55 protein-coding genes and 1 riboswitch (1 of these 56 running past the window's edge) are annotated in these 57671 nt (G+C 41.3%); of the genes, 25 read left to right on the plus strand and 30 right to left on the minus strand.

Annotation, left to right across the window (positions count from 1 at the left end):
- Nucleotides 1-186: 186 nt before the first annotated feature.
- Nucleotides 187-396, minus strand: coding sequence for a helix-turn-helix transcriptional regulator (locus tag QOW94_RS04115; RefSeq protein ID WP_283678915.1), 210 nt, complete (start codon nucleotides 394-396; stop codon nucleotides 187-189).
- Nucleotides 397-408: 12 nt separating this feature from the next.
- On the minus strand, nucleotides 409-906 hold the full coding sequence (locus QOW94_RS04120; protein WP_283678916.1) for a DUF3278 domain-containing protein: 498 nt from the start codon (nucleotides 904-906) through the stop codon (nucleotides 409-411).
- Nucleotides 907-1121: 215 nt separating this feature from the next.
- Here QOW94_RS04120 and QOW94_RS04125 point away from each other — a divergent pair, with 215 nt between their 5' ends.
- The 4 genes from QOW94_RS04125 to QOW94_RS04140 all read left to right on the plus strand — a co-directional run bounded on the left by QOW94_RS04125 (nucleotide 1122) and on the right by QOW94_RS04140 (nucleotide 3911).
- Nucleotides 1122-2015 carry an ABC transporter ATP-binding protein gene (locus QOW94_RS04125; RefSeq protein ID WP_283678918.1) on the plus strand — a complete coding sequence of 298 codons (894 nt, stop codon included), beginning with the start codon at nucleotides 1122-1124 and terminating at the stop codon, nucleotides 2013-2015.
- Nucleotides 2008-3243: an ABC transporter permease gene (locus QOW94_RS04130; protein WP_283678919.1), complete on the plus strand. Its 1236-nt coding sequence runs from the start codon at nucleotides 2008-2010 to the stop codon at nucleotides 3241-3243. Before QOW94_RS04125 ends, QOW94_RS04130 begins: the two co-directional genes overlap by 8 nt.
- A 99-nt stretch (nucleotides 3244-3342) precedes the next feature.
- On the plus strand, nucleotides 3343-3660 hold the full coding sequence (locus QOW94_RS04135; protein ID WP_283678920.1) for a hypothetical protein: 318 nt from the start codon (nucleotides 3343-3345) through the stop codon (nucleotides 3658-3660).
- A gap of 68 nt (nucleotides 3661-3728) precedes the next feature.
- The gene (locus QOW94_RS04140) at nucleotides 3729-3911 is read left to right on the plus strand and encodes an LBP_cg2779 family protein (RefSeq protein WP_283678922.1); all 183 of its coding nucleotides are present in this window, start codon (nucleotides 3729-3731) and stop codon (nucleotides 3909-3911) included.
- A 332-nt stretch (nucleotides 3912-4243) separates the two neighbouring features.
- Here the strand turns inward: QOW94_RS04140 and QOW94_RS04145 are convergent, their stop codons facing one another.
- The 6 genes from QOW94_RS04145 to QOW94_RS04170 all read right to left on the minus strand — a co-directional run bounded on the left by QOW94_RS04145 (nucleotide 4244) and on the right by QOW94_RS04170 (nucleotide 11371).
- Nucleotides 4244-4732 carry a DUF1836 domain-containing protein gene (locus tag QOW94_RS04145; protein WP_283678923.1) on the minus strand — a complete coding sequence of 163 codons (489 nt, stop codon included), beginning with the start codon at nucleotides 4730-4732 and terminating at the stop codon, nucleotides 4244-4246.
- Between the two features lie 14 nt (nucleotides 4733-4746).
- The gene (locus QOW94_RS04150; protein ID WP_283678924.1) at nucleotides 4747-5598 is read right to left on the minus strand and encodes a DegV family protein; all 852 of its coding nucleotides are present in this window, start codon (nucleotides 5596-5598) and stop codon (nucleotides 4747-4749) included.
- A 136-nt stretch (nucleotides 5599-5734) separates the two neighbouring features.
- A complete protein-coding gene (locus tag QOW94_RS04155; RefSeq protein ID WP_283678925.1) occupies nucleotides 5735-6697 on the minus strand; it encodes a hypothetical protein in 963 nt (320 codons plus the stop codon).
- 11 nt (nucleotides 6698-6708) lie between these two features.
- Nucleotides 6709-8592: an ABC transporter ATP-binding protein gene (locus QOW94_RS04160; RefSeq protein WP_283678926.1), complete on the minus strand. Its 1884-nt coding sequence runs from the start codon at nucleotides 8590-8592 to the stop codon at nucleotides 6709-6711.
- Complete coding sequence (locus tag QOW94_RS04165; protein WP_283678927.1) at nucleotides 8592-10325, minus strand: ABC transporter ATP-binding protein; 1734 nt, start codon at nucleotides 10323-10325, stop codon at nucleotides 8592-8594. Before QOW94_RS04165 ends, QOW94_RS04160 begins: the two co-directional genes overlap by 1 nt.
- Before the next feature lie 467 nt (nucleotides 10326-10792).
- The gene (locus QOW94_RS04170; protein ID WP_283678928.1) at nucleotides 10793-11371 is read right to left on the minus strand and encodes a helix-turn-helix transcriptional regulator; all 579 of its coding nucleotides are present in this window, start codon (nucleotides 11369-11371) and stop codon (nucleotides 10793-10795) included.
- Nucleotides 11372-11549: 178 nt separating this feature from the next.
- On the opposite strand from QOW94_RS04170, the gene QOW94_RS04175 reads away from it, so the two are divergent.
- The gene (locus QOW94_RS04175) at nucleotides 11550-12404 is read left to right on the plus strand and encodes an ABC transporter ATP-binding protein (protein WP_283678929.1); all 855 of its coding nucleotides are present in this window, start codon (nucleotides 11550-11552) and stop codon (nucleotides 12402-12404) included.
- Entirely contained in the window at nucleotides 12404-13177 is a 774-nt protein-coding gene (locus QOW94_RS04180; protein WP_283678930.1) for an ABC transporter permease, read from the plus strand. The genes QOW94_RS04175 and QOW94_RS04180 overlap by 1 nt, the downstream gene beginning before the upstream one ends.
- Nucleotides 13178-13289: 112 nt before the next feature.
- Here the strand turns inward: QOW94_RS04180 and QOW94_RS04185 are convergent, their stop codons facing one another.
- The 4 genes from QOW94_RS04185 to QOW94_RS04200 are packed head-to-tail and all read right to left on the minus strand — an operon-like array spanning nucleotide 13290 to nucleotide 16025.
- A complete protein-coding gene (locus QOW94_RS04185) occupies nucleotides 13290-13502 on the minus strand; it encodes a double zinc ribbon domain-containing protein (protein WP_283678931.1) in 213 nt (70 codons plus the stop codon).
- Nucleotides 13503-13507: 5 nt separating this feature from the next.
- Nucleotides 13508-13861 (minus strand): hypothetical protein, encoded by a 354-nt coding sequence (locus tag QOW94_RS04190; protein ID WP_283678932.1) that lies wholly within the window; start codon nucleotides 13859-13861, stop codon nucleotides 13508-13510.
- A gap of 13 nt (nucleotides 13862-13874) precedes the next feature.
- The gene (locus QOW94_RS04195) at nucleotides 13875-15035 is read right to left on the minus strand and encodes a hypothetical protein (protein ID WP_283678933.1); all 1161 of its coding nucleotides are present in this window, start codon (nucleotides 15033-15035) and stop codon (nucleotides 13875-13877) included.
- A gap of 15 nt (nucleotides 15036-15050) precedes the next feature.
- Nucleotides 15051-16025: an asparaginase gene (locus tag QOW94_RS04200; protein ID WP_283678935.1), complete on the minus strand. Its 975-nt coding sequence runs from the start codon at nucleotides 16023-16025 to the stop codon at nucleotides 15051-15053.
- Between the two features lie 85 nt (nucleotides 16026-16110).
- Here QOW94_RS04200 and QOW94_RS04205 point away from each other — a divergent pair, with 85 nt between their 5' ends.
- From QOW94_RS04205 to QOW94_RS04245, 9 genes are all read left to right on the plus strand, one after another.
- On the plus strand, nucleotides 16111-16482 hold the full coding sequence (locus tag QOW94_RS04205) for a hypothetical protein (protein ID WP_283678936.1): 372 nt from the start codon (nucleotides 16111-16113) through the stop codon (nucleotides 16480-16482).
- Nucleotides 16483-16533: 51 nt separating this feature from the next.
- Nucleotides 16534-17622: an ABC transporter ATP-binding protein gene (locus QOW94_RS04210; RefSeq protein ID WP_283678937.1), complete on the plus strand. Its 1089-nt coding sequence runs from the start codon at nucleotides 16534-16536 to the stop codon at nucleotides 17620-17622.
- Nucleotides 17623-17633: 11 nt separating this feature from the next.
- Nucleotides 17634-18455 (plus strand): ABC transporter permease, encoded by an 822-nt coding sequence (locus QOW94_RS04215; protein ID WP_283678938.1) that lies wholly within the window; start codon nucleotides 17634-17636, stop codon nucleotides 18453-18455.
- Nucleotides 18445-19263, plus strand: coding sequence for an ABC transporter permease (locus QOW94_RS04220; RefSeq protein ID WP_283678939.1), 819 nt, complete (start codon nucleotides 18445-18447; stop codon nucleotides 19261-19263). Before QOW94_RS04215 ends, QOW94_RS04220 begins: the two co-directional genes overlap by 11 nt.
- Complete coding sequence (locus QOW94_RS04225) at nucleotides 19263-20333, plus strand: ABC transporter substrate-binding protein (protein WP_283678941.1); 1071 nt, start codon at nucleotides 19263-19265, stop codon at nucleotides 20331-20333. The genes QOW94_RS04220 and QOW94_RS04225 overlap by 1 nt, the downstream gene beginning before the upstream one ends.
- Nucleotides 20334-20382: 49 nt before the next feature.
- On the plus strand, nucleotides 20383-20715 hold the full coding sequence (locus tag QOW94_RS04230) for a hypothetical protein (RefSeq protein ID WP_283678942.1): 333 nt from the start codon (nucleotides 20383-20385) through the stop codon (nucleotides 20713-20715).
- Between the two features lie 284 nt (nucleotides 20716-20999).
- Nucleotides 21000-21299 carry a hypothetical protein gene (locus QOW94_RS04235; RefSeq protein ID WP_283678943.1) on the plus strand — a complete coding sequence of 100 codons (300 nt, stop codon included), beginning with the start codon at nucleotides 21000-21002 and terminating at the stop codon, nucleotides 21297-21299.
- A gap of 929 nt (nucleotides 21300-22228) precedes the next feature.
- Nucleotides 22229-22462, plus strand: a complete 234-nt coding sequence (locus tag QOW94_RS04240) for a hypothetical protein (protein ID WP_283678944.1) — start codon at nucleotides 22229-22231, stop codon at nucleotides 22460-22462.
- Nucleotides 22463-22786: 324 nt separating this feature from the next.
- The gene (locus QOW94_RS04245; protein WP_283678945.1) at nucleotides 22787-23788 is read left to right on the plus strand and encodes an acyltransferase family protein; all 1002 of its coding nucleotides are present in this window, start codon (nucleotides 22787-22789) and stop codon (nucleotides 23786-23788) included.
- Between the two features lie 70 nt (nucleotides 23789-23858).
- Here QOW94_RS04245 and QOW94_RS04250 read toward each other — a convergent pair whose 3' ends face one another.
- The 8 genes from QOW94_RS04250 to lysA form a co-directional block, all read right to left on the minus strand.
- Nucleotides 23859-26585, minus strand: coding sequence for an HAD-IC family P-type ATPase (locus QOW94_RS04250; RefSeq protein ID WP_283678946.1), 2727 nt, complete (start codon nucleotides 26583-26585; stop codon nucleotides 23859-23861).
- A gap of 638 nt (nucleotides 26586-27223) precedes the next feature.
- Nucleotides 27224-28300, minus strand: coding sequence for an aspartate-semialdehyde dehydrogenase (locus QOW94_RS04255; protein WP_283678947.1), 1077 nt, complete (start codon nucleotides 28298-28300; stop codon nucleotides 27224-27226).
- Between the two features lie 15 nt (nucleotides 28301-28315).
- Nucleotides 28316-29500 (minus strand): aminotransferase class I/II-fold pyridoxal phosphate-dependent enzyme, encoded by a 1185-nt coding sequence (locus QOW94_RS04260; RefSeq protein WP_283678948.1) that lies wholly within the window; start codon nucleotides 29498-29500, stop codon nucleotides 28316-28318.
- A gap of 15 nt (nucleotides 29501-29515) precedes the next feature.
- Complete coding sequence (gene dapB / locus QOW94_RS04265) at nucleotides 29516-30289, minus strand: 4-hydroxy-tetrahydrodipicolinate reductase (RefSeq protein WP_283678949.1); 774 nt, start codon at nucleotides 30287-30289, stop codon at nucleotides 29516-29518.
- Between the two features lie 12 nt (nucleotides 30290-30301).
- Nucleotides 30302-31192 carry a 4-hydroxy-tetrahydrodipicolinate synthase gene (gene dapA / locus QOW94_RS04270; RefSeq protein WP_283678950.1) on the minus strand — a complete coding sequence of 297 codons (891 nt, stop codon included), beginning with the start codon at nucleotides 31190-31192 and terminating at the stop codon, nucleotides 30302-30304.
- 27 nt (nucleotides 31193-31219) lie between these two features.
- Nucleotides 31220-32371: an N-acetyldiaminopimelate deacetylase gene (locus QOW94_RS04275; protein ID WP_283678951.1), complete on the minus strand. Its 1152-nt coding sequence runs from the start codon at nucleotides 32369-32371 to the stop codon at nucleotides 31220-31222.
- Between the two features lie 4 nt (nucleotides 32372-32375).
- Nucleotides 32376-33086 (minus strand): 2,3,4,5-tetrahydropyridine-2,6-dicarboxylate N-acetyltransferase, encoded by a 711-nt coding sequence (gene dapD / locus QOW94_RS04280; protein WP_283678952.1) that lies wholly within the window; start codon nucleotides 33084-33086, stop codon nucleotides 32376-32378.
- 11 nt (nucleotides 33087-33097) lie between these two features.
- Entirely contained in the window at nucleotides 33098-34408 is a 1311-nt protein-coding gene (gene lysA / locus QOW94_RS04285; RefSeq protein WP_283678953.1) for a diaminopimelate decarboxylase, read from the minus strand.
- Nucleotides 34409-34526: 118 nt separating this feature from the next.
- Nucleotides 34527-34704: riboswitch (Lysine riboswitch) on the minus strand.
- A 210-nt stretch (nucleotides 34705-34914) separates the two neighbouring features.
- On the opposite strand from lysA, the gene QOW94_RS04290 reads away from it, so the two are divergent.
- Both QOW94_RS04290 and dapF read left to right on the plus strand, forming a co-directional pair.
- Nucleotides 34915-36267: an aspartate kinase gene (locus QOW94_RS04290; RefSeq protein ID WP_283678954.1), complete on the plus strand. Its 1353-nt coding sequence runs from the start codon at nucleotides 34915-34917 to the stop codon at nucleotides 36265-36267.
- A gap of 17 nt (nucleotides 36268-36284) precedes the next feature.
- Complete coding sequence (dapF, locus tag QOW94_RS04295; RefSeq protein ID WP_283678955.1) at nucleotides 36285-37277, plus strand: diaminopimelate epimerase; 993 nt, start codon at nucleotides 36285-36287, stop codon at nucleotides 37275-37277.
- A 110-nt stretch (nucleotides 37278-37387) separates the two neighbouring features.
- On the opposite strand, the gene QOW94_RS04300 is transcribed toward dapF, so the two are convergent.
- Both QOW94_RS04300 and QOW94_RS04305 read right to left on the minus strand, forming a co-directional pair.
- The gene (locus QOW94_RS04300; protein WP_283678957.1) at nucleotides 37388-37612 is read right to left on the minus strand and encodes a hypothetical protein; all 225 of its coding nucleotides are present in this window, start codon (nucleotides 37610-37612) and stop codon (nucleotides 37388-37390) included.
- Between the two features lies 1 nt (nucleotide 37613).
- Complete coding sequence (locus QOW94_RS04305) at nucleotides 37614-38198, minus strand: hypothetical protein (RefSeq protein ID WP_283679029.1); 585 nt, start codon at nucleotides 38196-38198, stop codon at nucleotides 37614-37616.
- 78 nt (nucleotides 38199-38276) lie between these two features.
- Between QOW94_RS04305 and QOW94_RS04310 the strand changes: the two genes are divergently transcribed.
- Both QOW94_RS04310 and QOW94_RS04315 read left to right on the plus strand, forming a co-directional pair.
- On the plus strand, nucleotides 38277-40631 hold the full coding sequence (locus QOW94_RS04310) for a helicase C-terminal domain-containing protein (RefSeq protein WP_283678958.1): 2355 nt from the start codon (nucleotides 38277-38279) through the stop codon (nucleotides 40629-40631).
- 78 nt (nucleotides 40632-40709) lie between these two features.
- Nucleotides 40710-41561: a fumarylacetoacetate hydrolase family protein gene (locus QOW94_RS04315; protein WP_283678959.1), complete on the plus strand. Its 852-nt coding sequence runs from the start codon at nucleotides 40710-40712 to the stop codon at nucleotides 41559-41561.
- A 175-nt stretch (nucleotides 41562-41736) separates the two neighbouring features.
- Here the strand turns inward: QOW94_RS04315 and QOW94_RS04320 are convergent, their stop codons facing one another.
- On the minus strand, nucleotides 41737-42780 hold the full coding sequence (locus tag QOW94_RS04320; RefSeq protein ID WP_283678960.1) for a lactonase family protein: 1044 nt from the start codon (nucleotides 42778-42780) through the stop codon (nucleotides 41737-41739).
- Between the two features lie 89 nt (nucleotides 42781-42869).
- Between QOW94_RS04320 and QOW94_RS04325 the strand changes: the two genes are divergently transcribed.
- The 5 genes from QOW94_RS04325 to QOW94_RS04345 all read left to right on the plus strand — a co-directional run bounded on the left by QOW94_RS04325 (nucleotide 42870) and on the right by QOW94_RS04345 (nucleotide 47532).
- Nucleotides 42870-43391, plus strand: a complete 522-nt coding sequence (locus QOW94_RS04325; protein WP_283678961.1) for a GNAT family N-acetyltransferase — start codon at nucleotides 42870-42872, stop codon at nucleotides 43389-43391.
- Between the two features lie 78 nt (nucleotides 43392-43469).
- Nucleotides 43470-43940, plus strand: coding sequence for a Fur family transcriptional regulator (locus QOW94_RS04330; protein ID WP_502867237.1), 471 nt, complete (start codon nucleotides 43470-43472; stop codon nucleotides 43938-43940).
- A 279-nt stretch (nucleotides 43941-44219) separates the two neighbouring features.
- Nucleotides 44220-45239: a peptidoglycan recognition protein family protein gene (locus QOW94_RS04335; RefSeq protein WP_283678963.1), complete on the plus strand. Its 1020-nt coding sequence runs from the start codon at nucleotides 44220-44222 to the stop codon at nucleotides 45237-45239.
- 213 nt (nucleotides 45240-45452) lie between these two features.
- Entirely contained in the window at nucleotides 45453-46295 is an 843-nt protein-coding gene (gene proB / locus QOW94_RS04340; RefSeq protein ID WP_283679033.1) for a glutamate 5-kinase, read from the plus strand.
- Entirely contained in the window at nucleotides 46288-47532 is a 1245-nt protein-coding gene (locus tag QOW94_RS04345; protein WP_283678965.1) for a glutamate-5-semialdehyde dehydrogenase, read from the plus strand. Before proB ends, QOW94_RS04345 begins: the two co-directional genes overlap by 8 nt.
- Before the next feature lie 28 nt (nucleotides 47533-47560).
- Here the strand turns inward: QOW94_RS04345 and QOW94_RS04350 are convergent, their stop codons facing one another.
- The 4 genes from QOW94_RS04350 to QOW94_RS04365 form a co-directional block, all read right to left on the minus strand.
- Entirely contained in the window at nucleotides 47561-48349 is a 789-nt protein-coding gene (locus tag QOW94_RS04350) for a YibE/F family protein (protein WP_283678967.1), read from the minus strand.
- Entirely contained in the window at nucleotides 48349-49449 is a 1101-nt protein-coding gene (locus tag QOW94_RS04355; protein ID WP_283678968.1) for a YibE/F family protein, read from the minus strand. The genes QOW94_RS04350 and QOW94_RS04355 overlap by 1 nt, the downstream gene beginning before the upstream one ends.
- Before the next feature lie 142 nt (nucleotides 49450-49591).
- Complete coding sequence (locus QOW94_RS04360; RefSeq protein WP_283678969.1) at nucleotides 49592-50032, minus strand: universal stress protein; 441 nt, start codon at nucleotides 50030-50032, stop codon at nucleotides 49592-49594.
- 68 nt (nucleotides 50033-50100) lie between these two features.
- Nucleotides 50101-50592 (minus strand): acyl-CoA thioesterase, encoded by a 492-nt coding sequence (locus QOW94_RS04365; protein ID WP_283678971.1) that lies wholly within the window; start codon nucleotides 50590-50592, stop codon nucleotides 50101-50103.
- A 158-nt stretch (nucleotides 50593-50750) separates the two neighbouring features.
- Here QOW94_RS04365 and QOW94_RS04370 point away from each other — a divergent pair, with 158 nt between their 5' ends.
- The gene (locus QOW94_RS04370; RefSeq protein ID WP_283678972.1) at nucleotides 50751-52682 is read left to right on the plus strand and encodes a M13 family metallopeptidase; all 1932 of its coding nucleotides are present in this window, start codon (nucleotides 50751-50753) and stop codon (nucleotides 52680-52682) included.
- Between the two features lie 104 nt (nucleotides 52683-52786).
- Here the strand turns inward: QOW94_RS04370 and QOW94_RS04375 are convergent, their stop codons facing one another.
- The 3 genes from QOW94_RS04375 to QOW94_RS04385 form a co-directional block, all read right to left on the minus strand.
- Nucleotides 52787-54412 carry a DUF5776 domain-containing protein gene (locus tag QOW94_RS04375; RefSeq protein WP_283678973.1) on the minus strand — a complete coding sequence of 542 codons (1626 nt, stop codon included), beginning with the start codon at nucleotides 54410-54412 and terminating at the stop codon, nucleotides 52787-52789.
- Nucleotides 54413-54701: 289 nt separating this feature from the next.
- Nucleotides 54702-55601, minus strand: a complete 900-nt coding sequence (locus QOW94_RS04380) for a matrixin family metalloprotease (protein WP_283678974.1) — start codon at nucleotides 55599-55601, stop codon at nucleotides 54702-54704.
- Between the two features lie 623 nt (nucleotides 55602-56224).
- Nucleotides 56225-57671: the 3' portion of a phosphoenolpyruvate carboxykinase gene (locus QOW94_RS04385; RefSeq protein ID WP_283678976.1), read on the minus strand. 254 nt of this gene lie beyond the right edge of the window; 1447 of the gene's 1701 nt are visible here — the last part of the coding sequence; its start codon lies beyond the right edge, outside the window; the stop codon is at nucleotides 56225-56227.

Raw genomic sequence — 57671 nt, forward strand, 5'->3', positions numbered from 1 at the left:
CCTCGAAGGTCATCAATCTTAAATCAGGTTAAAGCTGTGAAGATAACGAAGACCATTTTAAATTGGGGACTCTAGGTCCAAGGGAGCATGCTCGGTCTTAAAGTTCATCTTCAGTGTAACTAAAAAAGATCTAGATAGAGGATGAAGTTGATCATCTCTATCTAAATCTAATCTTAGATTGTTTTGTTATTCTTCCTCATCAAAATACTTCGGATTAAACAACTCATCTAATCCCGTTCCCAACACATCAGCAATCTTCAAGCACACCTTCAATGACGGGTTATACTTGAACGTTTCAATCAGTCCCACCGTTTGCCGGGTGATTCCGACCTGCATTGCTAGATCACGCTGGGACATTCCCCTTAGTTTGCGAAATTCACGAATTTTATTATTCATTAGTAGCACCAACTATTCGTACACTTTGACGATCTTTTTCTTACGACCACCATAATTAGCTAATGTCCACCATACAAAAAGAAATGGAGCACCTACAACAAAGAACGATAAATCCATTGAATCACCGAATAATAAATTTAAACCAAAGTACATCCCAAAGTATAGAATCACAGTAACCAGTGACCACATCAGGCTCCGCTTTAGCTCCAACTTCAATCTTGAATGATACTCATCTTCGCTGTACACCTCGTAATTTCTGACGTTTGCTTGGTTAATTTTAAATTCAGTATAGATTGTAAAAACAACGATAAACGCCATAATTACAAACGTGTATATACTCAAGTTATGGTGCTTTGTTAGCCAATCAATAAGAATCGACACAGCAAGCAAACCGTAATTTAATATGTAAATCATCACTAAGCTGCTCATCCCCGCCTTCATCAAGCGTTCCTGTTGAGCCTCATCAAGTGATCCATCAATTCCAAATATAAATCTTCCCAGTTTTGACATTTTGATTGTCTCCAAACATTTTTGTGTGCAACATATATATTGCCAAGATGACAACTATATTTTGCATCCAAAAGAGTTCAAAAACAACCCCATTTGGTAAAAAAAGCGTATATCTTGGTTTACATGCGGCAGTATTTTCATAAAACAACTACTATTCTTTTATTAATCGTGGTAACTTGATGATACTAAAAACTTTACTGCGAAAAGGAGAATCCATGCTTTCAGTTAACAATGTCAGCAAGCAATTCGACCAAGTAAAAGCCCTCAGTAACGTCAATTTTTCAATTAACGACGGCACAATTCTGGGATTAATTGGTCAAAATGGGGCTGGTAAAACCACTCTGTTTCATAGCACCCTCAATTTCATCTCTCATGACGGTGAAATTCTATGGAACGGCGAACCAATCACGGAGAAATCGTTTGATGAAGTTGGTTACCTCCCCGAAGAACGAAGTCTCTTACCTAAAATGACGATTGAGCAACAAGTTACATACCTAGCAGCTCTTAAGGGAATGCCGGCCAAAATGGTCAGCCAAAAATTACCAGGTTGGATGAAGAAGTTTGAAGTGAAGGGCAAGCCAACTGATAAAATTAAGGATCTATCCAAGGGTAACCAGCAAAAGGTGCAACTAATCTGTACTCTGATTCATGATCCTAAGTTTATCATTCTGGACGAACCGTTTAGTGGTCTTGATCCCGTCAATGCTTCACTACTAAAGGCTGCGATTCTTGAAGCCAAGGCAAACGGAGCAACAATCATCTTCTCAAGTCATGATATGAATAACGTTGAAGAAATCTGCGATGAACTAGTAATGCTAAAGGACGGCCACGTTGTCCTTCATGGCCCGGTCAATCAAGTTAGGAACCAGTATCCCAGAACTAAGTTGATCATTTCACCAACCATTCCGATTTCTGATGTTGCCACCATCCCCGGAGTTATTGACGCCAAACAGTTTTCAGACCACTACCAACTTACACTAAGCTCAGAGGAGGTCGGCAAGGTAGTATTCAAACGAGTTTCTAACGGTGAATACATTGAAACCTTCAGTCAACAAGCTCCTAGTCTAGACGAGATTTTTAGAATGAAAGTTGGTGAGATAGATGAATAAAATGTGGACCGTTGCCAAGCAAACCTATTCTCATCAAGTAAAGACCTGGAGTTTTTTCTTGATGGTTATCTCCCCGTTTATTCTCCTGCTTATTTCCGTAGGAGTTGGCTACCTTTCATCTAATTCAAGTAGCAATAGTGAGCCAGAAATCGCGGTAATTTCTCACACCCCCGCGGTTACAGCCACTAAAGTTACCAAAACAACGGATGCGTTTACGTCGAAATCAATGTCAGAGGCAACGGCAAAACGTAAGCTCCATGATAATGATCTCGATGGTTACGTTGTTATATCTCAACAAAAGTCAGGCAGGTTAACTGCTAAATACACAGGTAATAAAAAGATGTCGGCAGCTACTCAAACTGGTCTGATAGCGTTTCTTCAAAAATCCCAACAGGCTCAAAATATCATGGACTCTAAGGTCACGGCAAGACAGTTAACAACTTTAAGTCGGCAGCCTAGTATAACCCAGCATGTTAATAACCAAGGTAAATCAGACAACGAAACCTACAAGGTCGTTGCATTTTACCTACTGGTTGTGATGGCATACTTCATCTTACTAACGTATTCGACGATTACGGCCCAAGAAATTGCCCAGGATAAGGGAACCAAGATTATTGAGATCATCTTTTCAAGTACAACCGCCCAAAAATACTTCTTCGGTAAACTGCTAGGAATTATGGGCGTCATTTGTACTCAAATCGCAATTTACGTTGTTGGTGGTTACCTTAGTTTTAACATTGCTAAAGTGGGTGGCGATTTCAAAGAATTGATAAATGATAACAGCCACTTAATTCACATGGTGATTGGCAACTTAATCAACGTTAACCTATTGTTTGTATTTCTGGGGGTTGTGATTTACACGATTTTATCCGCATTCAGTGGGGCATTGGTTGCTAAAGCTGAGGATGCGAACAAAGCGGCTACCCCTGCTATCTACATTTGTCTTGCCGCATTTTTACTCTCATTTTCATTCATTGATAACCCCACGTCCGTGGTAACCCAAATTCTATCATTTGTCCCATTCATGTCATCATTTTTCATGCCCATTAGGGTGATTGATGGCTCTGTCTCTGGGGCGGGGATTGGGTTATCGTTGATTATCTTAATTGTAACTATTGGTGCAATGGCTTACTACATCAGCTCAATCTATGAAGGATTGATGCTGCAAAGTGATAACTCAAGTTTCTGGAATCGGTTCAAACGAGGATTGAAATACGGAAATAAGTAATAAATCGACAAAACCGGCTGAAAATTCAGTCGGTTTTTCTTTGTCAGTTTTTAATTTTGTTCTATACTTAAATTATCAATAATGAAAGCAGGTGAAAATATGCGGGCAAATAAATTTACGTTTGCATTCGGGCTTTTCGCAGTTTTAGCTGGAATCGTAATTGGCCTTGTTTCGCTAATGTTAACGTTTGGTTCTTCGGTAAGTGCAACTGGAGTTCTCACTGGCTCAATCGTCACGGTGATTGGATTAGCGTTTTTATCAATTGATCACAATCACATTCGATATGCCTCATTGGCACTTGTGTTTTTAGGAATTTTCTACTATTTTTATTTTCACTCACACCAACATATTTTCATCGCACTCATAATTTCAGTGATTATTATTGCGGTAATCGAATATGGGTTACGACATCGATAGACCGCATTAGCCACGTTTTGTAAATTTATTGGTATAATTAAAGTAATCAATCAAATGGAGGGATTAACATGGGAGACCAATTTAGTAACATAGCTGAGGAAATCATTCATTATCAAAAGAAGCACGATATGCCGGATACTCAGTTAGCGTTCAACTTGCACATTTCGGTCGAACGCCTCCACTCAATTAAATCAATGGAGTCTGATCCAACAAATGAAGAGCTTACAATAATTCAGAAGTTTGTTAGATAGGCGGTGGAACAAAATCATACGAAGATGATTTCGTCGTTCCACCCCCGCAGAGAGCACTACAGAAATCTTTGATTTCGTCTTAGTGCCCCAGCAAGAACAACAATTAGTGGATTCTGCGAAAAGCGGGATTCACTCTTGATGTTTACTGCAAACCCAACAGTAACTGAGGGCCATGAATAATGGGCATCAGTCCTGATGGTTACTGCGTGTGGCAAGAGTTTGAGTAAAAGCAAAAAGGCAGTGATATAGTTAGGTATGTCCAATCCATGTTTTTAGGTGTACCTAGTTTACTACACTCTAATTTTTAATAAACCTATTATTCCTATCCCGATTTACATTTTTTCATCAAATTTCGTCCTCAAAAGAATCTTGGTTGTCCGCCAAAACAATACCGTTTGCACCGCATTATACTGCATCACAGTTGGCTTCGACGCCCCTTTCAAGTCAATGCTGGTCACTTCATTTAACTTTTGCTCTGCCTGCTCATTGAACATCTTAACAAAGTTATCGTATCCGACTTGGGGCGAATCGTCTGATAATATCCATGCCAATCCGAGTTTAATTTCAGTTAGCGAAAAGACGTTTTTCAACAAACTAACAACAATTGCACCAGCCACTTGAATCCGATCATGCAATTTTCCATCAGGTGACTTGATTACATTAGCTTTGAAATAGTTGTGCATCATCGTCTTCGTTAGTTTATCACCAACAATCGGCTCAACATACTTGTTAGTAAACTCAATCAGCTGATCCAAATGCAGACTAAAATCAGGCAGTTCTTCCCACAATGGTAATTTCAACGGTTTGGGTTGGGTTTCCAAATCATCAACACCCCCTAGTCAATCTGAACAGCGATTCCAATCAGGCCAGGACCAGTGTGGACTCCCAGCGCTGGGGATACATCGCCCCGAAAAACCTTATGGTCTGGAAAAATCTTCTTAATATCATCGACTACTTGCTCGCTAAGGGCCTCATTATGACCGTGAGCCACCCCGATTCTGAAACTGGGAGCTGCTTTGGCATGAGTTATTGCCAAATCAACAAGTTTTTTCAACGCTTTCTTTTCAGACCGTTCTTTGTCAATTGGATAATAGATTCCCTCTGAATTACATGAAATAATTGGTTTTATTTTTAATGCTGAGCCAAGGATTCCTGCAACCCGACCAATTCGACCACCAGCTCGAAGGTACTTCAGACTCGGAACGTAGAAATAAACCCGGCTTCTGAGAACCGATTCAGTGACCCGGTCAACAACGTCATCAAAGTCAACGCCATCACTGATTAGCTCTTCAGCAAAAGTTGCAATTAATCTAGCCCCAATCCCAATATTTTTGGTATCGATAACATTAACCTTGACTGACTCATCAAGGTCAGCAGCCTGCTTGAACACACTGTTAGTGACTGATAGGCCACTTGAGATGGTTACCCCAATGATGTTGTGATAACCCTTAGCCTTTAGTCTTTCAATTGATTTGCTAACTAAAGCAATGGTTGGACTAGCGGTTGTAGGAATCACGCCATTATTCATCATTTCATAAACTTCAATTGGTTCAATCGTTTCACGATCAAGATAATCATTACCTTCAGCCGTAACCATCAATGGAACGATTTCTACGTTTTCTTCCATTGCTACTTCAGTAGGAATATCGGTTGCAGAATCGACTAACAATCCAATTTTGGGATTCATTGTGAGTTCTCCTTTTAACAAAAGCCTTGTATTTATGTAGTATTCTAAACTACATTTTGTAGTTGTCAATACCGTATAATTGAAGACACAAAAAAATCACAACCTCGCTGGTTGTGATTTTTGCTTTATCATAAATTTACTTCGCCTTAGTTACGTAAATATATAGTGTGGTAGTTGAATAACCCATATCAAAGTCGATACCGTTGGAATGAAGGGTCTTGGTAGTCGTCGAGTTCTTGTCCTTACTCTTCGCCTTATCCTGAAATTCCTTCATAATCTTCTTAGCATCAGCTCCAACCGTATTACTCAACACTGCAAATGAAGTTCCGAATCCCGTAGCCTTTTTAACTGACTTCAAGCTCTTGATTGGAACCATGATTGCAATTCCAGTTACCTTATCATTAGCAACATTAGCCCTAATTGTTAGGTTTTTGGTTGTGATGAGGTTATGGACCCCGCTACTGATTTTGCTTGGCATTAACCGGTCCTTGACCTTTGCCTTAGCCCGCTTCATTGCTTTCTTGACCTTTTGGCCATCAGCTTTGAGCGCTTGGCCTTGAGCAGCAATATCTTTACCTTGGGTAGCAACATCCTGCAAATCAGATGCTGCTGACGTATCGCCACTTGCTAGTTGTTTCTTAGCCTTAGCAGCCTTACTCTGCAAACTAGCTTGTTGTTTCTTAAGGGCAGCACCCTTAGCTTGAACCTCTTTAGCCTTCTTTTGATCAGCCTTAGAAAGTTCACTTGCAGTGATTGCTTCGTTATACTGAACACTCAGCTTGGGATACTTGATAAGAACCTTAGCTTTATTAACAGTAACGGTCTGTTTTAGATTAGCAGCTGAAACTTTCACTTTTTGGTCGGTTGGCTTAGCTGGGATAACCACTGCAAACGCACCGTTCTTAACTTTCACGGTTTGTTTATTACCGCCGTCAATAGTATATGAAACATGCTTTTGGTTTGAATTACCTTTGACCACAGCGGCTAGACCACTTGGGTTAATTTGGTGGTCCTTAACTGTTAGTGTCTTCTTACCGCAACCCACTAGGAGAACGCCGATAAAGACAGCAACTAAGGATAACCAGATTTTCTTCTTCACGTCAGTTCCTCCTATCCTAATTCCACATTACCAGAGAATTGTGAGTTATACAGATCTGCGTAGAACCCTTTCTTCTCAAGTAATGCATTATGGGTACCAGTTTCAACGATTGAACCGTGATTCATAACAATAATGTTGTCAGCGTTTTGAATCGTTGACAATCTGTGAGCAACAACGAAACTCGTTCTGTTTTCAAGCAATTGACTCATTGCGTGTTGAATTTGGACTTCAGTTCTCGTATCAACTGATGAAGTAGCTTCATCTAGAATCAGGATTTCTGGGTCCGCAACAAACGCTCTGGCAATCGTCACAAGTTGACGTTGACCTTGGGAAATGTTTGATGCCTCTTCATTAAGCACCGTATCATAACCATTTGGTAGTTTTCTAACAAACTCATCAACGTGGGCTGCCTTAGCAGCAGCAATGATTTCATCATGACTAGCATCCTCGCGACCATATTTAATGTTGTCATAGATACTACCTGAGAATAGCCAAGTGTCCTGGAGCACCATTGCAAAGTGAGAACGCAACTCCTCGCGGTCAAGGTCGCGTGTGTCCTTACCGTTCAAGCGAATAGCGCCGCCACTCACGTCGTAGAATCGTTCTAGTAAGTTAATAATCGTTGTCTTACCAGCACCAGTTGGTCCAACGATTGCGACTTGCTGTCCTGGTTTAACTTCCAAATTGTAGTCAGTCATCAATAACTCACTGTTATCATATCCAAATTGGACATGTTCCAACTCAATCAGGTTATCAGTGTTTTCCTTAACTTCCCGATTCTCATTGGTGTCTTTCATTTCTTCTTCATCGAGAACATCAAAGACCCGCTCTGCAGAAGCAATGGTTGACTGAATCGTGTTCATCAAATTGGCTAACTGAGCTAACGGTTGTGAAAATTGGTTGGTGTATTGAAGGAAAGCCTGAACGTTACCAAGAGTAACCGTTCCGTTAGAAACCTGAATTCCACCAATAACGGCAACGAACACATAACCAACGTTATTAAGGAAAATCATAAGTGGCATCGTGATTCCTGAGATGAACTGTGCCTTCCATGCTGATTTGTAGTAGTTTTCGTTTTGAATTTCAAACTTCTTGATCATGTCGTCTTCCTTGTTAAAACTCTTAAGAACAACGTGACCAGCGTAATTTTCTTCAACTTGATCATTCAGCAGACCAAGACTCTTTTGTTGAGCTCCAAAGAACTTTTGAGACTTAGGAGCCACGTATCCCACAACCAATAAGCTTAGTGGAATCGTTACTAAAGCAATCAAGGTCAACTTCCAACTAATTGTAAACATCATGTACAAAGTTCCGAAGAAGGTAACGGTTGAAGTCACGGCTTGCGTCAAACTTTGTTGTAGAGTACTGGCAATATTATCCATATCGTTAACTGCCCGACTCATGATATCCCCATTACTATGGGTGTCATAGTAGTTAATAGGAACGTTCTTCATTTTTAACTTCATGACCTTTCGCAACCGGTAAACCGTGTTCTGCGAAATTCTAGTCATGATGAATTGTTGCATAAAACTGAAGAGGGCTGATGCCAAATACATCACAATAACTATGATAATAATTTGAAGAATCTTATCGTAGTTGATTGGCAAGCCAGCGATATTAAAGCCAGCTTTTTGTTGAGCCGACCCCTTCATAACTCCCTTGAAGATTTCGGTTGTTGCTTCACCTAAAATCTTAGGGGTCCTGATTTGGAAGATAACACTAATGATGGCAAACGCCAAAACTAAAACCAAACCGACGATTCGATCTGACATATAGCTCATTAGTCGTTTAGTCGTTCCCCAAAAGTTCTTGGGCTTTTCAACTAAACCATGAGGACCACCATGACCACCGCCACGGGGGCCAACTGGGCGAACTGTTGCTTTTTTATCACTCATTAAATGTCATCCTCCCCTCTTAATTGAGACTTGATGATTTCTTGGTAAACTTCATTAGTTTGCTTAAGTTCTTCGTGAGTACCCTTACCAACCAACTTACCATTATCAAGAACTAAAATTACATCTGCATCTGCAACGGTAGCGATTCTTTGGGCAACGATTACAGTAACACTTTGTTGAATGTGACTATCGGCTCTAAGGGCCGCTCTTAATTCAGAATCAGTTTTAAAATCAAGAGCTGAGAACGAATCATCAAAGACGTAAACAGATGCCTGCTTTACCAACGCTCTGGCAATAGCAAGTCGTTGTCTTTGACCACCAGAGTAGTTACCACCACCCTGTTCAACTTCTTGATCAAGGCCATCTGGATTTTCCTTAACGAAATCAGATGCCTTAGCGATATCAAGTGCGTGCCATAAGTCATCGTCAGTTGCATTTTCGTTACCATACATCAAGTTTTCCCTTAATGTTCCGGTAAATAGCGTTGCCTTCTGGGGAACAAATGCAACAGCATCCCGCAATTCCTTAAAGCCAATATTCTCAATATTAATCCCATCTAAGTTGATTGAACCCTTCTCAATATCGTAGAACCGGGGAATCAAGTTAACTAACGTGGTTTTACCAGACCCAGTACCACCAATGATGGCAACTGTTTGACCACTCTTGGCATCAAAATCAATGTCCTCAAGGGCTAACATTTCGGCTCCACGATAACGGTAATCAACATGGTCGAATTGTAATTCGTGTTCTGTGCTTTCGGGAAGCTTTGTTGCGTCCTGCTTTTCAGCCATAGTCGACTTCATATCAAGCACGGTCTTGATTCGTTTGGCGGATGCTTGGGCCCGTGGAATAAATACGAACACCATCGAAAGCATCATAAAACTCATCAAAATTTGCATTGCGTATGTCATAAACGCAATCAAGTTACCAACTTGCATTGCTTGGTTACCAATTAAAGTAGCACCAAACCACACAATGGCAACGTTAGTTCCACTCATGATCAAAGTCATCACTGGGAAAGCTGTAGCGATAATCGTGTTAACCTTTATTGCATTATGGGTGTAATCTTGGTTAGCATCTTCAAATCGATCTTGTTCACGGGTGTCCTGCCGAAATGCTCGAATAACCCGAACCCCAGTCAATCCTTCACGGAAGACCTGGTTAATTTTATCTGTCTTTTTCTGCATTGCTTGGAACAGTGGCACTGCAAAGTAGAGTAGCAGGCCAACGAACAACAGCATCAATGGCACAACCACTACGAAAATCATCGTTAGTTGGTGATCCTTTGAGTAAGCTAAGAAACTAGCTCCAATCAGCATGATTGGGGCCATAATCATCATTCTTAACATAATCATGGCTGCGTTTTGAACTTGAATAACGTCGTTCGTCGTTCTGGTAATCAGTGATGAAGTCTCAACTTGATCAAACTCATCGTTAGAAAAGCCGATTACCTTTTTATAAACGTCACTTCGTAAATTTTGACCTAACTTTTGGGAGGTCGTTGAAGCAAGTAACACGTTACCAACGGCTGCGGCAATACTTAACAGTGAGAAGCCGACCATTTCAAATCCGACTTTCCATATATAGTCAATATCACCTTTTGCGACACCGTTGTTAACGATATCTGAGGTCAAACTGGGAAGATTTAGGTTGGCGACAACTTGGACGATCATGAAGAGAATCGCACCAAGGACGGCCCAATAAGAGATTCTTCCCTTAGCAACTTTTAGCATTTCACAGCTCCTTTCGAAAGCTTGGTTAACATTAAATACAATGAGTTATTGTACGCTTTTCTTACAAACATGCAACAAGTTCTGATAATTTATTTTATATTCTTGTCTTAATCGTTCTCGTAGCATGATTTTGGACCGCAATGAGCACAGATTTAAGTCTTTCTATAATGCTAAATATAAAAAGCATAACCATTCTTTTAGCAATACCTATGGAACGTGGTGGACACAGTTTTGAGCCTTTTTAGAATCATAAAAGTCTCAAAATCTGGTCTTACCGTAGGGAGTAAACTCCCAACGATAATTTCACCACTGATAGGTATTGCTCTTTGAATGATTATGCAAGTGCATTTTCTCTTAATTATTCATAGAAGGAAAAATTTAAGTAATCCAAAAATTAGTCTCAAAAGATAGAAAGTAATTAGAAAATACTAAATGCTTCTTTACAAACAGCAATATTACGCTTAATCTTAAATTTTTCTTTGCTTAATTAACTTTAAAACATACGTGTATAACACATACCCCAGAGATAAAATGCCACAAAATTGATTAGTTGTACTAAAACCAAACCCTATGTTGAAGGGTTGCAAAATTCCACAAGCCAAACTTAAAATACCAAACACTATTAATGCACCAACAAATATCTTGTCTCCAATAAACTTATGAACTTTTCCTAAGGAAACAAATCTAGACAATAGTAGTGATGAAAAAAGAATTAGTATTAGGAAATCCATATAGATTAACCCAAACTGGGAAGATAATTGAGTTATCCTTTCAATAAACAAGACTACAATAAGAATCCAAACAATAATTAAATGGTTTATTTTTATTTTAGGAGTGATAACAACCTTTGGAGAAAGTAAGTTTTCCATTGATATCCCGTAGAAGTTGCAAAGGCCGTATAAAATTTCAATATCAGGGGTATTTCTTCCTGTTTCCCATCCAGAAACAGTTGATCTTGATACATGAAATTTAACAGCCAACTCGCTTTGCTTTATATTGTTTAAGTCTCTTAGTTTTTTTAAATTACTAGCTAAATTATTAGACAAATCGCAAACCTCATTTCAAAAAACGCAAACTTAAAATCATTATGTAATCATCTTATTCGCAATTTCATTCTCAAGCAAGATACGTTTCGTAACATCAGCAATAACCATCAATATTATTGCTGCAATCTAAATTTTTGGATGTATGCTTAACTCAAAATTAATTGAGGAAGGTTAATATATGCCACAGAATTCAATTGTAAGCACTGAAAAAATTTGTACGCACATAAATTCACAATCTATACTTAAAAATGTTTCCATTTCTTTGGGAAGAGGAAGGGTAGTTGGACTAGTGGGACCAAATGGTGCGGGAAAGACAACTGTAATGAAATCCATTTTGGGATTAATTAGTGTTGATTCTGGCTCAATATTCGTTGAAGGACAACAGGTCACCCCACAACATCACTCCATTATTAAGCAAAAGGTGGGAGCCCTAATTGAAGGCCCCGCAATTTATCCATTTTTAACGGGCTTTGAGCACCTTAAAATGATGACTAATGATATAGGACAAATAATTAGTTTCTCTGATCAATTAGGACTAACTAAATATCTTCCCAAAAAGGTCAAGGGGTACTCACTTGGTACCAAACAGAAGCTTGGAATTGTTCTTGCGCTAATCAATGACCCTGACTTAGTTATTCTTGATGAGCCAATGAATGGATTGGATCCCCAATCAACCAGACAGTTGAGAAATTTAATTCAAAAACTTTCAAAGAATGGAACGACTTTTTTTATATCAAGTCATATTTTAAGTGAGTTAGAAAAAATAATTGATGATGTGATTGTATTAGATAGCGGAAAGGTGACCTTGTCTACTTCTTTAGAAAAGTTGTATCAAGAGTCTACTCGTAAATTAGTGATTGAAACTTCTGCTGGAAGCGTTGAAATAAATAACGAAGATTTTAGTCAATTAAATAATGAACTTATACGCCTGATAAAACAAAGAGTCAAAATAAACAATATTCGATATCGTCCAAGTGATCTTGAAGATTCATTATTAAAATACTTAGATGACCATAATCAGGAGGAAAATTGATGCAAAGCATATTAAATCAAGAAATTTTTAAAATGACTCATAAAAACTCTACTTGGACCTCGATCCTTGCTTTAACTGTATTAACAATACTACTGGCCGTTTCAAATCTTTACCAGACTAAAATCCAAGATGTAAAATTTTACTTTTCATCAGGCTTTGCGGGATTTCAATGGCTGCTCTTAATAACTATTGTGATCAGCGCTTCTTTTATTACAATGGAGTTTGAATATGGAACTATTAAACAATTAGTAATCCAATCCAGTAATCGATTTACGATTTTTGGGACAAAAATATTTCTGGTTGCCTGTTATAGTGTTTTTCTTCATATTTTTATTATCATACTGACACTAGGAATAAAATTTCTAATGTTTCCTAGTCTGAATTTAAATGAAAACTATATGCATCAAAGATCACTAATAATAAACCTCCTAGCAAATGCTGGTTTAGATGTATTTAGCTCCTTTCTAATAATTAGTATCGTTGCTTTTTTGGCTGCATTTGGAAGTAACAGTGCGATTTCAATATCTGTTGGACTGGGGGTAACTTTTCTTGGTCAAGGATTATCACATCTGATTATTCAATCCATGATAAAACAAGTACCAATAGTTAAATGGAATCCTTTTAATATGTTAAATTTACAGGAACAATTTGCTAATGCAAATTATCACTATATTTCTCACCTAACAACAGGTCAATTACTTATTGGAGATATTATTTGGACCGCAATTATGCTTATTGCTGCCGCAATTGTGTTTTCAAAGCGAAAGATTTAGACCTTTTGCCCATATATGTACAGCAAAAACAGCTTGCCAGTGATTACTAAAAAAGGCAACACCTATTTGTTAGGTATTGCCAGATTATAATTATCCGTGGTCAAACGTGACCTTACTTCTTTCTTTTCTCCATCCACCTCTGCCACCACGACTTCTTCGGCTTGCCATCCTGATACCGTTTCATCCCTTCCGCATAGGGATTCCACATCAGCCTGTTCATCGAATTCGTCTTAGGCGTCAATTGCTTACCGCAATTTGGGCAGACATCAACCTTTGTTTCCAACTTATATCCACAGTATGGACAAAATTTCATATCTTCTGCCATTGTGATCACCTAGATTGTTGCTGACTCTGATTCCGTTGACGACGAACCTCTGCAGCCTTGGCATCGGATGCGGCAGCCTTTCGCGCTCGCTCCTCAGCGGCCTTTTGCTTAGCTTCGTCTTCGCGCTTCATTTCAACTCGAATCAGGTCCATTCGATGGGCAAAGAACTTCCAACCCCCAACAATTAAAATTGTTGCGGCAATTGAGTATGGAAAGGTCCACCAAGGCATAAAGCTCCCGTTTTTAATAAATGTTGGGCCAAAAAAGTTATACGCCGCCATTAAAATAATGATCATTGTTGATATTTGTAATGTATCAACAATCCACTTAGGAAACTTTGATTTTCGCTTGCCTGCCATTGATGAATCCCCCTTAATCAATATGATTTTCTAATAAGAACGCCTTGAAATAATCAAAGGCTACTTCCTTTATTGTTTCGATTCCCACTTCTTTTGTCAACAAACCATCATCGTCAATATCAATCAGCCGAATCTTGACACTCCCAGTTTTTGAGTAAATAACTTCAGGCACCCCGAGCAAATCCTGATTTCCAGTCAGCTCAAATCGCATCACTTTATGAAAATGAACCGCTTGACTCAAAATGTTGAGTAAAATATTGTCATTATCATCAAAGTCTCGCTGAGCATTCAAGCCTTGCAGGGTAAAGTGCTGACTGTTCCAGTTATCGTAAACATAGTTCCGTAAAATGGTTAAGTAGTCACTTTCAAGGACCAACCGTTTGATATCGTCATAACGGAGCCAAACGTAACCACCAAACCGACCACTCATATCAACAACGCGAATAACCAGTTCATTTGCGTTTTGAGAAACTACTGAACCCACGTAAAAGTACTTCCGATCATCTGCGGTTTCCAAGGTAAATAGCTTCCCTGACTGTTCAAGGCCACCGATATACTGAATAATATCGTCTTTATCCTCAACCGTGAATGGTTCGATATGGTTTTCCGGCGTAACAAACTCAATTGAATGTTTCAATAGCCTGAGCTCGCTACCGCCAAACTCAATGCCAACAATATCGCGAAACTTAATAGTAACGTGCTTTGATTCATTAAAGTTAAACTTATTGATTTGGTTGAACTTCAGTTGATCACTATCAATATCAAGAATCATTCCCTCAGAATACTCCAGCTTTTCATTATTCAAAGTAACGATTAGGGCTGGATTTTCCTGAGCATTGAGCATATTGATAATGTTTAGGAATAAGTTATCCGAAAGATTGACCGGCAATTCAGCGTTCTCATCAAGTTCAATTCCGCTGTCTTCATCAAACGTAATCCGGTCCTTCATACTAGCGATGTCATAACTATCCGTTTCGACCTTTTCAATTCCAGCAATCTTCAAATAAACCTCACCATCCCGCAGGCCATAGTCACTGTACGTATCCATGACTAGGTCAGCAGAACTGAGATATTGAATAACTCCCGTATAGACAATTTCGCTATTTTTTTGATAAACATTGACCAGCATTTCATCAATCTGTGCTGATCGCAATTCTTCGTATATTTCGATCAAAATCCACCATCCAAATTAAGATACTGCGTTATTTACAAATTCAACTAAGTCCGAGCCCTTTTTACCGTCGCTTAGGCCAACAAGTAATTTGATTCTAGCCTTCTGGCCATTCAGCCCTTTACATAGAATCAAGCCCATCTTTTTAAGCTCGATACCACCACCATCATAGTCATAGATATCTTGAGCCACACCATTGTAACATCTTGACACCAAAACGATAGGAACTTGATTATCTAGCAACCGTTGAACTGCTGGTAACGTTTCTGGTGGCAGGTTTCCAGCCCCAAGGCCCTCAATAACTAAGCCCCTAGTCGTACCATCATTGATTGCATCAAATAGTGTTCCATCCATTCCAGCGTATGCTTTCAATAAGTATACATTATCAAGAACGGAATCAATGTCACAAACTTCGGTTTCAATCAGCTCTTGGAAGTAGTTCGCACTCTTCTGGGTCACGATTCCAATTGGGCCAAACGTAGGAGTTCTGAACGTTGCTACGTTTGTTGTATGAGTTTTGGTAACGTAACGGGCAGTATGAATCTCATCATTCATCACGACCAAGACACCCTTACCGTATGATGCATCAGCTGCCGCTACTCGAATCGCACTTTGAAAATTGTATAATCCATCCGAACCAATTTCGTTAGATGAACGCATTGCACCCGTCAAGACGACAGGAATCGTTGCTGGGAGAGTCAAATCTAGAAAATAGGCCGTTTCTTCAAGGGTATCTGTTCCATGAGTGATAACCACCCCATCAACTCCATCAGCAATTGCCTGCTTGATTCGTTGCTTGATCTGCAACATAACCCTTGGCGTCACATGAGGCGAAGGCAAGTTGAACATTTCGTCAGTAATCAAGTTGATTTCACCGTTCAAAATAACTTCTTGTTCTGCAATTGGATTTTCGTCGTTTTGGACAACCTCACCGTTCTCGTTTTGAGACATTGAAATCGTCCCACCTGTATGGATAGCTAAAATAGTTTTCATTGCTTAATCTCTCCTACCTGTTAATCTATACTATTGTACCGTAAAATATAGGTAATAAACTTAAAACTTTTAAGAGGCAGATAACATGACCGACCAAGATAGATACTACCAACCTTCCAACTCAAAGGATGCCATGCGACAGATTGAAAAACTGTTCAATCAGTACAAGGATGCCCCACTCACCCAGGAGCTGGTCGACTACAATCAAAATCTAATTAATCGTTTAAACGACGATATTTTAACCGCAGCTAAACAGGAAGGAATTCCTGAACGAATCGCTTCCGTAAATTCAATGGTAACCGTAATGCAAAAATGGGTTCAAATGCGACTCGCCGGCAAACCATTCGGTGGCAGAATGGAACACTTCGACTACGTATCCGATGAAGCCAAGTCAAAATTTAAACGAAAAGTTCAAAAAATCAAGGGTTCAAGCAACCATCGCTCATCTCGCCATTAGCATAAGTATTGTATAATTTAGAGTAATAAGTACGTGTAGGAGGAATAACGATTGGAAAAAGCAATTGTGGAATTAAAAGGAGTCTCCAAGGTTTATGATGATGGCTTCGTTGCTTTAAAAGATATCGATCTTAAATTAAATCAGGGTGAATTTTACACCCTTCTTGGCCCATCAGGCTCCGGTAAAACAACTATATTAAGGGCAATTGCTGGGTTTACCGACGTTAGTTCCGGTGAAGTGCTATTTGATGGCAAAAGAATCAACTCAATTCCAGCCAACAAACGCCAGCTTAACACCGTTTTTCAGGACTACGCCCTCTTCCCAAATATGAACGTGTTTGAAAATGTGGCGTTTGGTCTTGTTGTGTCTAAAACCCCAAAGGACGAAATTAAGCAACGAGTTGCTGACGCCCTCAAATTAGTGCAACTTGAAAAGTATGCCAACCGGGAAATCACTGAACTTTCTGGTGGTCAGCAACAACGAATCGCTATTGCCCGAGCAGTTGTGAACCAACCAAAGGTGCTACTTCTTGATGAACCTCTTTCTGCATTGGACGCCAAACTGCGAAAGGACATGCAGTACGAGCTGCGTGATCTCCAGCAGCGTTTAGGAATTACATTCCTATTCGTTACCCATGATCAAGAAGAAGCGCTCGCCATGTCAGACGAGATTTTCGTAATGAACGACGGTGAGATCCTCCAAAAGGGAACCCCTGTTGATATTTACGACGAGCCAATTAACCACTTCGTTGCTAACTTTATTGGTGAAAGCAACATCATCCCCGGTAAGATGATTGAAGATTACAAAGTTGAGTTTCTCGGTCACCAGTTTGAAAGTGCCGATGCTGGAATGCGTCCCAACGAACCAGTTGAAGTCGTCATTCGCCCAGAAGACCTAGTAATCACTTCCCCAGAAAACGGAAAACTCCAGGTCAAGGTCAGTGATCAATTGTTCCGTGGTGACTACTACGAAATTTTGGCGTACGATTCCGACGGTAATGAATGGCTGATTCATTCAACTAACGCAACGGAAGACGATAAAATCGTTGGCTTGAGTTTTGGGCCTCATGATATGCACGTTATGCGTTACCACGAGTCAGAAGAAAACTTCAATGAACGACTAGATAGTTACGAAGATTAGGAGGGCTGATAATGAACAAAGGAACAAAGGCCATCTTCATGACGCCGTACATCCTCTGGCTGGGTTTATTCGTAATTGCTCCAGTTGGACTGATTTTCTATTATTCTTTTTTTAACGTTCAGGGTCAGTTTACCCTCGATAATTACCGCAACTTTTTCGCATCAGGAACCTACCTGGCAATGACCGCCAACTCCGTGCTCTATGCTTTTTTGATTACCCTGATTGCCCTACTGATTAGCTACCCAATGGCTTACTACATAAGTAAACTTAAGCATCGTGATTTGTGGATTCTTCTGGTTATCCTGCCAACGTGGATCAACTTGTTGCTCAAAGCATACGCCTTTATCGGGCTACTTAGTCGCGACGGTCTGGTGAACAACCTATCCCAATTTTTCGGGCTAGGCGTTCATCACATGTTATTCACCAACGCCAGTTTCATTCTGGTAGCTGCGTATATTCAAATTCCGTTCATGATTTTGCCAATCTACAATTCACTGGTCGACATCAACGGGTCATTCATTCGAGCAAGTCATGATTTAGGGGCGACTACTTACCAGACATTCACTAAAATCATTCTCCCTCTCACCAAACCAGGAATTCAATCGGGAGTGCAAATCGTCTTTATTCCATCGTTATCACTCTTCATGCTTTCACGTTTGATTGGTGGAAATAAGATTATTACCCTTGGTACTGCGGTTGAGGAACACTTCTTAACCACAATGAACTGGGGAATGGGGTCAACGATTGGGGTCGTCTTAATCATCTCAATGGTTATCGTTATGTTATTGACCAACACAAAGAAGAAGAAACGGGGGCAGCTAAATGCAAAGTAAAGCGTCAAAATTTGGTAAATTCTACCTCATTTTTATCTTTTTGCTGCTATACATTCCAATTGCCTACCTAATTATTTACTCTTTCTCAAAGGGCACCACAATGGCGAACTTTCACGGGTTCACCCTTAAACATTATCAAGACCTGTTCGCTGACAAACGGATGCTAGCAATTTTTCTCAACACGATATTAATTGCCTTACTATCATCATTAATTTCAACGATTATTGGAACTATCGGAGCATTTGCGGTTCATAACGCTCGCAAGCGACACACTAAGCAAACCCTGCTGTCATTAAACAGCATCCTGCTGGTATCACCAGACGTTATCATTGGTGCTAGTTTCCTGATTTTCTTCACGTCACTAAGTGTTCCGTTAGGCTTCTGGTCAGTTCTGTTGAGCCACATTGCGTTTGAAATTCCAATCGTGCTCCTCATGGTCCTGCCCCGCCTCAACGAAATGAGTCCATCGCTGATAAACGCCGCGTTAGACCTGGGAGCAACGCCATCCCAGATCCTGTCACAAATCATTATTCCCTATATTCAACCCGGAATCATTGCTGGTTTCTTCATGGCAATCACCTACTCACTCGACGACTTTGCCGTTACCTTCTTTGTTACCGGAAATGGCTTTACCACCCTATCAGTGGAAATTTATTCCAGGGCTCGGCAAGGAATCGACCTGGAAATCAACGCCCTGTCTGGCATCATGTTCATCTTCTCGCTCATCCTTGTTTTGGTGTACTACTTCATTGAAAGCCACAATGTTTCTAAGGGTCGCAAGAAGAACAGACTGGAGGCGGTTGAATAATGAAACGCCTACTGATTGCAATAACATCACTATTAATAATTTGCGCTGGTCTTGCCTTTGGTAGTAATGAACTTCAGAAAACTACCGGTGACACCGGCTCTAAAGTGCTTAACCTTTACAACTGGGGTGACTACATTGACCCTTCATTGATTACCAAGTTTCAAAAGGAAACCGGCTACCACGTCAACGTTGAAACCTTCGATAGTAACGAAGCGATGTACACCAAAATCAAGCAAGGCGGAACCAACTATGATTTAACGGTTCCTAGTGATTACATGGTTCAAAAAATGAAGCAAGATAAATTATTGATTCCGCTAGATAAGAGTCAGCTAACTGGCATCAGCAATTATGGTCAGGATTACATGAACAAGACTTTTGATCCTGGCAATAAGTACTCACTACCCTATTTCTGGGGCACCCTTGGAATTATTTACAATGATAAGTACATCAAGAAGGGATCCATCGCCCACTGGAATCAACTGTGGGACAAAAAGTACAAGAACCGAATCATGCTGATCGACTCTGCTCGTGACATTATGGGACTTTCGTTGATTTCAATGGGCAAATCCGTTAATACTACGAATACCGCAGACCTTAAGGCCGCTAAACGAAAGCTCGATAAACTGGCACCAAACGTTAAAGCAGTTGTCGCTGACGAAATTAAAATGTACATGGCCGAAGGTGAGGCTCCCCTTGCCGTAGATTGGTCAGGTGAAGCAGCGGAGATGATGTCACAAAATAGCCACCTCCACTACGTTGTGCCCACTGAAGGTAGCAATATGTGGTTTGATAATTTGGTCATCCCCAAGACAGCCAAACACTTCACAGCAATCTACAAGTTCCTTAATTTTATGTCTGAACCAGAAAATGCCGCTAAGAACGCTGAGTATATAGGTTATTCAACCCCAAATACCAAAGCGTTCAAGTTGCTACCTAAACAGATTCAAACGGATAAGCAATTCTATCCAGACCAACAGGTAATCGACCGCCTGCAGGTTTACAAGAACCTAAGTCAGCAAAAAGTTGAGCAGTACAACGATTTGTACCTTGAGTTCAAAATGAAACACTGATTAGTCAAACGGGCTAATTTGTTTTAAACTAATACATGAGGTGATTTTAATGGCAAAGCAAAACCGGCGACGTGATGTTATCATTGATATGAATGAATTTCTGATCACATATGCTGCAACGATTTTAAACCCAGCTGACAATATCTCAGCTGACCTGTACAACGTAGCAAAACAAGATTACACCAAGATTGACGACCTACTTAAAGACAATGGATATGGTCGTAAGAACAAGTTCTACAACATTGGCGTGGGCTTCTTAAGAAACTCAACTCCAGGAATCTCAGATGATGATTTAGCTACTGAGGCTGATAAATTGGCTAAGGAAGCAATTGATTACATGGGCAAGAATGAGCAGTTCTTTGAAACTTGGAGAACCGACTAGAACTTAACTCAAGACCTACCGAGCTGAAAGGCTGGGTGGTGTTTTTATTTTTGGTCTGCTAAATACCGCTTCTTTATTTCGTCGATCTATATTAAAGAAATATTCTATAGTTAAGCACGATATAGTCACACTTGTATAATACAGTAATATTAATAACAAATATCGACATAGTTTTTATTAACCTATGTTGTTATTTATAAATTTTAGTATTGAAGGAGATTAGAATGAATTGTTCTAACCGTTTAATTTTTCAGTCAAGTGTAACATTGTTAACCATAGGGGGCGTGGCTACATCATCAGTTGTAGAAGTCGTTCATGCAGATAATAATTCGGCAATGTCTACGGATAAACAATCTGTATTATCAGATAATAATAGTATTAACGATGATAACAACATCGATCAGGAGATTGATAAAGAAATTCAAGTTAGGCAAATCTCCGTAGAGAAGCAGACTATTGCACGGGAACAAATGAAGGAATTCTTCAATCCAGACCACTCACATTATATGGATTCAACTTCATTGACTGCTTGGGGTAATCCTAATGATAAAAAGCCAAGCAATGGCTATATAGAAAGGGCGTGATGGTAATGCGTTTTGGCTATATTTTAATTATAATAGCATCCTGTATCATAATGTTTGCCATTGACTATAATGGGTGGTTCGATTTCCAACCTTTATTAGCGCTGATATGGTGCAGTTTTCTGGCAATTATTGCATTTTCCACTTACCAGATTCTTTCCCATAAAAATAACCAACATTGAAAAATATGTATTTGGGTCAATGTAACATCTGCCGGATCATCAAACCAAGTGCAACACTTTATCAAGTAGAACCTCTTTTCATACTTATCGCGGTGTTTCTTAGAAAATACTCTCTAAGGTCTGACCAACAGACAGTAACACCTAATTCATCCCTAATTGTAGCTAGGTTTAATAACCCTACGCCATGATAAGTTGTTAGAGAATGAACGAATTCATTCGGATTTTCATTGAGCCCAAGTAAAGATACAGGGTCACGAAAATTCAATATGAACTAAGTAATGAGCTCAAAACCACTATAGCGACGTTGCAGTCCCCATTCTCTCGAAAAACCTATTTCATTTATTGACTACAATTCAGTGATTATGCTTACAATGATTTAAAGAAAAAGTACCAAATCAATTCAACTTGGCCAATTCTTGAATAGATAAGTATCGTTAAAGCAAACGACATAGTAGCACTTAGATGTAGTTAAGATTCAACTATTACTAAACACTCATAAAAAATAGAGATCATCTTGAACATTAAGCTCAACAAAAATGGTTACCCGTACCCCCACTTGCAATTATAATTATTTCCGTATGTTAATTTTTGCAGAGACTGCTCTTGATTCCCGTTACTTCTGTTGAAAATTACAGACTACTTATTTTCATTGATTTTAAAAGTTCAAATGCACAAACCCACCTTAATTTCAAGATTGAAGATACAAACGCTCGTTCGTATAATTGAATATACGAACTGGAGGTCTTGAACATGGAACAAATTCAATCATTAGAAAATATCGCTGCTGGTTACATGAAGAAAGGCAAAATCGTTGAGGTCAAAGTCAACGACTCGCTGAGACGGACGGGGCACCGTCAGGACTGGATTGGTAGCATCACCGGAATCAGTGGCCAAGCAATTACGCTGACGAATTTTTTCAATCATTCTTCCAAAATTAGTTTTAAAAACATTAATGATATTGTGACGATTACTAAGGTGAAGTAATCATCATATATACAAAGCGAGGAACTGAAAGCAATTGTGGGCTTTCAATTCCCCGCTTTTTCTGTCTCACCGCCCTTCACCAATCACCTGCGTATTTACCCATATTCCTGGTCAACTTCCCTCACAAGCATATTTATTGCCCAAATTTGGTCCATTTCGTTACCATGTTGGTACAAAATCATTTAAGCCGCGCTTAAGTTGAGTTTGATAACTTACTATATAACAGCAAAGAGCATATTGCTTAACAAGCTGGTTAATTTGACTAAAATAACTAATGGACTGTTTTAGAGAGAAATAAACAAATGGTAAGGTGATAGAGGAAAAATGTTTAAAAAGAGAATTGAATGGATTGACGTTGCCAAAGCAATCGGAATCATTGCTGTCGTTATTGGTCATGCACTACCGAGTGGCAACACTACTCAAATTATCTACTGGTGGCACATGCCCCTATTTTTCATCATTAGTGGTTTCTTTTTGAAACCCATCAAACTAAACCAAATTAAATCCTTCTTCAATCGAAGAATCAAGAAGGATCTCCTAGTCTATTTCGGAGCAGGAGCAATCTTAATCGCCCTCTTCGGGTTGGTAAACGGCAAACCAGTTAATTACTTACTGGATTATCTGCCTAATCTACTATGGGGTGGCCGGACACTTAACAATTACACCACCGCATTTTGGTTCGTGAACGTTTACCTGATCTCAATTACGTTTGTCACTTTCTTGGTTTCAGCAATCAAAAGCCGTTGGCAACAACTCATCATAGTAGGAACTATGTTCATAATTGGATGTTCATACGACCACGTAAGTCTCCAAATCAATGGCTATAATATGTTACCTTGGAACGTTGATATTGCCTTAATTACAGTATTATTTACTTACTTAGGCTACCTATTCATGCATACCAATTGGGAATGGCTAAAAAAGCCAATCGTTATTGCTAGCTTAACGATAGCTAGTATCAGTCTCATTGTAATGAAATTAAATGGTATCTTTGCCTTTAAGATGTCCCTAAAATCACACATGATCCACTCATCTTTACCAAACGTGGTGATGATGGCTACGATTCCCCTGATTTTATCGTTCACTGTTTTTGCCTGGTCTTACCTGATTACTAAGTTTCAAGATAGTTTGGCCCTTCAATTTATTGGTCAGCACACGATGATCATTATGTTTCTCCATCGGGCAATTCTCGACTTGTGCGGAATGGCAGGCATCCACAACTTAACAGTGAAGATTGGCTTTGCGTTAATAATTCCACTGATGTTAGCGGTTATTGAGTTTCCTCGTAACCAGCGAGCACTCTATCTATCGCCAAGTAGAATTTAAAATCAACAATTGAACTCAAAAAAAGGTTCCCGATAGCATTCATGCTATCGAGAGCCTTTTTAAAATTAAATTAGTTTTTCATTGATACCGTTTTGCTCCGCTTCTTGTTGTACGCAATTCGCGCGAGTTTGACAATTTCGGTCACTACCAAGACGATAAAGCCGGCAATGATTGGAATTCCCCAACCGTGGAAGAAACTGATACTTGCGGTGTGGAAAATTTCCTGCATAAACGGAATGTAGACAAAGGCCATTTGCATCAATACCAAGATGATTATGATGACAAACGCCGCTTTATTTTCAAAGAAATGTTTCGAAATAATTGGGTAAGAATTTCGGATGTTAAACAAGTAGAAGATCTTACCAAAGATAATGATATTAACGGTCATCGTAGAAGCCAGGATTGGCGTCAACATACCGCTATCCACGTAGTGATCAAACCAGAGAATACCTAGAATTGAGATCAGTACCGAAACATAACCAATCTCGATATTATCCACTAGGCTGAGAATTCCCTTCTTAACGTTACGAGGTCCTCGCCGCATAACCGATTCTTCAGCGGGTTCAAAAATGAAGGCAAACTGAATCGTCAACGCTGAAACGGTGTTGATCCATAGCAATTGCGTTGGGTACAGTGGCAACTCTTGCCCCATCACCATACTGATAAGAACAACTAATCCTTCAGCAAAACTCGTTGGCAACAGGAAGCGAATCGTCTTCCGGATATTATCAAAGACGTGTCGTCCTTCAAATACCGCATCAACGATAGTCTCAAAGTCATCCTTTACCAGAACCATATCAGCTGCTTCCTTAGCAACTTCAGTTCCCTTTTCACCCATGGCAATACCGATATTGGCTTGCTTCAGGGCAGCCGCATCGTTAACTCCATCACCGGTCATAGCAACAATTTTTTCGTTTGCTTGTTGGGCCCGCACAATTCTTAGTTTATCTTGAGGTGTCGTTCTAGCAAACACGTTGTATTTACCAATATTCTTAACCAATTCCTCATCAGACATTTCGTTTAACTCGGGGCCAGTGATTGCACTAATACTCTCATCCAAATCCAGTTTCTTAGCAATTGCTGATGCAGTATCTGGGTGATCACCGGTAATCATCTTAACGCTAACTCCGGCTTGACGAAGACTACGGATGGCAGGAATTACTTCTTCACGTGGTGGATCAATGATTCCGACAACTCCGACCATCACGACCCCGTTTTCAAACAGGTCCATTGAGACAGTATCCGTGTCAACATTATCAATATAGGCTAACGCAACCACCCGAAGGCCATCAACGGTCAACTCATTAACCTTCTTGTTCCAAGCTTCTTCTTCAAAGCTTGGATCGTTTTTCTTAACCATCTCAAAGATAGTTCCGGGAGCTCCCTTGATCATAGCAATTCGGCGGCCATCTTTATTGACCAACCGGGCACTGAACCGGTAGGCAGAGTCGAACGGTAAAGTATCAACTTCATCGATCTCCGGTTCATGTCCCTTTAGTTTGTGGTACAAACTAGTCAACGCACCATCGGTTGGCTCACCAGTCAAGCTCCACTCACCATCAGTTTTTACTAACTCGGCATCGGTTGTCGTACCGGCAATCGTAACAAGTTTGGCAAACTCATCATCATCTTCATAATTGAACTTTTTATCGCCCAACATGACATCACCGGAAACCCCCTTATCACCATCAACGAAACCAATTCCAGTCACCTTATAGTGGTTAGAATTAGTGATAACGTCGGTAACGGTCATTTCGTTCTTGGTCAAAGTACCGGTCTTGTCGGTATTAACGATATCAACCGCCCCAAGAGTTTCAACGGCGGGCAATGTTTTAACGATTGCTCCGCGCTTAGTCATCGTTTGCACTCCTCGAGCAAGGACAACCGAAGTAGAAGCTGGCAATCCTTCAGGAATCGAACCAACAACCATCGTGATAATCGCAATCGTCAACGTTGGCAAACTATAGATTTTGGTAATCAATCCAGCGATAAACAGGATGACCGCAACCGCAATAATAAATAGCGATAAGTTAACGCCAAGCTTATCAAGATTCTTCATCAATGGCGTTACTTGTGCCTTGGTCTCCTCAACGTCTTGTTGAATATTACCAATGACTGTATCCTCAGCAGTACCAACAACAATTCCCATTCCTGAACCTTGGGTGACCGCAGTTGAAGCGTAGGCCATGTTCGACCGTTCAGCCAGTGGCACATTCTCAGCAGTAAGCGGATCTTCAGTCTTATCAACCGAATTACTTTCACCGGTCAAAGTAGATTCTTGAATCTTCAAGTTGTCTGCATTGAACAATCGCATATCGGCAGGAATTGCATCCCCAGCTTCGACCGATACGATATCCCCGACTACCAGTTCTCTGGCGGGTACTTCAATCTTATGTCCATCGCGAATAACGATGTTTTGACTAACTAACAACTCCTTGATTTTAGTTAGGGCATTGTCAGCCTGCATTTCCTGGAAGAATCCAATAAAGGCGTTGGCAATGATAACCACCGCAATAACGGCTGAATCAGAGTAGTGCTTCAACAATAATGTAATCAGCGCAGCAGCAATCAAAATGTAGATAATACTGTTGTTGAACTGCAACAAGAACTGAAGGAGCTTGCTTTTCTTTTTAGCTGTTAATTCGTTGTAGCCATCTTCAGCCAACCGCTTCTTTGCTTCTGCTGGACTTAATCCCTTTTCGATGTCGGTGTTAAAGTCCTTTGCAAGCTTGTCAGTTGAATCCCGCCACAACTTTTGTTCGGGAGGGTTCTTCGTTTCTTCTAAGTTTTCTGCCATTTTGTAAATCACCTATCCATTTTCATTAATTTGTTTATATAAATTATATAAGAAAAGTAAGGGAATGGTAAACTAATTCAACTAATTAGTGGGATTTGTTAATTTGGTTAAGTGTAAGAGCTGGGTTATGAACATTGTTTGCTGTCGTTTGCTACATAGCCAAAACGCGTTCGCCAAACCTGATTCAACAGTAGCCATCACGACTGACTTAATTTCATTTTCGTCAGTTAGTGTTGCCATTGTGGGGGTTCACGAACGAAATTAAAAATTTCTAGTTCACTCCCTACATTTAAAAAAATAAGGCTAGTAGAAAGCTCAAGTACCAAAAGAATGCAGTAGTAAATTTCATTGTCTTGAAATTTATTACTGCATTCTTTTCTTTTATCCAAATACTTGCTACACGCAGTAACCGTCAGGACTGAGGGCCACTACTCATGGCCCCCAGTTACTGTCGGTCCTGCGGGGGTGAGACAACGAAAGCACCTTCGTATGCTTTCTGTCTCACTCCCTCACACTCTACGCAAATCGGCTTCCCACCACAATCTTCTCACCTAAATAAAAATGACGACCGCGCACTTCGTTTGCTCGCTCGTCATTTTCAATTTAGTGCTCAAAGATTAACCGTGGTGTTCAGCACTCTATAACTCATACGCCTCTTCCGGCACCCGCACCAAATCACGCTTTACAAGTTCTTCCGCAATTTGGACCGTGTTCCAAGCAGCACCCTTCAACAAGTTGTCCGACACAACCCACATGTTGAAGTTACCTTCATTTTCAAGGTCAGGACGGACCCGACCAACAAACGTGTCACGGCTACCTTCAGAATTGATTGATTGAGGATAAATTTGGTTACTTGGATCATCCTCAAGCACAACTCCAGCAGCTGACGACAATGCCTTTTGAATTTGGGCTGCGGTAGCACTCTTGTCTTCAACTTCAAAGTACACAGTTTCACCGTGACCAATTCTTACTGGCACTCGAACACAAGTAGCAGTAACCTTGATGTCCTTGGCGTTCATGTCATTTAACATAATCTTCTTAGTTTCATGGATCATCTTCCACTCTTCATGAGTATAACCATCATCTTCAAAGACGTCGATTTGTGGCAATAAGTTAAATGCCATTTGGTAATGCTTCTTGTCACCCTTAGTAGGTAAAATCTTAGGGTCGATTTCTTCACCCTTGATGTATTGTTCTGATTCTTCCATTAATTCGTTAAGAGCTGATTGGCCAGCACCAGAAACCGCTTGGTAAGTTGAAACGATAACTTGCTTCAAACCAAATTGTTGTCTAATTGGTTCAAGGGCAACCACCATTTGAATAGTTGAACAGTTAGGGTTAGCAATAATTCCCTTGTGGTCTGATAAGTGGTCTGCATTAACTTCAGGAACGATAAGGGGAACTTGGGGGTCCATTCGAAACGCGCTGGTGTTGTCCACACAAACTGCTCCCCGTTTTACAGCTTCAGGCAAGAACTTCTTCGAAACTGAACCACCAGCTGATGCTAAGACAAGGTCAACCACATCAAAACTTTCTGGCTTAGCTTCTTCAATGGTGACATCTTGACCCCTGAACTTAAGCACCTTACCAGCAGAACGTGATGATGCTAGTAGCTTAATGCTCTTTACTGGAATCGTGGACTGCTCCAATTGTTGAATCAATCTAGTTCCAACTGCTCCTGTTGCTCCTAAAATTGCAACGTTAAATTCCTTCATGTTAATTACTCCTATCTAATTTATACTCTTTAAATATTCTTCCATTCGATCCATTGCTAGCTTGATGTCATCGTCTGATGCAGCGTATGACAAACGAATATAGCCTTCCCCACCGGGACCAAACGCTGATCCTGGAGTAACACCAACTCGAGCCTTGTTTGCCAAATCTTCAGCAAACTCAACCGAGGTTTCGTTAATTGTAACAGGAATTTTGACAAAGATGTAAAATGCACCCTTCGGCTGAACAATTTCAAAGCCCATCTTGCTTAACCGGTCGGCAATGTAGTCTCGTCGTTTATGATAGACAGCCTTCATCTCAACTGGATCTTCCAACCCATTTGCCAGTGCTTCATAAGCAGCGTACTGAGCTGGATTTGAAGGTGAAGTAATGACAAACGCATGCATCTTGGCCGCGTTAGTCACGAAATCCCTTGGCGCAGCAATGTAACCAATTCGGTAACCAGTCATTGCGTGCGACTTTGAGAGACCGTTGATCAAGATAGTTTGATTAGGCAACATCGTAGCGATTGAATGGTGGTCAACGCCGTAGGTCAACTCACAGTAAATCTCATCAGCAATTACATAAATACTGTGTTGTTTTAACACGTCAGCCAATGCCTGTAACTGTTCCTCACTATATTCAACCCCCGTTGGGTTACTTGGGTAGTTAAGTACGATTGCCTTAACAGAATCACCATTTTCATCAAGCGCTTTTTGTAGCTTTTCCGGAGTGAGGACAAAGCCATCATCCGAAGTATCAATCGTAATTAGTTCAGCCCCAGCAACCGTTACAAGTGGGAAGTATAGTGCAAACGCTGGCGTTGGTACAATCACCTTATCGCCAGGATTAAGAATCGTATTCATAGCCGTATAAAGGGCTTCGGTTGCACCAATCGTTACGATAATTTCTGATTCAGGGTCGTATGTAACGTTCGTCCGTTTTTCAACGAAAGAACTAATCGCTTTTCTTAATTCAGGAATCCCTTTTTGAGCTGAGTAATGAGATTCATCAGCCTTAATACTTTCAATAGCAGCATTCTTAACGTGGTCAGGAACGGCAAAATCCGGTTCCCCAATGGTTAACTTAACGATACCATCAATCGAAGAAATTTTTTGGTCGAACTCCCGAATTCCCGATGGCCCAACTTCGGCAAGGTTCTTGTTCCCAATCTGCTCTAGTTTTTTATCTAATTCTGGCATGATATGCCTCCTAAATTAAAGTATGTTTTCCAGACCAACAACCAATTCTTTAGCGGTTGCGGCAAACGGAACGGCGATTTTAACACCACCCATAAAAGATTCGCGGTCAAACGAGTCCTGTCTGATTGTCAACGCTTCGCCAGTACCACCAAACAACACTTGCTCGTGGGCAATGTAGCCAGGTAAACGAACTGCATGAACGCGGACGTTGTCAACGTCAGCTCCCCGAGCACCTTTGATTGTTTCTGCAAGTGATGATTCAGGCTCTGCTTCCCGGGCCTTACTGATCATTTTGGCGGTGCTAATAGCGGTACCCGATGGGGCGTCCAGTTTATCAGCATGATGCATTTCAATAACTTCAACGTCAGGCAGGTACTTAGCTGCTTCCTGAGCAAATTTCATCAATAGCACTGCTGATAACCCAAAGTTAGGGGCAACCATTCCACCAACTTGCTTATCCTGAGCGAGTTTAGTCAACTCAGCTAGCTGCTCATCCTTCATTCCTGAAGTCCCAACAACGGGATGGATTCCGTTTGTGATTGCGAACTTGATATTATTAAACACCGCACTTGGAACTGTGAAATCGATCCATACCTCAGCGTCAGTCTTGATATCATCGAGCGAAGTAAATACCTCCACGTCATCTGCCAAGCCGTAATCAGCTTTGTTGATTCCCTCAGCGCCCGGATTGAACGCCGCTACCAATTTGAAATCAGGGGCATCATTCACCATATGAACTGTCTTTTGGCCCATGGAACCCATGAACCCAGATACTAAAACTTTAATCATGATTGACTCCTTTTATTTAGTCTCCATTAAAGCATTATCACCCAAATTTAACTTTCTTGCCAGTTCGATTTTTTCTTCATCATTAAGTGGCAGGATAGGAAGACGGCAACTACCCACTGGATAACCGGTAGCATTAAGGACTGCCTTAACTGGAGATGGTGATGGATACATGAACAACGCACTCATTTTTGGCGTTAATTCTCTCATTAATGATCCAGCTGTTTGAACATCACCAGATTCGAGAGCATCGTACATTTTCCGGATTTCGGCCCCGTATACGTGAGCAGCAACCGAAATTACTCCGTTGGCCCCAACTGCTTTTGCTTCAAGGGCTTGAGCATCTTCACCAGTATAAACATTGAAATCAGTAGTGTTTTGAACGATGTATTCCAGCTCCTCGATTGGAGTACATTGCTTAACCCCGGCAATGTTAGGGTTCTTAGAAAGTTCAACAACTGTTTCCTGTTCCATTTTTACTCCAGTCCGACCGGGAATATTGTAGATGATCAAAGGAACTGATGAGTTTTCAGCAACCGTGTCAAAGTGAGCAATCATTCCGCGTTGGTTAGGTTTGTTGTAGTAAGGAACCACAACTAAAGCGTAGTCAATCCCAGGAATATCACTAACTTCTTTAGTAAAGTTAGATGTTTGGTAAGTGTTATTACTACCAGTTCCGGCAATAACGACACAACGGCCATCAACGATTTGGGCAAAACGGGTGTAAAGTTCGATTTTTTCATCGTGACTCAAAGTTGGGGTTTCCCCAGTAGTTCCGCCAATGACGAATCCACGTGATCCGGTATCAATAAGGTGGTTAGTAAGTCTTTCAAGTGATTCGAAGTCGATGGAACCATCTTCACCAAACGGTGTCACAATAGCTGTAAGCAAGTCTGCATTAATCATAATAAATTTCCCCTTTTTATTGTTAGTTTAATTTGTCATTCTGTATTCCAAAAACTTAGTGATGGCAGAGACACCCTTTTCAAGTGCCCGCTCATCTGGTGTAAACGTGGCGGCATGAAGTTGGGAATCATCCTCAACTCCCAGCCAGAACATTGTGCCTTCAAACTTAGAAAGTAGATATCCAAAGTCCTCGCCGGTCATGGCCGGTTGGGTTTCAATGAACTCAACACTGGATTCTTGACTACAAAAATCAATAAATCTTTTGGTAAGTTCATCATTGTTCTCAACTGGCAGGTAGCCACCTTGGTTAAACTGAATATCGACTTGGCAGTCGTAACTGGCCGCGATTCCATTCGCTACCTGTTTTAGTCTGGCCACGATTTTTTCAATCATTACCTGCGTCAGCCCTCGAATCGTTCCCTCAAGGCGAGCCTCACCAGCAATTACGTTTCTAATCGTTCCAGCTTCCATCTTCCCAAAAGTGATAACCCCACTTTGAATGGGATCAATACTCCGAGAAATAATGGTTTGGACTTGAACGATAAACTGGGAAGCGGCAACTACCATATCGTTAGCATTCTGTGGAAAGGCAGCGTGACCACTCTTTCCTTTGAAATCGACGTTGACTTCCGTTGTTCCAGCAAATAGGGTCCCCATCCGGCAACCAATCGCCCCTGCTGGCAAGTCAGGATTATCATGTAATCCATAAAACTCATCTGGTTTCCACTTACCCTCGAAAACACCAAGTTCGTAGGCGATTTTGCCACCATTATCATTTTCTTCAGCCGGTTGGAAGAAGAAAATCAGATTGTCCTTTGGCTGGTGTTCAGAGAACCAACTCAGAACGCCAAGTGCAACAGTCATGTGAATGTCATGACCACAAGCGTGCATCACGTTTGGGTGGGTTGAGGCAAATGGCAATCCGGTCTGCTCGGTAACTGGCAAAGCATCAATATCCGTTCGGTAACCAATTGTTCTAGTTGGTTCACTCCCATCAACCCTAACGAGAATTGCGGTAGGAAGCTTTTCGACGGTGCGAACCTCCAAATTTTCCTGATTCATTTTGCTAATTTCTTCTATTAAATAGTCGTGAGTTTGGAACTCCTTGAGAGCCAGTTCAGGAATCCGGTGAAGTTGTCGCCTAATTGTTATTAAATTATCTTCGGTTAGGACTGCCATGTCATCACAACTTTCTTAAATCATCTTCAAGGGTCGTCTTTGATTTCGTCTTTTCATCAATATCCTTGATCTTTCGAGCAGGAACTCCCGCTACCATTGTGTGGGGAGCAACATCCGAAGTAACGATTGAGCCAGCGGCAACAACCGCTCCCTCACCAACATGAACGCCTTCGATAACTACCGCATTGGCACCAACCAACACGTTATCATCGATTTGAACTGGTTTGGCAGAGGCAGGTTCGATAACACCAGCTAACACTGCCCCGGCACCAATGTGGGAATGTTTACCAACAATGGCCCGACCACCAAGCACCACGCCCATGTCGATCATTGAATCATCGCCGATTTCAGCCCCGATATTGATAATTGCCCCCATCATAATAACGGCATTCTTACCAATCGTTACTTGGTCACGAATTACTGCTCCTGGTTCGATTCGAGCGTTGATTTCCTTAGTATCAAGAAGTGGCACCGCTGAGTTGCGAGCATCACTTTCAATTTCATAATCAGCAATTGCTTCCTTATTAGATGCAAGAAATGGTTTAACGTCTGCCCAATCGCCAAACAAAACAGCGGTCTTTTCTTCAGCAAACGCTTTGATACTACTTGGAAAGTCAAGGTCAGCAATCTTACCGCTGATATAAACCTTAACGGGGGTTTTCTTTGGGGCGTTACCAATGTATTCAATAATCTCTCGTGCACTTAATTTTTCCATCATGTTACTCCTTATTTTTGTAATGGTAGATCTCGTTCAATTAGGTCAGCGTAGGTTTCACGCTGAATTACTAAGTTTGCTTTACCGTTCTCACAAAAGACAACTGCCGGCCGTGGATTCCGATTGTAGTTAGATGCCATTGAGAAGCCATAAGCTCCAGTTGCCAGCATTGCAATCACATCGCCAGGTTCCGTCTTTGGTAAATCGGCATGGTCAACCAAAATATCGCCTGATTCACAATACTTGCCGGCCAGATGAACGGTCTCGGCCGTCGGTGCAGTTGGGTTACTTGCCAGTAACACTTCGTATTCCGCTTGGTAAAGGGCTGGCCGAATGTTATCGCCCATTCCACCATCAACCGCAACATATGATTCGTAACCCGGAATATCCTTACGAGAACCAACCGTGTAAAGGTTATAACCAGCGGGGCCAACGATTGAACGACCAGGCTCGATCCAGATGGCAGGCATCTTCATGCCATAATCCGTAGTAGTCTTCTTTACTCGTTTGACGATTGCATCAACAAATTCTTCCGGTGCAATTGGGTCGTCATCCTCGGTGTACCGAATCCCAAAGCCACCACCAACGTTAAGAACTTCAGCTTCGTAGCCAAACTTGGTTTGCCATTCATGCAAGGTATCAGTCAACTTCTCGGCAGCTGCTTCAAAGCCACTAACTTCGAAGATCTGCGAACCAATATGGGCGTGAATTCCTTGTAAGTGCATATGGTCTAACTTAAGCACTTGTTGTAACGCTTCATCCGCTTGACCACTGTTAAGGTCAAACCCAAACTTACTATCAACCTGACCAGTCTGGATAAACTCATGTGTATGAGCCGAAATTCCTGGCGTAACTCGTAACATTACGTTCATCGTGGCGTTCTTTTCAATCAAAACTCGGTTGAGCAACTCAATTTCATAGAAATTATCGAGGATAATTACCCCAACGTGGTTATCAACAGCCATTTCCAACTCATCCTGGGATTTGTTGTTGCCGTGAAAACTCACGCGTTCCATTGGAAAGTGGGCTTTGATCGCCGTGTATAATTCCCCACCGGACACAACGTCGATGTGACCATCTTCTTCAGCAACTAATTGAAACATTGCAATTGCTGCAAAGGCCTTGCTGGCATAGCTCACTGCGTAGTCAACATCGTTGTCCTTGAACACTCGTTGAAAGCTTCTGATTTGATTCCTGATCCCAGTTACATCATATGCAACCAGTGGTGTTTGAAACTTGTGCGCTAACTCGAGCGAGTCAACCCCGCCAATTTCGATGTGGCCCTGTTCGTTTGTACTGTATGGTTGATTGTCTGCTGTCATGTAATATTCCCTCCGGTGACTTTTAGTGGTCACGCTAATTTGAATATAAAAAAAGATCCTTTTGTTTTACGCTAAAAACAAAAAGATCTCATAGATTGGTTCTCTATTAATTCTTTATATTGTCGATAGCGCCCCGCAACATTAACGTTGCGACAGTCCGTAATCTATTGGATTACGTCCCAGCATACTGAACTCTACCTCGTTCAGCGCTTCGGCAACCTCCCCTTTCACTAGCTTCAAAGTTCAAGTAGGAACTCCACTAGTTACTGATGTTGGCTGCAACCTCTATACTTTTTTAATTATTATAAAGTTTATAATGAATTTCATAATTATTCAAGTCTAAACGCCAATAAAGTTTTTAAAAATTATTTTGTACTATATTATGACCCGTTTTAACGGCTATTGCCGCTGACTTTGAGCTTGCTTTAATAATTAGAAATGCTAAAATTCTTCTTAACAATTTCAAATTATTGAAAAATTATACAGTCGAAGGATGGTCGAAACCAATGAAGGTCGTAAAGTTTGGCGGAAGTTCACTTGCGGACTCGCAACACTTCCAAAAAGTGATAGATATTATCAAAGCAGATAAATCCAGGAAGGTCGTAGTCACCTCAGCTCCTGGTAAACGCTTCTCAGGCGACATCAAGGTAACCGACCTGCTGATTTCTTACGCTAACGCTGTAATTGCTGGTAACGATTACGAGAACATCGTAAAATCAATCTTTGATCGTTACCAAGAGATTGGGGAAGCCTACTCAGTTCCTGCGGATGTGCTAACCAGTATTCATGACAAACTAGTGGCATTACCCAACGGCAAATATGCTAATGACGATTACCTGATGGACGCCTTTAAAGCCCACGGTGAACGGCTAAATGCCGAATTGATGGCTGCATGTCTAACCTCCCAGGGAATAACCGCTAAGTTCGTTGATCCTAGTACAGCTGGAATCATCGTCACAGATGACCCCGGTAACGCTTCGGTTGAAGAAAAAACCTACGAAAATCTTGGGCGAATCAGCCTTGGCTCTGACGTGCTAGTATTCCCTGGCTTCTTTGGTTTTACTGAGAAGGGCGACATTGCTACCTTTGCTCGGGGCGGATCAGACATCACCGGCTCAATCTTAGCCCGTGGTTTTCACGCATCCCTTTACGAAAACTTCACCGACGTCAACTCAATCTACGCCGCTAACCCCAATATCGTTGATGACCCAATGCCAATCAAGAAGATGACCTACCGGGAAATGCGAGAATTATCCTACGCCGGTTTTTCAGTCTTCAACGACGAAGCCATTATCCCTGCCATTCAGGGACAAGTTCCAATTAACGTGAAAAACACCAATAACCCCACGGCAGAAGGAACCCTCATCGTGCCCGAAGAAAACTTTGAAATCAAGTCGCCAGTCACTGGGATCACTGCTTCTAACCGATTTGCCGCCCTTTACCTTCACCGTTATTTGCTTAACAAACAAGTTGGGTTCACGCTCAAAATCCTTCAAATTTTAGCTAAGTATGGTGTATCATATGAGCACATGCCATCAGGAATTGATGACTTAACAATTATTTTTGATAAAAATCAGCTAGATGACAAGACAATAAAGGCTATGTGCCGCGACATTCAGGCCGCAGTTCAACCAGATAATCTTGAATGGATCGACGATTATGCGATCATTATGGTTGTCGGTGAAGGAATGCGTGCTAGAATTGGAACAATTGAAAATATCATTCGGCCATTAGCCGACCATGATATTGCAGTCCACATGATCAATCAGGGTGCTTCCCGAATCTCAATCATGTTGGGAACTCAAGAATCAGACGCCAATGAGGCAATCAAACAAATTTACAATCACTTTTTCAACTAACAAACGGAGGCAATACTATGGCACAATTACAGAAAGTTCACGGCTCAATGAACCAGTTTTTCTTATTAGATCAAACTGAGCTCGATTCAAAACTAACTCAAGAACAATTAGTCAACCTTGCAACTCACATCACTGACCAGAACAAGGGTCTCCTTGACGGAGCGGATGGCTTACTTGTTGTTGACGACACCGATGATGACGCCACCCTTGGTAGCATGCAAGTTATCAATGCTGACGGTAGTATTGCTTCAATGTGCGGTAACGGGTTGCGGACTGTCAGTCGCTACTTATCCGAAAAGTTTGGCCAAGATGAATTCAGTGTTCAAACTCAGGACGCTCCCCTTCAAGTTAAGCGTGAAGAGTCATTTGCTGATGGCGTACCTACGTTTAGTGTCGAAATCTCACCAGTTTCATTTGCGCGGGAAACTTTGCCATTTGATAATCTGAATACAGATACAATCGTTGACCAACAACTGCCTGAATTAGACGACGACCTAACATTTACTGCCATTTCAGTGCCAAATCCTCACTTGATCAGCTTTGTGGACGATGCCGTTCTTGATTCAGACACCCTTGAAAACCTAGGAACTAAGCTCAACGGTGACAACCCTTACTTTTACGATGGGGTGAACGTAAGCTTTGCCAAAATTATCGGCAAGAACAAGTTGTTTGTAAGAACTTTTGAGCGTGGCGTTGGGTTCACTAACGCCTGCGGAACGGGAATGTCAGCCACTAGTTTGGCATTCTGCTTGAACCACCCAGGTGCTGCTTCATTCGAAGAAGAAATCACTGTTTACAATCCTGGCGGAATGGTTAAGACCCGGGTCCACGATACCAACGGCGAATACCACATCGACTTGATTGGTAACGCAACCGTAACGAATACCGTTGAAATTCCAGAAGCTGACCTACACGCCAGCGTGTTAGACAACGCTGAGATTGCTGAGACTGGCGAACAAGCAAGTTATGAAAAGTTTGTTAGTGCGGTGAGAGCGGCGGAAGAAGTATAGCCGATATTTAAATAAAACGAACAGAACGTGGCTAGTCAGTTACTAGACACGAAAAAATAGCAGGGATAATTTCAAGAAGATGAAATTATCCCTGCTATTTTTTTACAATCCTATGAGTACAGTGACCCCACTTCTTCATCAAACACCTGCTTTTGTAGCTGTGGTTTCAACACATCAAAGATATGATCAATCAACTGGTCTTGCATGTAGGTAGTCGCATCGACCTCGACGGTTGTCCCATTGATTTTGGTGATTTTTAAGCCTTCCGTGATAACTTCAATGTTATACTTTTTGAAAACAGCGACGATTGCTGCCAACTTCTTTTCGTCCATCATTCTACTGACCCCCTAACTGCAACTTTAGTCGCCACTCATCTTGGCGAACTTGGTTTTCCTTCATCCTCAAGTCAGAAAATGGCGAAATTACTAACAAATAATCCTTTACGTCTTCATAGTGACCCTTACTTGAAAAGTAGTGATTCTTCTTTCGCTGGGATAGCTTATCAATCTTCTTCTGTAGGTCCTTCACATAGTCTTCAATTGATAGCAGAGCATTCTGCCTAACACTGGCCAACCAAGCAATTTTTTCATCGGCTTCGATTTCAAGTTCTTCCACCAGTTTGGCATCAGATTCGTCAATTTCTTCTTGTTCAACCAAGACTAACTCTTGATTCGTCACTGCCGTTTCAAACATCTTTGGTGAATCCTCGGTTAGGTACTTTTCAATGGATCCATCATAACGACAAAGTAATACCGAGTGTCGAGAAATCCCCTGACCATACTTAATGTGGATCACAAAGTTCTTCTTTGCTATGTAGTTAACGTTGTCCAAAACCAGTTGGGGATTATTAACGACAGTTTCGCCGACAACCACCCACGTTTGCTTTTTCATTGTAATAATTGAGCCAAAAACGAACTTCATTATTTTCACATCCAATTCTCCAACAATAATTCCTATCTATCAGTATAATAGAAATTAGCATATTTTGGGGAGCACGAAATGACATCAATTCAGATTGGTATTCGGTCCTTAGTTGAATTCATCCTCCGGCGAGGCGACCTCGTTCCGGTTTCACTAAGCGATAATTCAATGCAGGAAGGAAGCCGAATCCACCGTAAAATTCAAAAAAGCAGACCAGACTCATACTCGGCTGAAGTCCCATTAAAAACGGAGTTCGACTATCTCGATACCACCTACGTCGTTTCTGGCCGGGCAGATGGAATCGATACTGTTGACGATAATCGATTAATCGAAGAAATCAAAACTTCCGATATCAAGTTTGAGGACCTACCTCAATCGACTCTCGACCTGTACTGGGCTCAAGCCAAGGTTTACGGCTACATTTTAATGCACGATGAGAGTTTGGATTCGGTTGACCTGCAGCTGACCTACGTTCAAACCCCAGATGAAAAAATCACCGGTACTAAAATTACGTACTCGAAGGCTGAATCCGAGACCTTCTTTAACTCCCTAATCGACGAATACAAGCAATGGCTTAAACTGCGACATGAACTAGACGAGGCGAGAATAACGTCCGCCCACGCCGTTCCGTTTCCATTTGACGAATACCGCAACGGTCAGTATGAGATTTCAAAGGTCGTCTACAAGACCATCATGACCGAAAAGAAACTCTTTTTGGAAGCTCCCACAGGAACGGGGAAAACCATCTCCACCCTGTTTCCCACCATCAAAGCAATGGGAGAGCAGCTGATTCGCCGCGTATTCTACCTTACCGCCAAGCAAAGTACCAGACGGGTCTGTGAAGAGGCAATTTCGCTAATGGCTGATAAGGGGCTGACGCTTAAAAGCATCACTTTGACTGCCAAGGACCAAATCTCCTTTCCAAAGGAAAAAGATCTGCCGCCAGACCAAAACCCCTACTTTTTGGGATACTATGACCGAATCAAGCCCGCCATTCTGGATATTCTCAATCATGAGGACCAGATGACTAAACCCATAATCCAAGAATACGCTCAAAAGCACATGGTTGACCCGTTCGAATTTTCACTCGATGTCAGCCTATTTTGTGATGTTATCATTGGTGATTACAATTATTTGTTTGACCCAAAAGTCCACCTGCAACGCTTCTTTTCGGTTCCGGACAAGGACAATTGTTTCTTGATCGATGAGGCTCACAACTTGGTCTCTAGGGCTAAAGAAATGTATTCAGCATCCCTCAGTTCCAGCCCAATTGCTAACTTGATCAAACTGCTCTCAAAGAAAAAGGAAGCCAATAAACCGGTCATCACTAAACTGCGTTCACTTAAGCGGGCGTTCAATCGCTATAGTAAGCCCGTTCGCGACGATGGTTTAGCCAGCTTTTCTCAGGAGGAAGAAGTTACCAACTTTAACAAAGCGGTTGCCAAACTGAACGATGCCATCCACCACTGGCTTGCCAAACAGCAACCAAGCGATACCGTTGACGAAGTCGTTAACTACTATCTCGAGTGTCGTAGCTATGCGTTGATCAACCTCTACTATGATGATACCTACCGGACAAGGATCATCATTAACGATGACGAGATTATCTTCCGCCAGTTTTGTATCGATCCCGCTAATTTTCTGAGGTCAACGATGAATCTTGGTCGCGCCACAATTTTATTTTCGGCCACGATGAGTCCCATCGACTACTACGAACGAGTATTAGGCAACGACCCAGAGAGTATTCACTATCAAGCTAACTCCGCGTTTGCCAAGGATAATTTTGAAATCATCATTCAAAATAACATTCGGACGACTTACCGGGACAGAGCCGCCAACATCAACCCAATTTGTGAATCAATAATGACTTTAGTCAGTCAAAAAGCTGGGCATTACTTAATCTTCTTCCCGTCAATGAAGTTCATGGAGACGGTGAGAGAACGGTTTGTTTCAAATCACCCCGACATCCATGTCATTTTCCAAACTAGTGAAATGGATCAAACCGCAAGAAAGGAGTTTCTTGATGAGTTTCGGGATTCATCGGCTGTTACCGTTGTTGGGTTTGCAGTTCTGGGCGGAATCTTTTCTGAGGGTATCGACCTCAAGCACGAGCAGCTAATTGGCGTTGGTATCGTCGGCGTTGGCCTGCCAATGATCAACGAAGAATCTGACCTAGTCAAAGACTATTACGACGAAGACAATCACCGCGGTTTTATGTACGCCTACCAGCTTCCGGGCTTTAACAACGTGACCCAAGCAGCCGGTCGTCTGATAAGAACTAAGACCGACACTGGCGTAATCGTCTTGATGGACCAACGGTTTAACCAAACTAGGTACCGGTCAATATTTCCACAACAATGGGAAAACGTTAAGATTGCTTCATCCCCCGAGCAACTAAAACGCCAAATCAAAGAGTTCTGGCACAAAGTTTAGCCGACTCGATTTTCTTTAACTTGTGAATTCGGGTGTATAATTATTTGTGATACCCGCATGGGTCAATGGAGGGATTTTATGAAAATTGCGATGTACGATGGCAAGCCAACACTTGTAACTGCGAAAGGCGATCAGCTTTGGGGGACCGCCATCACTTCATACACAAGCGTTGATGATATTCTTGCCGATTGGAATAACTTTCAGGCAACGTTCTTGCTGAACTTATCAGACCAGGACGTACTAAATAGTGACAGTGCTGAGCTACTAGATCCATCAAAATTAGAAGCACCAGTTTCACATCCACGCCAAATTCCAGCGGTTGGCTTTAATTACGCTGATCACATGAAGGAAATGGATATCAAACTACCAGAAAAGCCAAACGTTTTTAACAAATTTGTTAGTTCGCTTGCAGGACCAAACAACTCAATTCGCCTCAGTGGAGATACAGTTGATTGGGAATCTGAGCTGGTAATCGTAATTGGTAACGGGGGTCGCAACATCAGTCGGGAGGATGCTGAGGACGCAATTGCCGGCTACATGATTGGCCAAGACTTGTCAGATAGAACGATTCAATCAATCGATGGTCCTAGCACTCAATTTACGCTCGGAAAATCATTTAAGAATTTCACCCCAGTCGGTCCATACATTTCGACGGTAGCTGAAAGTGGTGATATCGAATCCAAGCACGTGGTGACGAAGGTAAACGGTGACGTCATGCAGGATGCAACGATCGACAAAATGATTTTTGATGTTCCAACGTTGATTTCGTATATTTCATCGATTATCGAACTTTATCCTGGCGATATTATTTTGACCGGAACCCCGAGTGGAACGGGAGTTGGTCGAGAGCCAAAGGTATTCTTGAAGTCTGGTGACTTAGTCGAGAGTTCAATCGATGGATTGGGAACGATCGTGACAAAGGTTGATTAGTTGTCAGGCTGATTGACGAGAATGATAGTCAATTCTTAACTGGTTACTGCGTGTAGCAAGGATTTGGATGAAAGCAAAAAAGTAACGATAAATTTCAAGAAAATGAAATTTATCGCTATTTTTTTTCGATTTACCTAGTTATGTTCCAATCTCTTATTTTGTTGAGTAAAATCTATTAATTTTCAGGCAATACACAAACCCCTTCTGGCACCTCAAAGTCCTTCTGGACAAGGGTTAACTTACCAGTTTTGCCATCGCGTTCGTACAATGATGCATTATTAGTATTCTGGTTCAAGCAAACAACCAGACTTTGATCAGCACTGAAGTTGAAGTCCCTTGGGAAGTCACCTTCCGTTGAAATTCGCTGCACCAACTCTAGTTTGTCAGCTGACTTAGCTTCAAACACTGCTAGTGAGTTGTTACCCCGGTTCGACACGTATAGGAACTTGTCATCAGCGGATAATCTGATGGCTGCAGACCCATTATGAGCCGTCCAGTCAGCGGGAATTGTCGAAATGACTTGACCTAATTCGAAACTGCCCTTATTCTGGTCATATTTCAAAACGGCAACCTTACTTGATAATTCACCAACCAAGTACGCGGTATCACCCTTACTTGTGAAGACGATATGTCTAGGTCCAAAGCCAGGTCCAAGAGTAATTTCACTAACTTTAGCCAGTTTGCCTTGAGCGGATACATCGTAAACGAATACCTTATCCAAACCAAGATCACAAACCACTAACCGGTTATCGGGAGTTAGGTTTGAGAAGTGGGGATGAGGGCCATCGGCTTGCTCTTCCTTGGGACCAACTTGGCCACTGTGAGTTACCCGGTCGGCTAGCTCAACCGTTCCGTCCTTATGGATTGAATAGGCACTAACTTCTGCGGTATGATAATTGGCAGTGTACAATAGTTGACGGGCTTCATCAACCGCAACGTAAGCTGGGTTGGTGTCTTGATCAACTAATGTTTGAACTGGAGCAAATGGCTTCGAACCTTCAGTGACATCGAAGAAACGAACGCCACCTTTACCTTGCTCTTGATCCTTATCAACCGCGTATAGTTTGCCAGCATCTGACAAAGCTACGTAAGTTGGGTTACCGGCTTCACCAGCCAACTCAACGTTAGTCATTTCTTTTTTAGTTGTATCTAACGTTAATTCATAGACACCCTTACTTGTATGGTGGGTGTATGTACCGATATAAAATTTTTCTTGCATAAACCTAGAACCTCCTTAATTTGTTAACCCTTTCATTATGCCACAGGCTCCGAAATATAAAAATACTCAACCAGAATGAAGGAAATAATATGTCAACATTTGAAAAGTACCACCCAGTCTTAACCCCCCACTACCAGCTTGATTGGCTCACCCAGACGCCGGTAAAAGAAATTTTTGCGCTTTATCAAAATGAGCACATTGAAACTAGTTTGACCCTTGCAAAGCCCACCGAAATTCTCGACACCGTTCGGAACGTCAATCACACAATGCAGGCGGTAATGAGTGAAGAAGAACTGACCTGGGGGATTACCGACAAGGATACTAACGAGTTTGTTGGGATCATCAAAATTTATAATCTTAAATCAGAAACCAAAACCGCCAAAATATCGTTTGTTCTCCGGCATGACGAGAGCGACGTTTTAGTTTATGAAGTATTGAAACGGGCAATCAAATTCGTTATCGACCACTTTGATACGGAAACAATTGAGATCAGCCTTCATCAAAAAGACGCAATTATCCCAACCGTTTTGAACGAACTCAAGTTTAACCAGACTAGTGCCGACACGTACCAACTTAATTTAGCTGATGTAACTTCAGATTACGAAGAATAAAAATTGAATATTTGGCCGTTCCATATTAGAATGATTATAAAGTAATGATTATGTTTCTTTATTTAAGGAGGAATTAACTTGGCAGAAGAAGCCCTTTCAATGTCGCTAAAGAGCCTTAGACATCAAGGTGTTCGTATCACCCCACAGCGAGAAGTAATCCTAGATTACCTAATCCAAGTTGATACTCACCCAACCGTTGAAATGATCAAAGAGGGAATTGAGCATAAACTCCCTAACCTTAGTGTGGCAACCATTTACAACACCTTAAAGTTACTCGTCGATAAGAACCTTGTCATTGAGCTACCAAATAATGACGGTGGCATTCGCTACGATTTCTTTGGGGTTCCTCACTTCCACGCAATCTGTGAAAACTGCGGTAAAATCACCGACATTTTTTCAACTGACTACGCTGAGATGATGAAGGTTCTTCGTAAGGAAGCTGTGGAGAAATCAGGATACCTAATTTCTGGTACCCAGCTAGAGTTTACCGGTCTTTGTCCTGAGTGCCAGCTAAAGCTTGGTAAATCAGTATCTACCAAATCAAAATAATAATTTTTACCCGACTCAACCTTAAAATATTACAAAAGTAAGGCGAATATTTCGCTTTTTGATACTTTAGCATTAATTGTCAATAACTCTTAACAGTAATGACAATAAGCGCTGATAAACCCGTTATGGCAACGTTTGCGACCATTTTCGGGTTTTCGTTTTTCTTGAACCAAAACCATTAATCTTTTATAGTGTTCATAGTAAATGACACACAACAATTACATCAATTAATAATAAAAACCAACAAATCTAAATCAATTCGGGTAAGGAGCATTCATTTTGAAGAAAAGCTTTATTAAAATTCTAGCAACCTTTTCATTTGCGACAGCGGGGATTTTTACCTTCTCAACTAGTCAAGCTGCCCACGCAGAGTCAGTTAACAGTTACATCGCCAACAAAAATATCGGTCACGCTAAAACCACTCATTCAATCTGGGGTGGCTTTCCAAAGAATAAGTACCGTCATGGCAAGCCAGAGGGTGTGGTCGTCCATGAAACTGCCAACCCAAGTTCAACTTTGTATAACGAAATTGCATACATGAAAAAGAATTATAACAACGCATTCGTTCATACCTTTATCGATGCGAGTCGGATAGTTAACATCGCAAATACCAAGTACCTTTCATGGGGAGCTGGTCCCGTTGCCAACCAACGGTTTATCCAGTTTGAACAAGTTCGAGTTCACAGTAAATCAGCGTTTGCCCATGAAGTTGCAAATGCGGCTTACTATACCGCATCAGCTCTTCACAAGTATGGCTTGAAACCTAATGACGCTGCATACGATGGTAAGGGAACGGTTTGGTCACACGGAGCCGTTTCTAAGTTTCTCGGTGGAACTAACCATACTGATCCCAAAGCATACTACTCACAATCAGGGAAAAAATGGTTCGGTAAGTCATACACCTTCGCTGATTTCTACAAATTAGTTAAAACTACTTACAATAATCTTTACACTGAAAAACACGTTAGCTACGACAAAGTAACTTACAAGTCAGCTGACCAAACTGCTGAACTCGGTAGCAAGTACACATCATACCGTCTATACAATCACGTTAAGAATTCACGGGCTAACGTTACTAAGTACAGTTGGTCGTCAGTGAAGCCAAGTGTTGGTAAAAAAGTCTATATCGACAACGTTGGTACCAAATCTGGTGCAAAGACTTCGTGGTACCGAATCAAGTTCTCTAATTCTGATTCAGCCAAGAAGTACTGGGTATACGGCAAGGCACTTGATAACATTGCCAACCCAGACGAAAGTAACGACGATAGCTCCGTCACTTCAGTTGACATCAGCCAGTAGTTTAAGTAGTATTATGCATACTAGAAGACCAAGTAGTTTCCCACAGAGAGAAAACGGTAGCTGAAAAGTTTTCGGAGATAACGAATCCTATCTTCTGGTTTGAAAAACTAAAATTTAAATACGAAAAAGTGTGAAGCTCTGCTTTGAATGAGGATGGTACCGCCCTTCTGAGTGTCTCAATTCAAGGCAGAGCTTTTTTAGAAAATGGGTGAAATGATGGTTAACAATCGGGTAATCAAAGCAAAGAGAATCGTCGTCAAGGTAGGCACAAGTAGCCTAATTATGCCGACTGGCGAGGTAAACTTAAAAACATTTGACCAACTAGCTTTTGTCTTAAGTGCGCTTAACAAGCAGGGAAAAGAGCTAGTACTTGTGTCATCAGGTGCGATTGGTGTCGGGCTCAACAAACTTCATCTAAAGCAACGGCCGGAAGAAATTGGTGCCCAACAAGCATTAGCCGCCGTCGGTCAATCTGAGTTAATGACCTTGTTTACCCAGCGATTTAATCACTACCTAACGGATATTGCTCAGGTTCTACTAACTCATGACGTTTTTGACTACCCCGTCAGCAATGAATCAGTTATGAGCACATTTGAATGTTTACTCCAAGATGGAATCATCCCCATCGTCAACGAAAACGACACCGTGGCAACCGATGAGTTGGATCACCACACAACATTCGGTGATAACGACCAACTTTCCGCCATCGTTGCCAGCCACATCAACGCTGATTTACTGATTGTCCTCTCCGATGTTCAGGGATTCTACGATGGTAACCCCAAGCATGACGAGGATGCAAAACTCCTATCAACCGTATCGGAAGTCACCGGTAGTACTTTCGCTGCTGCCGGCGGGGCCGGCAGTCGGTTTGGAACTGGCGGAATGCAAACCAAGCTTGCTGCTGCCAAACGAATGATTGATGAGAACCGCCAAATGGTTCTGGCCAGTGGTAAGGATCCTAAAATTATTTTTGATATTTTAAATGGTAAGAACGTTGGGACCTGGTTTACCAACCAACCCGAACAAATCCTGAAGGGAGCGAATAGCGATGAATGAGGAATTACTAACAATTGGCCAAAATGCCAAGACAGCTTCATTTGAAATCAGCCAGCTAGGAACCGCTAAGAAAAACGAGGTGTTACTAGCATTTGCAGACGCATTGACAGCTAACCAAGAGGCGATTCTAGCTGCCAACGATAAGGACATGGCTAATTCATCATCAATGCCCCAAAAGTTCGTAGACCGGCTTAAATTGACGGCAAAACGAATTGAGGATATGGCAACTGGTTTGAAACAGGTTGCGGCTTTAACGGACCCAATCGGAAACATCGACACTGGGTTCAAAAACGATGCTGGGTTGATTATCGAAAAGCAACGCGTGCCAATCGGGGTTATTGCAATGATTTTCGAAGCCCGGCCAAACGTGAGCGTTGATGCCGCTGCCCTAACCTTTAAAAGTGGTAATGCAGTGATTCTCCGAGGTGGTAAAGAGGCCCTCAATACCAACCTCGCCCTCGTCCAAGTCCTTCGTGACGTTTTAAAAGCTCAGGGAATCAACGAGAATATCATTCAAATTCTTCACGATACTAGTCACGAAACAGCCGACCAACTAATGCACCTCAACCAATACGTGGATGTTCTCATTCCTCGGGGTGGGGCTGGATTGATCAACGCGGTTTTAAAAAATTCAACCGTACCGGTAATCGAAACTGGAGCCGGAAACTGTCACATTTACGTTGATGAATCAGCTCAAGCAAAAATGGCAGTTGATATTACGGTAAATGCGAAGGTTCAACGCCCAAGCGTTTGTAACGCTGCCGAAAAGCTCCTGGTAAACGCAAAGGTGGCCGACAAGTTGCTACCTCAAATTGCCGAGGCACTTGAAGATAACGGCGTAGAACTTCGGGGAGATGACAAGGCTCGCCAAATCGTTTCGACGATCAAACCAGCCACTGACGAAGATTGGTCAACTGAATACAATGACTTGATCATGGCAGTTAAAATCGTCGACAACGTTGATGAAGCAATCGCTCACATCAATCAGTATTCCACCGGCCACTCAGAGGCCATCATTACCGACAACTACACCAATGCTAGGAAGTTCCAGCAACAAATCGATTCCGCCTGTGTTTACGTAAACGCATCTACTAGGTTTACCGATGGGTTTGAATTTGGATTTGGTGCCGAAATTGGCATTAGCACTCAAAAGCTTCACGCCCGGGGACCAATGGGATTAGCAGAATTGACTAGTTCTAAGTATGTGATTTCGGGAACGGGACAGGTAAGACAATAAAATAAAGGTCGTCCATATTGGGCGACCTTTATTTTATTTCCTTATTATTTTCCAAGTTCTTCTTAGCCAGTACCCTACCCCTTCTCACACTCATAATCAAAGTAGTGACCGGAATTGTCAGAACAACCCCAATCAGCGAAAAGATAATCGCAATCAACTCGTTCACAAACACTTTGTCGTTCAGCATTCCACCTATACTAAAATGTAGATTAGTTAACCAAATAAACAGGGCTAAAGCATTACCAAAGAATCCAAAGAACAGTGTGTTGACCGCGGTTCCGATAATTTGTTTACCAATTTCAACTCCGTCTACCATCAGTTGAGCGGCGGTGATTTCACTATGCACAGACGTGATTTCATCCAACCCAGAAGCAATCGCAATGGCTGCCTCAGCAATCGCCCCAAGGGCTGACAAGATAGCGGTACAAATCGCAATCTTCGTAAAATTAATTCCCACTAAAACCGATAAGCCCTCTAACTCCTCACTATCCTCAAGTCCAAAGCCACCAACCTTGGCCCAGTTTTCAACCGGAATAATCAGTGCGACCAAAATTATCAAGATAATAATTGAAGCAAAGAACGCCGTCGTTGAAGCATTATCCGTCGCATCACTCCAAAATATCGTGATTGCTAGCACTACCGCACTGGCAATGAGAGTTACCGTAATTGGTGGAAAATGAAAGGCAATCAAAACAATTGTGAAGAAGACGATGCCAAAATTTACCAGCATACTGAGGAACCCGCTGATTCCCTGATGGCCACCGACAACCAACATCAGCACCAGTAGAACAATTCCAAGTAAAGTTATCGTTCCCATTAGCTCTCATCTCCTTTGATCCAAATGCTTGCGAAGAAACTTGATAAGACAACTGTCAGCACAATACCTATCGCACTCACCAGACTACTGAGCACTCCAAGTGACATATTCATTGAAAATGAATAGCCCCATGAGTTCCCGTTTTTTAAGTATAGCAACGTCATTGGCAGAGTTTCAGCCATGAAAACAAAGAATAGCACGTTGATCAATGGTCCCATAATTGATTTTCCAATTTGGCGCCCCGAATCAAAAACCTGGCGAGCTGAAATCTCCGGTTTTTCTTTCTTTAACGTCGCAAGGGACGCCACAATATCCGTAGCTTCATCCATAACCGCCCCCAACACACCAACCAAAACTTCCGCCACAAAGAGCGGTTTTGGTAATTGAGTGACGTACTGCATCGATTCATAATAAACTCCCTTTTCATGGGTAATCATGAACGCAACCAGCATTATCAAAATCGTTCCCACCGTTGAACCTACCACAGAGGTAAGGGCAACCAGCATTTTTTTATTCCACCCCATAACCATCCATAGTGTGATAACACAAAAAATCAGCGACAGGACGGCGAAGTTCAAAATAACGTGGGCGCCATTATGATCATTGTTTATTTTAATCGCGCAGAAAAACAATACCGTATTGACGATAATGCTACCAACAACAGTTAATCCTTGGAACTTAAGTAGCACACACAACAGACTAATCGCGAGTGCAATCAAGAAAACAACCGGGACGTCCCGTTTCAAGTCCTTAACCGTTGCACTATGCTTATTATGAAAAGTTATAAACACCTTATCCCCAACTTTTAGCTTATGGTCCATCGCATTAGAATCCGAATAGGTATTATCAATCGAAAGCCGTTGGTTCTTATGCTTACCGTTAGTTATGTATCCTTGGAGTTTCTGCTCAGTTTGGTGATCTTCGTTTTCAAACTCATCAGTAACCTTATTAGGTTTGCCATTCGTCACCGCAGTTACTTTATAAATCGGATTATCGTAAAACTGGTCGTTATGACTGGTAACTAGGACGGCAACGAGGCAGGAAAGGATTGCTAGGCCGACCTGAAGCCAGGTCATTTTGGAGGTTAGCTGTTTTTTCATCAGAATCTCTTTTCGTTTAGTGTAATCATTACTATTTTACACCATGGGGCAAGGGCTATTTATTAGGATATTATAAAACTAATTCAGCCTATTAAAAAAAGCAGCGCCCCATTTATGGGGCTGCCGCTTCGTTAATCAGCTTTTACTTATTGGTATTCTCATCCACCACCAGCACATTGTTTTTTGAATGCCGAACAACATACTCTGTAGTAGATCCCAGGAATGCTCGAGATAACCCATTGACCCCTGATTTACCAATTACCGTCAGAGAGATATCATACTTTTCCGGTAATTTTTCCGAAATTTGAATCTTAGGAATACCAATCACAAAGTGCGTTTCCGCTTCGACTCCAGCATCATCGGCCATCTTTTTGGCTTCAGCTAAAATATCAGCTGCTCGCTTTTGGAATGATTCCATCACATCCTGACCTAAAGTGACGCCATACTGAACGTAGCGTTGGTCAGTTGCGACTGAAACAATTTGCAATTTAGCTTTGAACATCTTGGCTAGCTTAAGAGCTTCCTTCACCGCCAACTTTGAATTATCACTACCATCAACTGGAACTAAAATATTTTCGTACATAATCTATCCCTCCAGACACCCAACTTTTTAATTAAATTCTACCATTTTCATATTGAACCACTAAGAAATCAGTCCAGCGATAAATTAGCCAGAACATCCTTACTTTCTTGCAATTCTGACCGCCGTCGTTCACTTCGCTCAGGAAAAGTGGCAACCAGGTACTTCTCCTCATCGCTTTCTGGTTCAATACTAGGCAACCCCGTTTCGGGTAATTCCTCCGTAACCATCAACGTAGTGAAGCACAAAAAACAAACGCGTTTTTCCTTAGTCATTTTATCCATCGCCACAAACTTGCAAAAGACTTCAATTGCTCGCTTCCTAACTCCCGTCACGTAGCAAACACATTCAACGATATCATCCGTCCTAATCGGTGAGAAAAAGTGAACGTGATCGTATGATGCCGTGACGAACTTAAGTCCCGGTACAAATTTGATAATCGATAACCCCGCCGTTGCATCAAGAATTTCTAGGGTCCTCCCGCCAAACTGGATGCTATTGTTATTCAAATCCGCGGGAAATATGTAACTTTCATGAATACTTCTCGTTTCAGAACACTTCATCTGGTCTAACTCCTTTACCCATTTTAATACCTTAATAATACCCTTTTGCCATTATTAAGTGAACCAAAAGAATTTACTCATCAAATTTTAACCTTTAAAATCAGTTTGCCATGAACTATACTTACTTTTATCAACTATCACAAGGAGGATTTACTTTTATGGCAAACGAACAACAAGACGTTGTCAATGAATCACTCATCAAGGACGACTTATACCAAGCAGTTAACGGAGCGTGGCAAAAGACCGCCGTTATCCCTGATGATCATTCATCTACAGGTGGTTTTATGGACCTTCACGATAACGTTGAAAAGCAGCTAATGGGTGACTTTGACAAGTTTTTAGCCGACCCTGACCAAAAATTCAACGAGCCATTTACTGAATTCTTGAAGTTTTATAAGATGACCCAAAACTTTGATAAGCGCGATGCAGATGGGGCTGCTCCAATCAAGCCTTATCTTGACCAAATCGAAAAGCTCTCGAGTTTTGACGACCTAAACGCCAACTTGAAAGATTGGACACTGGAAGGAATGCCGCTTCCATTCAACTACTCGGTTGAGCCCGACATGAAAAACACCAAGATCAATGCGCTAACGGCAGACGCACCATCCCTATTCCTGCCTGATAGAACGTACTATGAAAACAATAATCCTGCCTACGACCAATTAATGCCAATTTTGACAAAAACAATGGCCGAATTATTAGTCTTGGCTGATTACTCAGAAAGTGACGCTAACGAAATCGTTGAGTCAGCAAAGAAGTTCGATGCCTTGCTGGCACCGAACGTTAAGTCATCAGAAGAATTAGCTGATTACAGTAAGATGTATAATCCTCAAAAGTTCACCGAGTTTGCAAGTTCAAGTAACCTCATCGACTTGACTGGTTACACAAAGGACTTGTTTGGATTCTTACCCGATCAGGTTATTGTTGGTCAACCTAAGTTCTTCGAGAAGTTCAATGAAATTGTCACTGAAGATAGTTTCCACGACCTTAAGAACTGGATTTTGGCTAATTTCGTGTACTCAGCTGCGCCATTACTATCTGAAGAATTCCGGCAGACAGCGTCAACCTATGGCCGGGTTTTATCAGGAAGAAAAACTGCAACCCCACAAAAGAAGTCTGCATTTTACCTTGCATCCGGAACTTTCGGTCAAACCGTTGGTGATTACTACGGCAAGAAATATTTTGGCGAGAAAGCTAAGCACGACGTTGAAAATATGGTTAAGAGTATGATTGACGTCTACAAAGGTCGCCTCGAAAATAATGACTGGTTAAGTAAGGCCACTCGTGAAAAGGCGGTAGTCAAACTGAATACCCTTGAGTTACACGTTGGTTATCCTGAAAAAATCGCTGAAATCGAGTACAAGTTCAAGGTTACTGATCAAAGCGAAGGTGGAACAGTATTTAGCAATTCAGACCAATTTGGCCGAGTTGCCCGTGAATTCCACTTCTCCGAGCTTGGCAAACCAGTTGACCGTAGTCGCTGGTACATGAGTGCCAATACAGTTAACGCATACTACGATCCTTCAAAGAACCAAATCGTGTTCCCAGCCGCAATTCTTCAGGCACCGTTCTATAGTTTGGACCAATCATCTAGCGAAAACTTTGGTGGTATCGGAGCAGTTATTGCCCACGAAATCTCACATGCGTTTGATAACAATGGTTCCCTATTTGATGAACATGGTAACTTAAATAACTGGTGGACTGATGAAGATCATGAGCACTTCACCAAACTAGCTGATGATATGATTGCCGAATTCGATGGTCTCCCATTTGCTGGGCAGAAAGTTAATGGTAAGCTGACCGTTTCAGAAAACATTGCTGATGGTGGCGGTTTAAGCTGTGCCAACGAAGCTGCCAAACGAGAAGATGACGTTGATCTCAAGGCATTCTTCATCAACTGGAGTCGGATCTGGCGAATGAAAGCAACCACCGAATACGAACAGTTACTCCTTAACATTGACGTCCACGCACCTCACGAACTGAGAGCAAACGTGCAGGTTAAGAACTTAGCTGACTTTTACTCAACGTTTGGGGTAAAGGAAGGCGATGGAATGTTCTTGCCGGAGGAGAAGAGAGTGAATATTTGGTAAGCCCAATTAATTGACAAAACAAATGGTGCCACTAAATCACAAACTGATTTGGTAGCACCATTTTTATATAAAAAAGTCGTTGATTTCTCAACGACTTTGGTAAATTAATAGTTACCTTGAATAACAAGCTTCTTGTTAGCAGTGATAAATTTACCATTACTCAATTGATAACGAGTAGTTAAATTATGCTTTACAATTGCTTTAACTTTAAGGTGAGTTCCCTTTTTGTAGTGTTTACTCTTGCCAGTAAGATTCTTGTTTGTGTATGAGTATACTCCACGCTTAGAAATTACCGTAACAGTTTTTGATTTTGGAAGTGAGCTGTAATAAACGGGAAGAACATACTTTGTACTTGCAGTAATGTATCCAGTCTTACCAGCCGTCTTCTTTGAATGATTTACATCCTTAACTTGATAACGAAGCTTACCATTAACCCGTTCATATCCAACTACCACAAACATTGGGCGGTTAACTCTCTTTTGTTTTGGATAAGATGCAATTCGTTCAGATTTCTTGAATGATGCATTCTTGTACAAGTAGATTGGCTTAATAGCGTAAACAGCCTCACCCTTAACCCCGATATTATTAGCAATTGTTATTGTTTGGCCAGAGTTAGTTGTGACCGTGTTACTGCCTGAAGTGTTTGGTTGTGATGATGTTGAACTACCATTGTTATTAATAACAGTTGTACTCTTACTTGAAACCAATAGTTTAACATCGGTTGGTTTGTATCCATCCTTTTTAATTGTAATTGTGTATGGAGTACTTGAAATTGGTAGATTCTTTAATCCTTCGTTTGTTAATTCAACTTCATGGCCATTGTTGTCCTTGTAGTAATATTTGGCATCGGTTGGATCTTTAACTCCAAATAGCTTCGTTAAATCAACACCCTGTTGGCCGTGAACATATTCATAGACACCTTGGTTAGGATTATTAAGTGTGACATTCTTATCCGGAACGCCATATTGGAAGTAAAAGTTTTGTACGACTTCGTTGGTTCCATCTTTGACGTATTGAATATGGATAACGGTTCCTTTGGCAGGATTCTGACTTGGAACGATTGGAATAATCGAACCATTTGAATCAACCCTAACTTTATCTTCGCTATCCTTAGCAGCAACAAACTTTCCACTTGGTGCATTATTAGCAATGACTTTAGTTTGTCCCCATTCACCGATATATTCATCATTTGAAAAAACAATCGGGTGATTTGCATCTAGGCCTGTTTGACCATCAAAATTTGTTGCTTCAAGATTCGTTTTGAGGGCAGCGTATTGAAATGATGGTTTGGAAACTGGATTTCCAAATTGAAAATTCACATGAAAGTCAGCAGATTCTGGGTGATTCGGTACCCCATAGTAGAATGTTATAATTTTACCATTTGATAAATCCGGACTATCGTTGAACGATAACAAGTTCTGGGTCATTCCAGTTACATCAATATCAGAGTTTGCAGTATCAATATACTTCCTATCATCACTGGATACATAATATCCTTTACCAGCCTTAAAGTCTTTTGCCCAAACAAAAAGAGGGTCCGACTGGTTAGGAAAATTAGCACTTCCTGAATCTGGTAATTTTATGGTATCACCATTTGCAAATTCAGGTGCATCAGCAGATGATGCATATCCCCATGATCCAACCTTCGGTGCATCGGCATGCACATTTAATCCAATAAATAGCGTTCCAAGCATTACACCCAAAAGAACTATTAGCTTTTTAATCTTCATTTTTAAGTCCCCTATCTAATTTTTTTGACCATTTATATAAATAACTAATATTCATCCCCCTTTTTGATAAATATCAAGCTAGCAAGACATATGTAAAAAATCCAAGCATGCTAACTAGCAAATCATTGTACATTGTATAGCATCCCCCCAATACAATTCATTACCTCATCATTATAATATTTATAATCACCGTAACAAAATATTTACATCATAAAAATATTTTTTCACAATACCACATTATAAAAAAGCCAACTCATTTAATGAATTGGCTTCTGTAGTCATGCTTATGTCATTTAAGCGCTTGGAAAATTTTCAAACTTAATTTTGCTCGATAGACGTCCGTCTTAGTCAATGGGTTAAATCCATTGGTGCTGGCCTTTAGTTTACTGTAATCAAAGATTGCTGGTGTTTCACTAGCATAGTACATTGCATCATTTTTGTTTGGTGAATGGTTTAAGCCAAGAGCATGACCAAATTCATGGGTCAAAGTATTAGCGTATTCAAACTTTCTTGCCTTATAGCCCAACTTATTGGCAGCAATATCATTCTTCTCAGCGGTTAAATCAGACTGAACTTGAGCAATTACTTGTTTACGGTAAGCCGCAACCTTAGTCTCAATCTGAGGATCATTAGGATCCAACGATTGGCGGTAAGTTGCAATCTTAGCGTTAGCATCAGTAATCTTAGTCTTCATACTATTCTGAAGAATTTGAGTTGCTGCGTCACTTGGTGTGTTTACATAGAATGAATACCGAACCTGCATCTGTTTTGTATCAGGTGCCCACCAAGCATCACTTTCATCAGATGCGGTAGCTTTTTGTTTTGAAACAGAGAATGTCAACGTGTGGTTCTTCTTAGTTCCCATTTTAAGAACGTTCTTACCTAACTTTTGATTCCAATATTGAATCGCCATCTTTAGACTGGAGCGAAGTTCTGAACTACCATTTTTAACGTAAACGCGTGCGGTTCCATTTTTTGAGATGGCAGTCATTGATGATCTATCAAGCTTATATTTTTTGATCAGCGTTTTGGCATGCTTTTTATAATAGGCTTTGTTTTTTGTCAGCATAGACTTAGTCGGGGTAACGCTAGCAGCGTCAGCGACAACTGGTGCGAGTGGTGCGAATGAAAGCACCCCGGCAACGGATAAGAGAATGGCTGATTTGACGTGAAGACGATGAATTAACATATATTTTTCCCCCTGGTCTTCTGAATACCGTAATCGTACTAGCAATCTAGTGGATTTTCAAGGAATGTGCAGGAATGTAAGGAAGATAAAATAAAAGAAATGTGAATGTTATGGAAAAAGAGCAAGTGAAGTTCGGAATGCTATTTTTTGATAATTCAGCAATCTATAGAAATTGTAGATTGCTAAGAAATGGCCACGATGTTGAACTTGGTTGTCACATAACTGAAAGATAATTTTTCAGTTTTAATGGAGTAGCCATTAAAAAGTAATACCTATCAGCCATGTCGTTGTAGTTAGCCATTTATGGCTTACTACAAGACCAGTCTTTGAGATTTTGGTTTTTAAAAGCTCAAAGCTGTGTCCATGGCGTTCCATAGGTATTACTAAGAATGGCTACGTTAAAACTATTACAGTCGCTTCCGTTTATCTCGTCTGCCACACAGCCAAAACGTGCTCGGAGTTTCAATTCCCTCCGCCTACAGAAGCTCGCCTGCCACACATCTAAAACGTGCTCACCCTTTCAGTCGCTTCCGTTTATAAAAATAACGGCAGCTACAAGCAAACCACTTGTAACTACCGTTATTCCTATAATACTCGGCGACTCCCGAAAGGGTTCGCACTCTCTAGCTATTCATCAACAAATCCAACAACTGACGAGCTGATTCATTCAAGCTTGACTTCTTCTTATCATAACCAAGGTGAGTAAAGATTTCTCCAACAAATGTTCCCTTCTTGAACAATGCTGAGAACACTTCATCAATAATCACTTGGGTATCTGCTTGGCGTTGAACTGGGCCAAATGGGTTAGCAAAGAACGTTGTACTCATTCCAACTTCATCAGTTGTTCCAAGTGCTTTCCGCTTACCCGCAACGAACACAGCCTTAGCTGAATCTTCGTCCTCAAATTGGTGAACTCCGATTTCCTTATCGTAGTTATTAGCGTACAACCACATATCAACGTGGTGGTGCTTAATAATTTCTGGATACTCGTTTGCAGGAATAATACAACGAGCGTTTGATAATTCTGGGTTCATGTAGATACCACGATCCATATTTGAGAAGGCAACTTCTGAGCTCAAATCATCCAAACGAACGAAGGCACCAGTTTCAGTTCCTTGAGCGTAGATTGCTTGGTCATCACCGGTAAGGGTGAAACTACCCATATCATCAAAGATGGTTTCAATGTTAAGAATCTTATCGTCAGCAATTTCTTGCAATGCTTCGATTGATTCAGACTTCCCGGCACCACTATCACCAAAGAAGACAACTGACTTAGTCTTACCGTTTGAGAAGGTGATTTTAACCATTGAACCATGGATTGGCAACTTGTGCTTGTTGATCATGCTCAAGTTGTGCAATGTCAACATCATCTTCTTCATGTAACCGAAGTAGGTAGTCTTGTCGTTGTATGGCACTTGACCAACGTACATGTCATTTTCGTCATCGTGGAAGTAGTGACAGTTATCGTCAGTATCTGATTCTGAACCAGCAGTACCAAACATCAACAATAAGTCAGGCTTTCTGTCCTTAATAGCTTCGATGTCAGCTAATTCAAACAAGTTTCCAAGAGCTAAACCGTTTGAGAAGTAGTCGCGGTGGAAGTAGATGTAAGCCAAACTTTCACCAACCCAAGCTGGGTAACAGTACCAGCTATCACGATCACCGGTGAAGTTTTCGATTGGGTTTTGTTTAGTTTCTGAGAAGACACCTTCCCGTTTGTTACTCTTTGTGTGAACCATCATTGGTGGGCGGACCATCAAAGTATCAACAAAGCGAATATCCTTAAGCTTGTTGTACTTTTCAGGAACTGGCCAGTTAACACTTTGCGTTAAAATACAAGCGTTCGTGCCGGCGTTAACCTGACGATAAATGTGGTTAACATGTCCTTGAAGTTTTTCTTCAACCACTCGGTAGAGTTCAAGAACTAATTCGTTGAAGTGATTATCAATATCCATGAAATTATTAGCAACAATGTCGTTTTGATGCTTGTTGATGGTTGCGACCCGTAGAAGTGAACGGTAGAAAGAGTACAAATCCTCAATACTGTTCAAAACATCCTTGGCGTCGTAC

Source organism: Lentilactobacillus sp. Marseille-Q4993, assembly GCF_951230165.1.
Taxonomy (GTDB): Bacteria; Bacillota; Bacilli; order Lactobacillales; family Lactobacillaceae; genus Lentilactobacillus.

Bases quoted from the DNA above. Each gene is read 5' to 3' on its own strand.
- QOW94_RS04205 (WP_283678936.1), top strand. From the start codon at position 16,111: ATGACCGACCAAGATAGATACTACCAACCTTCCAACTCAAAGGATGCC.
- QOW94_RS04135 (WP_283678920.1), top strand. From the start codon at position 3,343: ATGCGGGCAAATAAATTTACGTTTGCATTCGGGCTTTTCGCAGTTTTA.
- QOW94_RS04245 (WP_283678945.1), top strand. From the start codon at position 22,787: ATGTTTAAAAAGAGAATTGAATGGATTGACGTTGCCAAAGCAATCGGA.
- QOW94_RS04275 (WP_283678951.1), bottom strand. From the start codon at position 32,371: ATGGCAGTCCTAACCGAAGATAATTTAATAACAATTAGGCGACAACTT.
- QOW94_RS04175 (WP_283678929.1), top strand. From the start codon at position 11,550: ATGCCACAGAATTCAATTGTAAGCACTGAAAAAATTTGTACGCACATA.
- QOW94_RS04120 (WP_283678916.1), bottom strand. From the start codon at position 906: ATGTCAAAACTGGGAAGATTTATATTTGGAATTGATGGATCACTTGAT.
- QOW94_RS04320 (WP_283678960.1), bottom strand. From the start codon at position 42,780: ATGCAAGAAAAATTTTATATCGGTACATACACCCACCATACAAGTAAG.
- QOW94_RS04140 (WP_283678922.1), top strand. From the start codon at position 3,729: ATGGGAGACCAATTTAGTAACATAGCTGAGGAAATCATTCATTATCAA.
- QOW94_RS04375 (WP_283678973.1), bottom strand. From the start codon at position 54,412: ATGAAGATTAAAAAGCTAATAGTTCTTTTGGGTGTAATGCTTGGAACG.
- QOW94_RS04180 (WP_283678930.1), top strand. From the start codon at position 12,404: ATGCAAAGCATATTAAATCAAGAAATTTTTAAAATGACTCATAAAAAC.
- proB (WP_283679033.1), top strand. From the start codon at position 45,453: ATGATGGTTAACAATCGGGTAATCAAAGCAAAGAGAATCGTCGTCAAG.
- QOW94_RS04370 (WP_283678972.1), top strand. From the start codon at position 50,751: ATGGCAAACGAACAACAAGACGTTGTCAATGAATCACTCATCAAGGAC.
- QOW94_RS04365 (WP_283678971.1), bottom strand. From the start codon at position 50,592: ATGAAGTGTTCTGAAACGAGAAGTATTCATGAAAGTTACATATTTCCC.
- lysA (WP_283678953.1), bottom strand. From the start codon at position 34,408: ATGACAGCAGACAATCAACCATACAGTACAAACGAACAGGGCCACATC.
- dapA (WP_283678950.1), bottom strand. From the start codon at position 31,192: ATGATTAATGCAGACTTGCTTACAGCTATTGTGACACCGTTTGGTGAA.
- QOW94_RS04225 (WP_283678941.1), top strand. From the start codon at position 19,263: ATGAAACGCCTACTGATTGCAATAACATCACTATTAATAATTTGCGCT.
- QOW94_RS04315 (WP_283678959.1), top strand. From the start codon at position 40,710: ATGAAAATTGCGATGTACGATGGCAAGCCAACACTTGTAACTGCGAAA.
- QOW94_RS04160 (WP_283678926.1), bottom strand. From the start codon at position 8,592: ATGAGTGATAAAAAAGCAACAGTTCGCCCAGTTGGCCCCCGTGGCGGT.
- QOW94_RS04200 (WP_283678935.1), bottom strand. From the start codon at position 16,025: ATGAAAACTATTTTAGCTATCCATACAGGTGGGACGATTTCAATGTCT.
- QOW94_RS04215 (WP_283678938.1), top strand. From the start codon at position 17,634: ATGAACAAAGGAACAAAGGCCATCTTCATGACGCCGTACATCCTCTGG.
- QOW94_RS04250 (WP_283678946.1), bottom strand. From the start codon at position 26,585: ATGGCAGAAAACTTAGAAGAAACGAAGAACCCTCCCGAACAAAAGTTG.
- QOW94_RS04305 (WP_283679029.1), bottom strand. From the start codon at position 38,198: ATGAAGTTCGTTTTTGGCTCAATTATTACAATGAAAAAGCAAACGTGG.
- QOW94_RS04360 (WP_283678969.1), bottom strand. From the start codon at position 50,032: ATGTACGAAAATATTTTAGTTCCAGTTGATGGTAGTGATAATTCAAAG.
- QOW94_RS04260 (WP_283678948.1), bottom strand. From the start codon at position 29,500: ATGCCAGAATTAGATAAAAAACTAGAGCAGATTGGGAACAAGAACCTT.
- QOW94_RS04325 (WP_283678961.1), top strand. From the start codon at position 42,870: ATGTCAACATTTGAAAAGTACCACCCAGTCTTAACCCCCCACTACCAG.
- QOW94_RS04240 (WP_283678944.1), top strand. From the start codon at position 22,229: ATGGAACAAATTCAATCATTAGAAAATATCGCTGCTGGTTACATGAAG.
- QOW94_RS04190 (WP_283678932.1), bottom strand. From the start codon at position 13,861: ATGGCAGGCAAGCGAAAATCAAAGTTTCCTAAGTGGATTGTTGATACA.
- QOW94_RS04125 (WP_283678918.1), top strand. From the start codon at position 1,122: ATGCTTTCAGTTAACAATGTCAGCAAGCAATTCGACCAAGTAAAAGCC.
- dapB (WP_283678949.1), bottom strand. From the start codon at position 30,289: ATGATTAAAGTTTTAGTATCTGGGTTCATGGGTTCCATGGGCCAAAAG.
- QOW94_RS04115 (WP_283678915.1), bottom strand. From the start codon at position 396: ATGAATAATAAAATTCGTGAATTTCGCAAACTAAGGGGAATGTCCCAG.
- QOW94_RS04290 (WP_283678954.1), top strand. From the start codon at position 34,915: ATGAAGGTCGTAAAGTTTGGCGGAAGTTCACTTGCGGACTCGCAACAC.
- QOW94_RS04310 (WP_283678958.1), top strand. From the start codon at position 38,277: ATGACATCAATTCAGATTGGTATTCGGTCCTTAGTTGAATTCATCCTC.
- QOW94_RS04130 (WP_283678919.1), top strand. From the start codon at position 2,008: ATGAATAAAATGTGGACCGTTGCCAAGCAAACCTATTCTCATCAAGTA.
- QOW94_RS04380 (WP_283678974.1), bottom strand. From the start codon at position 55,601: ATGTTAATTCATCGTCTTCACGTCAAATCAGCCATTCTCTTATCCGTT.
- QOW94_RS04255 (WP_283678947.1), bottom strand. From the start codon at position 28,300: ATGAAGGAATTTAACGTTGCAATTTTAGGAGCAACAGGAGCAGTTGGA.
- QOW94_RS04350 (WP_283678967.1), bottom strand. From the start codon at position 48,349: ATGGGAACGATAACTTTACTTGGAATTGTTCTACTGGTGCTGATGTTG.
- QOW94_RS04185 (WP_283678931.1), bottom strand. From the start codon at position 13,502: ATGGCAGAAGATATGAAATTTTGTCCATACTGTGGATATAAGTTGGAA.
- QOW94_RS04165 (WP_283678927.1), bottom strand. From the start codon at position 10,325: ATGCTAAAAGTTGCTAAGGGAAGAATCTCTTATTGGGCCGTCCTTGGT.
- QOW94_RS04220 (WP_283678939.1), top strand. From the start codon at position 18,445: ATGCAAAGTAAAGCGTCAAAATTTGGTAAATTCTACCTCATTTTTATC.
- QOW94_RS04345 (WP_283678965.1), top strand. From the start codon at position 46,288: ATGAATGAGGAATTACTAACAATTGGCCAAAATGCCAAGACAGCTTCA.
- QOW94_RS04355 (WP_283678968.1), bottom strand. From the start codon at position 49,449: ATGAAAAAACAGCTAACCTCCAAAATGACCTGGCTTCAGGTCGGCCTA.
- QOW94_RS04230 (WP_283678942.1), top strand. From the start codon at position 20,383: ATGGCAAAGCAAAACCGGCGACGTGATGTTATCATTGATATGAATGAA.
- QOW94_RS04150 (WP_283678924.1), bottom strand. From the start codon at position 5,598: ATGAATCCCAAAATTGGATTGTTAGTCGATTCTGCAACCGATATTCCT.
- QOW94_RS04300 (WP_283678957.1), bottom strand. From the start codon at position 37,612: ATGATGGACGAAAAGAAGTTGGCAGCAATCGTCGCTGTTTTCAAAAAG.
- dapD (WP_283678952.1), bottom strand. From the start codon at position 33,086: ATGGAAAAATTAAGTGCACGAGAGATTATTGAATACATTGGTAACGCC.
- dapF (WP_283678955.1), top strand. From the start codon at position 36,285: ATGGCACAATTACAGAAAGTTCACGGCTCAATGAACCAGTTTTTCTTA.